General features: G+C 35.3%; 57 protein-coding genes (2 of these 57 cut by a window edge). 22 read left to right on the top strand and 35 right to left on the bottom strand.

Annotation, left to right across the window (positions count from 1 at the left end; genetic code table 11):
* The 3 genes in view from PGOND44_RS02955 to PGOND44_RS02945 are tightly spaced (at most 9 nt apart) and all read right to left on the bottom strand, a layout consistent with a single transcriptional unit that may run on beyond the window.
* Window positions 1–1,937 carry the 5' portion of an OmpA family protein gene (locus tag PGOND44_RS02955; RefSeq protein ID WP_003436477.1) on the bottom strand. The gene continues 373 nt to the left of window position 1, outside the view, so only the first 1,937 of its 2,310 coding nucleotides appear in the window; its start codon is at window positions 1,935–1,937; its stop codon lies beyond the left edge, outside the window.
* A gap of 2 nt (window positions 1,938–1,939) precedes the next feature.
* Window positions 1,940–2,878 (bottom strand): PorP/SprF family type IX secretion system membrane protein, encoded by a 939-nt coding sequence (locus PGOND44_RS02950; protein WP_003436475.1) that lies wholly within the window; start codon window positions 2,876–2,878, stop codon window positions 1,940–1,942.
* Window positions 2,879–2,887: 9 nt separating this feature from the next.
* A complete protein-coding gene (locus PGOND44_RS02945; RefSeq protein ID WP_003436474.1) occupies window positions 2,888–7,096 on the bottom strand; it encodes a T9SS type B sorting domain-containing protein in 4,209 nt (1,402 codons plus the stop codon).
* 124 nt (window positions 7,097–7,220) lie between these two features.
* On the opposite strand from PGOND44_RS02945, the gene PGOND44_RS02940 reads away from it, so the two are divergent.
* Complete coding sequence (locus PGOND44_RS02940) at window positions 7,221–8,807, top strand: peptide chain release factor 3 (RefSeq protein WP_003436471.1); 1,587 nt, start codon at window positions 7,221–7,223, stop codon at window positions 8,805–8,807.
* Between the two features lie 204 nt (window positions 8,808–9,011).
* On the opposite strand, the gene PGOND44_RS02935 is transcribed toward PGOND44_RS02940, so the two are convergent.
* Window positions 9,012–9,992, bottom strand: a complete 981-nt coding sequence (locus tag PGOND44_RS02935; protein WP_003436468.1) for a PLP-dependent cysteine synthase family protein — start codon at window positions 9,990–9,992, stop codon at window positions 9,012–9,014.
* A gap of 70 nt (window positions 9,993–10,062) precedes the next feature.
* Window positions 10,063–11,298, bottom strand: coding sequence for an ABC transporter permease (locus PGOND44_RS02930; RefSeq protein ID WP_003436465.1), 1,236 nt, complete (start codon window positions 11,296–11,298; stop codon window positions 10,063–10,065).
* An 8-nt stretch (window positions 11,299–11,306) separates the two neighbouring features.
* On the opposite strand from PGOND44_RS02930, the gene PGOND44_RS02925 reads away from it, so the two are divergent.
* Window positions 11,307–12,527 carry an exo-beta-N-acetylmuramidase NamZ family protein gene (locus tag PGOND44_RS02925; protein WP_003436462.1) on the top strand — a complete coding sequence of 407 codons (1,221 nt, stop codon included), beginning with the start codon at window positions 11,307–11,309 and terminating at the stop codon, window positions 12,525–12,527.
* Between the two features lie 182 nt (window positions 12,528–12,709).
* On the opposite strand, the gene PGOND44_RS02920 is transcribed toward PGOND44_RS02925, so the two are convergent.
* Entirely contained in the window at window positions 12,710–13,132 is a 423-nt protein-coding gene (locus PGOND44_RS02920; protein ID WP_003436460.1) for an OsmC family protein, read from the bottom strand.
* A gap of 215 nt (window positions 13,133–13,347) precedes the next feature.
* Here PGOND44_RS02920 and metK point away from each other — a divergent pair, with 215 nt between their 5' ends.
* Entirely contained in the window at window positions 13,348–14,598 is a 1,251-nt protein-coding gene (gene metK / locus PGOND44_RS02915; RefSeq protein ID WP_003436459.1) for a methionine adenosyltransferase, read from the top strand.
* A gap of 198 nt (window positions 14,599–14,796) precedes the next feature.
* On the opposite strand, the gene PGOND44_RS02910 is transcribed toward metK, so the two are convergent.
* The 18 genes from PGOND44_RS02910 to PGOND44_RS02830 all read right to left on the bottom strand — a co-directional run bounded on the left by PGOND44_RS02910 (window position 14,797) and on the right by PGOND44_RS02830 (window position 26,206).
* On the bottom strand, window positions 14,797–17,478 hold the full coding sequence (locus PGOND44_RS02910; protein ID WP_003436457.1) for a TonB-dependent receptor: 2,682 nt from the start codon (window positions 17,476–17,478) through the stop codon (window positions 14,797–14,799).
* Between the two features lie 98 nt (window positions 17,479–17,576).
* The gene (locus PGOND44_RS02905) at window positions 17,577–18,287 is read right to left on the bottom strand and encodes a GLPGLI family protein (protein ID WP_003436455.1); all 711 of its coding nucleotides are present in this window, start codon (window positions 18,285–18,287) and stop codon (window positions 17,577–17,579) included.
* A gap of 49 nt (window positions 18,288–18,336) precedes the next feature.
* Window positions 18,337–18,528 (bottom strand): hypothetical protein, encoded by a 192-nt coding sequence (locus PGOND44_RS02900; protein WP_003436453.1) that lies wholly within the window; start codon window positions 18,526–18,528, stop codon window positions 18,337–18,339.
* A 369-nt stretch (window positions 18,529–18,897) separates the two neighbouring features.
* Window positions 18,898–19,170 (bottom strand): hypothetical protein, encoded by a 273-nt coding sequence (locus PGOND44_RS02895; RefSeq protein ID WP_003436450.1) that lies wholly within the window; start codon window positions 19,168–19,170, stop codon window positions 18,898–18,900.
* 23 nt (window positions 19,171–19,193) lie between these two features.
* Window positions 19,194–19,907, bottom strand: a complete 714-nt coding sequence (locus tag PGOND44_RS02890) for a GLPGLI family protein (RefSeq protein ID WP_003436447.1) — start codon at window positions 19,905–19,907, stop codon at window positions 19,194–19,196.
* 64 nt (window positions 19,908–19,971) lie between these two features.
* The gene (locus tag PGOND44_RS16055) at window positions 19,972–20,175 is read right to left on the bottom strand and encodes a GLPGLI family protein (RefSeq protein WP_407636060.1); all 204 of its coding nucleotides are present in this window, start codon (window positions 20,173–20,175) and stop codon (window positions 19,972–19,974) included.
* Window positions 20,099–20,434: a hypothetical protein gene (locus PGOND44_RS02885; RefSeq protein ID WP_003436444.1), complete on the bottom strand. Its 336-nt coding sequence runs from the start codon at window positions 20,432–20,434 to the stop codon at window positions 20,099–20,101. Before PGOND44_RS02885 ends, PGOND44_RS16055 begins: the two co-directional genes overlap by 77 nt.
* Window positions 20,435–20,456: 22 nt before the next feature.
* Complete coding sequence (locus tag PGOND44_RS02880) at window positions 20,457–21,149, bottom strand: GLPGLI family protein (RefSeq protein ID WP_003436441.1); 693 nt, start codon at window positions 21,147–21,149, stop codon at window positions 20,457–20,459.
* Between the two features lie 53 nt (window positions 21,150–21,202).
* On the bottom strand, window positions 21,203–21,412 hold the full coding sequence (locus PGOND44_RS02875; RefSeq protein WP_003436431.1) for a hypothetical protein: 210 nt from the start codon (window positions 21,410–21,412) through the stop codon (window positions 21,203–21,205).
* Window positions 21,413–21,781: 369 nt separating this feature from the next.
* The gene (locus PGOND44_RS02870; RefSeq protein WP_040555719.1) at window positions 21,782–22,054 is read right to left on the bottom strand and encodes a carboxypeptidase regulatory-like domain-containing protein; all 273 of its coding nucleotides are present in this window, start codon (window positions 22,052–22,054) and stop codon (window positions 21,782–21,784) included.
* Between the two features lie 71 nt (window positions 22,055–22,125).
* The gene (locus PGOND44_RS14945; RefSeq protein ID WP_003436429.1) at window positions 22,126–22,848 is read right to left on the bottom strand and encodes a GLPGLI family protein; all 723 of its coding nucleotides are present in this window, start codon (window positions 22,846–22,848) and stop codon (window positions 22,126–22,128) included.
* Between the two features lie 56 nt (window positions 22,849–22,904).
* Window positions 22,905–23,123, bottom strand: a complete 219-nt coding sequence (locus PGOND44_RS02860; protein ID WP_003436425.1) for a hypothetical protein — start codon at window positions 23,121–23,123, stop codon at window positions 22,905–22,907.
* 20 nt (window positions 23,124–23,143) lie between these two features.
* A complete protein-coding gene (locus PGOND44_RS02855; RefSeq protein ID WP_081606509.1) occupies window positions 23,144–23,884 on the bottom strand; it encodes a GLPGLI family protein in 741 nt (246 codons plus the stop codon).
* Window positions 23,884–24,099 (bottom strand): hypothetical protein, encoded by a 216-nt coding sequence (locus PGOND44_RS02850; protein WP_003436421.1) that lies wholly within the window; start codon window positions 24,097–24,099, stop codon window positions 23,884–23,886. Before PGOND44_RS02850 ends, PGOND44_RS02855 begins: the two co-directional genes overlap by 1 nt.
* A gap of 193 nt (window positions 24,100–24,292) precedes the next feature.
* Complete coding sequence (locus PGOND44_RS02845; protein ID WP_003436420.1) at window positions 24,293–25,003, bottom strand: GLPGLI family protein; 711 nt, start codon at window positions 25,001–25,003, stop codon at window positions 24,293–24,295.
* A 4-nt stretch (window positions 25,004–25,007) separates the two neighbouring features.
* Complete coding sequence (locus tag PGOND44_RS02840) at window positions 25,008–25,202, bottom strand: hypothetical protein (RefSeq protein WP_003436419.1); 195 nt, start codon at window positions 25,200–25,202, stop codon at window positions 25,008–25,010.
* 38 nt (window positions 25,203–25,240) lie between these two features.
* The gene (locus PGOND44_RS02835) at window positions 25,241–25,987 is read right to left on the bottom strand and encodes a GLPGLI family protein (protein WP_003436418.1); all 747 of its coding nucleotides are present in this window, start codon (window positions 25,985–25,987) and stop codon (window positions 25,241–25,243) included.
* 9 nt (window positions 25,988–25,996) lie between these two features.
* Entirely contained in the window at window positions 25,997–26,206 is a 210-nt protein-coding gene (locus PGOND44_RS02830) for a hypothetical protein (protein WP_003436417.1), read from the bottom strand.
* A 1,254-nt stretch (window positions 26,207–27,460) separates the two neighbouring features.
* Here PGOND44_RS02830 and mnmH point away from each other — a divergent pair.
* Both mnmH and selD read left to right on the top strand, forming a co-directional pair.
* The gene (mnmH, locus tag PGOND44_RS02825) at window positions 27,461–28,483 is read left to right on the top strand and encodes a tRNA 2-selenouridine(34) synthase MnmH (protein ID WP_003436416.1); all 1,023 of its coding nucleotides are present in this window, start codon (window positions 27,461–27,463) and stop codon (window positions 28,481–28,483) included.
* A 4-nt stretch (window positions 28,484–28,487) separates the two neighbouring features.
* Window positions 28,488–29,531, top strand: coding sequence for a selenide, water dikinase SelD (selD, locus tag PGOND44_RS02820; protein ID WP_003436415.1), 1,044 nt, complete (start codon window positions 28,488–28,490; stop codon window positions 29,529–29,531).
* Between the two features lie 183 nt (window positions 29,532–29,714).
* On the opposite strand, the gene PGOND44_RS15185 is transcribed toward selD, so the two are convergent.
* The gene (locus PGOND44_RS15185; RefSeq protein WP_236611957.1) at window positions 29,715–29,909 is read right to left on the bottom strand and encodes a hypothetical protein; all 195 of its coding nucleotides are present in this window, start codon (window positions 29,907–29,909) and stop codon (window positions 29,715–29,717) included.
* 147 nt (window positions 29,910–30,056) lie between these two features.
* On the opposite strand from PGOND44_RS15185, the gene PGOND44_RS02810 reads away from it, so the two are divergent.
* The 9 genes from PGOND44_RS02810 (at window position 30,057) to PGOND44_RS02770 (ending at window position 39,600) form a co-directional block, all read left to right on the top strand.
* Window positions 30,057–30,749, top strand: coding sequence for a hypothetical protein (locus PGOND44_RS02810; protein WP_003436414.1), 693 nt, complete (start codon window positions 30,057–30,059; stop codon window positions 30,747–30,749).
* Between the two features lie 3 nt (window positions 30,750–30,752).
* Window positions 30,753–32,021 (top strand): kynureninase, encoded by a 1,269-nt coding sequence (gene kynU / locus PGOND44_RS02805; protein WP_003436411.1) that lies wholly within the window; start codon window positions 30,753–30,755, stop codon window positions 32,019–32,021.
* Window positions 32,014–33,405, top strand: coding sequence for an FAD-dependent oxidoreductase (locus tag PGOND44_RS02800; protein ID WP_003436390.1), 1,392 nt, complete (start codon window positions 32,014–32,016; stop codon window positions 33,403–33,405). Before kynU ends, PGOND44_RS02800 begins: the two co-directional genes overlap by 8 nt.
* 179 nt (window positions 33,406–33,584) lie before the next feature.
* Complete coding sequence (locus PGOND44_RS02795; RefSeq protein WP_003436385.1) at window positions 33,585–34,670, top strand: amidohydrolase family protein; 1,086 nt, start codon at window positions 33,585–33,587, stop codon at window positions 34,668–34,670.
* A complete protein-coding gene (locus PGOND44_RS02790) occupies window positions 34,670–35,311 on the top strand; it encodes an O-methyltransferase (RefSeq protein WP_003436384.1) in 642 nt (213 codons plus the stop codon). The genes PGOND44_RS02795 and PGOND44_RS02790 overlap by 1 nt, the downstream gene beginning before the upstream one ends.
* Window positions 35,312–35,479: 168 nt before the next feature.
* Window positions 35,480–37,759 (top strand): TonB-dependent receptor, encoded by a 2,280-nt coding sequence (locus PGOND44_RS02785; RefSeq protein ID WP_003436383.1) that lies wholly within the window; start codon window positions 35,480–35,482, stop codon window positions 37,757–37,759.
* Window positions 37,760–37,761: 2 nt separating this feature from the next.
* Window positions 37,762–38,574, top strand: a complete 813-nt coding sequence (locus PGOND44_RS02780) for a DUF4249 domain-containing protein (RefSeq protein ID WP_003436382.1) — start codon at window positions 37,762–37,764, stop codon at window positions 38,572–38,574.
* Entirely contained in the window at window positions 38,571–39,392 is an 822-nt protein-coding gene (gene murQ / locus PGOND44_RS02775; protein WP_003436381.1) for an N-acetylmuramic acid 6-phosphate etherase, read from the top strand. The genes PGOND44_RS02780 and murQ overlap by 4 nt, the downstream gene beginning before the upstream one ends.
* The gene (locus tag PGOND44_RS02770; protein WP_003436380.1) at window positions 39,376–39,600 is read left to right on the top strand and encodes a DUF6095 family protein; all 225 of its coding nucleotides are present in this window, start codon (window positions 39,376–39,378) and stop codon (window positions 39,598–39,600) included. Before murQ ends, PGOND44_RS02770 begins: the two co-directional genes overlap by 17 nt.
* Window positions 39,601–39,606: 6 nt before the next feature.
* Here PGOND44_RS02770 and PGOND44_RS02765 read toward each other — a convergent pair whose 3' ends face one another.
* Together PGOND44_RS02765 and PGOND44_RS02760 are read right to left on the bottom strand one after the other, a co-directional pair.
* Window positions 39,607–40,476, bottom strand: a complete 870-nt coding sequence (locus PGOND44_RS02765) for a sterol desaturase family protein (protein ID WP_003436379.1) — start codon at window positions 40,474–40,476, stop codon at window positions 39,607–39,609.
* Window positions 40,477–40,525: 49 nt separating this feature from the next.
* The gene (locus tag PGOND44_RS02760) at window positions 40,526–40,981 is read right to left on the bottom strand and encodes a methyltransferase family protein (RefSeq protein ID WP_003436378.1); all 456 of its coding nucleotides are present in this window, start codon (window positions 40,979–40,981) and stop codon (window positions 40,526–40,528) included.
* A gap of 286 nt (window positions 40,982–41,267) precedes the next feature.
* Here PGOND44_RS02760 and PGOND44_RS02755 point away from each other — a divergent pair, with 286 nt between their 5' ends.
* Genes PGOND44_RS02755 through PGOND44_RS02745 form a run of 3 tightly spaced genes read left to right on the top strand, consistent with a single transcriptional unit; the run spans window position 41,268 to window position 43,178 of the window.
* Window positions 41,268–42,101, top strand: a complete 834-nt coding sequence (locus tag PGOND44_RS02755) for a universal stress protein (RefSeq protein ID WP_003436376.1) — start codon at window positions 41,268–41,270, stop codon at window positions 42,099–42,101.
* A 28-nt stretch (window positions 42,102–42,129) separates the two neighbouring features.
* Window positions 42,130–42,549 (top strand): hypothetical protein, encoded by a 420-nt coding sequence (locus PGOND44_RS02750; RefSeq protein ID WP_003436373.1) that lies wholly within the window; start codon window positions 42,130–42,132, stop codon window positions 42,547–42,549.
* Entirely contained in the window at window positions 42,546–43,178 is a 633-nt protein-coding gene (locus tag PGOND44_RS02745) for a hypothetical protein (protein ID WP_003436370.1), read from the top strand. Before PGOND44_RS02750 ends, PGOND44_RS02745 begins: the two co-directional genes overlap by 4 nt.
* 169 nt (window positions 43,179–43,347) lie before the next feature.
* Here PGOND44_RS02745 and PGOND44_RS02740 read toward each other — a convergent pair whose 3' ends face one another.
* The 6 genes from PGOND44_RS02740 to gltB form a co-directional block, all read right to left on the bottom strand.
* Complete coding sequence (locus PGOND44_RS02740; RefSeq protein WP_003436367.1) at window positions 43,348–43,776, bottom strand: GNAT family N-acetyltransferase; 429 nt, start codon at window positions 43,774–43,776, stop codon at window positions 43,348–43,350.
* A 95-nt stretch (window positions 43,777–43,871) separates the two neighbouring features.
* A complete protein-coding gene (gene trxA / locus PGOND44_RS02735) occupies window positions 43,872–44,171 on the bottom strand; it encodes a thioredoxin (RefSeq protein WP_003436364.1) in 300 nt (99 codons plus the stop codon).
* 48 nt (window positions 44,172–44,219) lie between these two features.
* Entirely contained in the window at window positions 44,220–45,500 is a 1,281-nt protein-coding gene (locus tag PGOND44_RS02730) for an acetyl-CoA hydrolase/transferase family protein (RefSeq protein WP_003436362.1), read from the bottom strand.
* A 71-nt stretch (window positions 45,501–45,571) separates the two neighbouring features.
* Window positions 45,572–45,961, bottom strand: coding sequence for a hypothetical protein (locus PGOND44_RS02725; RefSeq protein ID WP_003436360.1), 390 nt, complete (start codon window positions 45,959–45,961; stop codon window positions 45,572–45,574).
* Window positions 45,962–45,984: 23 nt separating this feature from the next.
* Complete coding sequence (locus tag PGOND44_RS02720) at window positions 45,985–47,442, bottom strand: glutamate synthase subunit beta (RefSeq protein ID WP_003436358.1); 1,458 nt, start codon at window positions 47,440–47,442, stop codon at window positions 45,985–45,987.
* On the bottom strand, window positions 47,442–51,959 hold the full coding sequence (gene gltB, locus PGOND44_RS02715) for a glutamate synthase large subunit (RefSeq protein WP_003436356.1): 4,518 nt from the start codon (window positions 51,957–51,959) through the stop codon (window positions 47,442–47,444). Before gltB ends, PGOND44_RS02720 begins: the two co-directional genes overlap by 1 nt.
* Window positions 51,960–52,303: 344 nt before the next feature.
* Here gltB and PGOND44_RS02710 point away from each other — a divergent pair, with 344 nt between their 5' ends.
* Complete coding sequence (locus PGOND44_RS02710) at window positions 52,304–52,861, top strand: hypothetical protein (RefSeq protein WP_003436355.1); 558 nt, start codon at window positions 52,304–52,306, stop codon at window positions 52,859–52,861.
* On the opposite strand, the gene PGOND44_RS02705 is transcribed toward PGOND44_RS02710, so the two are convergent.
* Window positions 52,858–53,331, bottom strand: coding sequence for a hypothetical protein (locus PGOND44_RS02705; RefSeq protein ID WP_003436353.1), 474 nt, complete (start codon window positions 53,329–53,331; stop codon window positions 52,858–52,860). The genes PGOND44_RS02710 and PGOND44_RS02705 overlap by 4 nt on opposite strands.
* A gap of 157 nt (window positions 53,332–53,488) precedes the next feature.
* Between PGOND44_RS02705 and PGOND44_RS02700 the strand changes: the two genes are divergently transcribed.
* The 4 genes from PGOND44_RS02700 (at window position 53,489) to PGOND44_RS02685 (ending at window position 57,548) form a co-directional block, all read left to right on the top strand.
* A complete protein-coding gene (locus PGOND44_RS02700) occupies window positions 53,489–53,947 on the top strand; it encodes an SRPBCC family protein (protein WP_003436351.1) in 459 nt (152 codons plus the stop codon).
* 17 nt (window positions 53,948–53,964) lie between these two features.
* Entirely contained in the window at window positions 53,965–54,663 is a 699-nt protein-coding gene (locus tag PGOND44_RS02695; protein ID WP_003436349.1) for an SDR family NAD(P)-dependent oxidoreductase, read from the top strand.
* A 96-nt stretch (window positions 54,664–54,759) separates the two neighbouring features.
* Window positions 54,760–56,067, top strand: a complete 1,308-nt coding sequence (locus PGOND44_RS02690; protein WP_003436347.1) for a cryptochrome/photolyase family protein — start codon at window positions 54,760–54,762, stop codon at window positions 56,065–56,067.
* A 23-nt stretch (window positions 56,068–56,090) separates the two neighbouring features.
* The gene (locus tag PGOND44_RS02685) at window positions 56,091–57,548 is read left to right on the top strand and encodes a cryptochrome/deoxyribodipyrimidine photo-lyase family protein (RefSeq protein WP_003436345.1); all 1,458 of its coding nucleotides are present in this window, start codon (window positions 56,091–56,093) and stop codon (window positions 57,546–57,548) included.
* On the opposite strand, the gene kdsB is transcribed toward PGOND44_RS02685, so the two are convergent.
* A protein-coding gene (kdsB, locus tag PGOND44_RS02680) for a 3-deoxy-manno-octulosonate cytidylyltransferase (RefSeq protein ID WP_003436343.1) crosses the window boundary here: on the bottom strand, window positions 57,545–57,671 show its 3' portion. It continues 614 nt past the right edge of the window; only the last 127 of its 741 coding nucleotides appear in the window; its start codon lies beyond the right edge, outside the window; it ends in the stop codon at window positions 57,545–57,547. The two genes, PGOND44_RS02685 and kdsB, sit on opposite strands and share 4 nt — an antisense overlap.

The raw sequence follows: 57,671 nt of genomic DNA, 5'->3' as shown, positions 1-57,671 counted from the left end.
TTTAAAGCATGTTCTGCTTCAGAACAATCAATTCCATTAGAACAAGAATTGACTAGTTGTGTTTCACCGTAACCCCTTCCCGAAATACGTTCGCTCGAAATTCCCGATTTTTCTATGATATAATCTTTGGTTGCTGTCGCTCTTTTATCCGAGAGGATCTTGTTGTAAGAGTCTCCAGCTCTACTATCTGTGTGCGATCTCACATCTATTCGCATTTCAGGGTAAGATTTCATTACCGCAATAATCTTTTGGAGCTCAACTTCAGCATCAGTTCGGATTTGAAATTTATCGATATCGAAATAAATTGGGTCCAATTGAAGTAAATCACTTAAGTCATCCCCTTTATCTGCTTTTGTAACGCCTAACTCGTCTCCCTTATCGACAGAAAAATCCAAGGCATTCTCAGTTCCAAAATCAGAATTAGTTCTTACAAGCTCTTCTAATGTTCCGAACCCATCTTTGGAAACTCTAACCACATATCTCGTGTCACATTCAACTTCAAATTGATAAAATCCTTCAGAATCTGTAGTTGTGGAGTTTAGCAATTTTAAGTTTTCATCAAAAAGTTCAACTTTAGCGTCACTTAAGGCGTCCTCTCCATTGGTCGTAAAAATATTACCGTTCAAGAGCTGAGAGCAAGCTGTCATCAATTTTTCTAATTGGTTGATTTTATAAATGTTATCACTTGATTCACCTTCTCCTCTATTGGAAGCAAAAAAACCTTTTCGAAGTTTCGAATTGATGATAAAGCTAAAATCGTCTTTGTTACTATTGATAGGCCTACCTAAGTTGAAAACTTCTCCCAATTCTCCTTTGTCTTTGATGACTGCAACGAAAACGTCCAAGCCTCCGAGACCCAAATGACCATCTGAAGCAAAGTAAAGTAGACCATCATCGCTCACAAAAGGAAAATTTTCTCTGCCTTCTGTGTTGATGAGATTCCCCAAGTTTTCTGGAGAACTATAGGTATCGTCTTCTAGTAGTTTAACCCTAAAGATGTCGGACATCCCTATAGTTCCTTCCATATCTGAAGAAAAATAGAGTGTTTTATTATCCTTGCTTAAGGCAGGATGGGCTACAGAATAATTATCACTATTAAAAGGGAGTTCCTCCGGCTTAGTCCAAGTGTTCTCTTGATTGAGTTTAGATTTGAAAAGTTTAAGATAACTCACGCCATCTTCACCTCTATTTAGCTTGTTTCCAGAGAAGTTATTTCTTGTAAAATAAACTGTTTTCCCATCTTTAGTAAATACCGCTGAAGATTCATGAAACTTGGAATTTAATTCTTCTGAAAACACAATTGGCTCAGACTCTATGTCTAGAGAATCCGATAAGTCTAAACTGTATAAATTGAGGTAAGGCTGATTGTTCCACTCGTGAATTCTTTTAACTGAAGAAGAAATTGGTCTATTGGAAGCAAACACGAGTTGTTTTCCAAAAAAAGATGGAGAAAATTCTGAGTAATCAGAATTGATAGATACTTTTTCCATCTCGAACCTTCCAGATTGCATATCGATAAGTTCAAGATAATTCCGTTCTTTTTTCAGTTTAGAAACCCGGCTATCTGTTTCGTTTAGAGCATCGAACTCCAGCATGATTTTATCAGATTCTTTATAACGCTTAACGCTTTTTAAAGATTGAGCATATCTGAATAAATACTCTTTAGAGAGATTCTGGTTTAGATCGTATAATTTTTGATACCATTCTAAAGCTTTTTCTTGGTCGTTATTGAAATAGTAAGAATCGCCTAGTTTTTTAAATAAATTTTCGGATTCGTAACCACTTCGCGCTACTTCTAGATAAATTTTTTGAGCATCTATAAAAGCGTAACCTTCAAACATTTTGTCGGCTTCCTTTAACTTATCTATTTGAGAATAACCTAAACTTGTGAAAAGAATTGTTATGATTAGGATTATGTGTCTGTGAGTGAACTTCATGCTTAGAAAAATCTTGGGGTATACATTCTTTTGTATTTTTTAAACAATTCAAATCTCGCAAAAAACTCTAAAGATCCATCGTTATAGCTTGAAAATGTGGATATATCTCGATCATATGCTATTCCCAATAAGATAGAATCTGTAGCTTGAAAACCAACAAGACCGGAAAACGCAGAGTTCAATCGATAAGCAGCACCTATTGTAAATTTATCATTTATTAAAAAATTAGAGGACAATTCTGCCAATAATGGAGAACCACTTACATGTCTTAATAAAATCGAAGGTTTAAATTTTAAAGTAGGCAAAAGATCAAACACAAGACCTGCAGTAAGGTAATAATGCAGACGGTCTCTTACCGTAGCATCTGCGACAGAAATGTCTGAAAATCTATCATTCCTCAACAAAGCAGGAACGCTCAAACCCACAAAATACTGATCGTTATACAACAAAGCTCCTAATCCTACTTGAGGTGATATCTTGTTTTCTAAATTGTTATTAAACTCTGGATCTGTTGGATCGAAGATATTAAGATCGGAGTAATCTACATTCAGTAAATTCACACCAGCATTGATTCCAAAAGATAGTTTTGTATACCTAGACATTTCTAAAACGTAACTGTAGATCGCGTTGATATCGGTTTCTTGAGTAACTCCTATTTGATCATTCACAATATTAAATCCTAATCCCATCTTACCCTCTTTAATAGGAGTATGAGCTGAAAGGGTTTGAGACGTTGGAGCACCATCAAAACCCAACCACTGAGATCTGTGTAAAGCTACAGCACTAAAAGCATCCCTAGACCCAGCGTATGCAGGATTTATACTCAATGTATTATACATATATTGAGTAAAGTTTGGATCTTGTTGTGAATAGCTAGCTTGAGTTGCTAAAACCAGCAGACTAGATACTAACGTTATATTCAGAATTCGACGTATAGCCATAATTCAATCTTAATTTAAATGTAAATATCCGTTTTTCCTTACAGGCTCTCCATTCCTATTGATATAGTTCAGTAAATAAAAATAGGTGCCTGTTGGCAAACGATTATCTTTTTGGATGGTAATATTACCTTCACTAAATCCTGTAAACAATTGACTTTCATTTTGACCATATCCCTCTACATCGAAAACTTTAACCCCTTGTCTATTAAAAATCTGAACTGAATTTTCAGGATAGTTTTCTATGCCTTGGATTCTAAAAAATCTATTCTGAAAAGCGCTCCCTTCAGAAGAAACCGCATTAAAAATGATTATATCTTCTATGAAAAAACCATCACTATCTGAGGTGACAGAAGTTCCAGCGTTTACTAATGTCGTAGTCGGATTCGTTCCTTCGGTTTGAGTCACATTGGTAGGGAAATCTAAATCGGCAACATCTATTTCAGAAATTGTTTGACCAGATAAAACTTCAATAGTCCAATCGCCTTGAAGATCAGTTTCTGTCTCAAATTGGTCACCAACAAAATCAGTAATTAATATAGTTACATTTGGGATCCCTTCCTCTTCCGTTTCTTGAGTTCCATTCCCATTATCATCAAGATAAAGTCTCCCCGTTAAGAATCCTGTGGATTCTTCTAAAAAGAATCCATCAGGTGTTTCAGAACTATTAGTATTTGATCCTATAAAGACGGTCGTTGGATTCGTACCTTGGGTCTGAACTGCTCCTTGAGGAAAATTAGGACTGTTTATATCGATGTTGGAGGTTGTAATTCCTACAACCACTGTGACAGACCATTGACCTTGAGCATTGGTTGATATCGTTTGGGTATTTCCATCAGATTCTACAATTTCTATATCAATATCTACTAAACCGGGTTCATTGGTATCTTGTGTACCATTATTATTTAAATCTTCGTAAACAATACCACTTCTAACACCTGTTTGAAAACTTGTAAAAAATCCATCTGGTTCTTCTTGAAATTCACCTCCAGCGACTATTGTGGTCGTAGTTGGATTATCTCCTTGGGTCTGAACAGCACCTTCAGGAAAATTGGGATCGGTTACATCTATTGTGGAAGTTACATCTCCCTCTGCAACTTGCGTTGACCAGTCTCCATTAGCATTTGTAATCACATTTTGAGTTATATTATTTTCATCTACAATTTGAACAAGAACATTTGGCATATCGGGTTCGCCAGCATCTTGTTCGCTATTGTTGTTATTGTCGAAATATAAATGACCCGATAGAGTTCCTGAAAGGTTGGGATCCTGAACGAAAAATCCGTCAATATCGGATAATGTGTTAGCATTGGCTACTACAAAAGTTAATGAGGGATCTGTCCCTTCAGTTTGGATGGCACCATTAGGGAAATCCGGATCTAAATTATCTATATTAGAAAAGGTGTTTCCTGCTGGAACTTCAATAGACCAGTCACCATTACTATCTGTTTCTATGGTTGAAACTATACCAAAAACATCTATAATTTCTATATCTACCTCTGGCATATCTGGTTCTCCAACGTCTTGAGTACCATTCCCATTATCATCAAAATATAAATGGCCTTGTAAATTACCTACAAGATTTGGGTCTGGTGCAAAAAATCCATCGTCTTCGGAGAAAGTAGTATTGCCAACACTTACAAATGTTGTAGTTGGATCTGTTCCTTCCGTTTGGACAGCTCCTAATGGAAAGTCAGTATCCTGTTGATCTATATCTGAAATAGCATTTCCTGCTGGGACTTCTATAGACCAATTTCCATTTGCGTTGGTAGATATCACCGTAATAGTTCCTAAGACATCGGTAACCTCAACATCGATATTAGGTAAATCTGGCTCTGCAGAATCCTGAATACCGTTTCCATTCGCATCCAAATAAAGGTGACCTGTGAGGGTTCCGGTAAGATTAGGATCTGTTTGAAAAAAACCATCATTATCTGAAAGTGTCGTAAGATTTGCTGAAACAAAAGTTAAAGAAGGATCTGTCCCTTCAGTCTGAATTGCCCCTTGGGGAAAATCTGGATCTAAATTATCTATATTAGAAAAGGTGTTTCCTGCTGGAACTTCAATAGACCAATCTCCATTAACATCAGTTACTAGGGTACTAACATCTCCAAAAACATCTATAATTTCTACATCCACATCGGGCATGTCGGGTTCTCCAACATTCTGTATTCCATCCCCATTATTATCAAAATACAAATGGCCTGTCAAAACCCCTAAAAGATTTGGATCTGTTACAAAGTAACCATCAAGATCTGAAAGTGTTGTTTCGTCAGCGACAACAAATGTTAGTGTTGGATCTGTTCCTTGAGTTTGAGTAGCTCCAGTAGGAAACTCAGGATCTAGATTATCAATATTCGAAAAGGTATTACCTGCTGGAACTTCAATAGACCAATCTCCATTAACATCAGTTACTAGGGTACTAACATCTCCAAAAACATCTATAATTTCTACATCCACATCGGGCATGTCGGGTTCTCCAACATCTTGTACACCATTACCATTATTATCGAAATAGAGGTGACCTTCCAAAAGCCCTACTAAATTAGGATCATTGTTAAAAAAACCATCGTTATCTGATAATATGGTGTCGTCTACTGGAACAAATGTAATTGTAGGATCAGTCCCTTCAGTTTGAACAGCACCTATTGGAAAATCTGGATCGTTTTGAAGAATGTCTGATGTTGTATTTCCTGAAGGAACTAGAATTGACCAATCGCCATTAGCATCTGTGGTTAAGAGAGTCACATCCCCAAATGTATCGGTAATTTGAACATCAATATTAGGCAAATCGGGCTCACCAGCATCCTGAGTTCCGTTCCCATTAGTATCTTGATATAAATGACCCAATACTGTTCCTTCAAGTTCTGGATCTATTTCAAAAAAGCCATCTCTATCAGATAGTACGTCATCACCAGAAATTACCTGAGTTAAGGTAGGATCTGTTCCTTCAGTTTGGACAGCCCCCGCAGGAAAATCAGGATCTAGATTATCTATATTCGAAAACGTATTTCCAGCAGGAACTTCTATTTCCCAGTCTCCATTAACATCGGTTACCAAGGTTGTGACATCGCCAAATACATCAATTATTTCAACGTCCACATCAGGCATATCAGATTCTCCTACATCTTGAGAACCATTACCGTTAACATCAAAGTACAAATGACCTCTTATAACTCCCAAGCCTAAAAATCCATCAAATTCTTGATAGGTTTGGCCATTCACAACAGTTGTAGTGGTAGGGTTGGTTCCATCGGTTTGAGCAGAGCCTATTGGAAAGCCTGGTGCTGCCTCATCAATTAAAGAAACTGAAGCCCCTTCTGGAACTCTTACACTCCAAGCACCACTAGCATCTGTAGTGGTATTGATGATCTCACCTAAAGCAGTGGTGACTTCTACTGGAATGTTTACAATTCCATTCTCGCCTGGGTCTTGACTTCCACTACCATTATTATCAAAATATAAGATACCAGAAAGTATTCCAGATTCAAAAAAACCATCATTTTCTGTAAAAGTAGTTGCTCCGGCAGGTACTGCGTGTGAAGATGGATTAGCGCCTTCCGTTTGGAAAGCTCCAGTGGGGAAATCGGTATCCGACTCATCAACAAGAACATCAATTGGGCCAAATAGGACGGTTGTTAACCAATCCCCTTCAGTATCTGTTGTTAAAATTTGAGAATTCCCATATTGATCTATGACCTCTACATCTACATTTGGCATATCGAGCTCTGAAGTATCTTGAACCCCATTGCCATTAGTATCATAATAAAGATGACCTGTTGCATCCCCTTGAAAGGTATAGCCCTTGGTTTCTGAAATTACTGTATCATCGGCAATTACTAAAACTGTACTAGGATCTGAGCCTTCGGTTTGTAAAAAACCCGGAGGCAAAGTTAAGGCATCAATTATGATGATCGCATTTCCTTCTATTACAGTAGCCGTCCAGATACCATCTGAATTGGTTAAAACAGTTTGACCATTATCGTTGGCATTTACTATAATAACTCTTACACCTTCTAAACCTGGCTCACCAACATCTTGCGTTCCATTGGCATTAAAATCTGCATAAATTAAACCCTCTACAATTCCAGAGGCATTCAACTGAGTCATCAACTCATCAAAAGGATTAGGGATATAAGATTTTTTTTCCTGAGCAGACGCACCAAGATTTAGAAAAAGCATTATAAATAAGAATAGGATGGATGAAGTAGTTATTCTCATGTAAGGATAATTTCAAACAAATATAGTTTAAAGATTTTTAACATTTTAAAAATTTTAAAGCAAACATTATCAATATATGTATCAAAACGATTGACATCGAAAATTAAAAAATTAAATTTGCAATATGAAATTAAATAAGGAAATTAACAGGAGAAGAACTTTTGGTATTGTTTCTCACCCTGATGCTGGTAAGACCACGCTAACGGAAAAGTTACTTCTTTTTGGAGGTGCAATTCAAGAAGCGGGTGCTGTAAAATCGAATAAAATCAAAAAAACAGCCACAAGTGACTTCATGGAAATAGAGCGTCAAAGAGGGATTTCCGTAGCTACTTCTGTTTTAGGTTTTGAATATAAAGGCATTAAAATCAACATTTTAGACACACCTGGTCACAAAGATTTTGCCGAAGATACCTTTAGAACGTTAACTGCTGTAGATAGTGTTATCGTCGTGATTGATGTTGCTAAAGGAGTTGAAGAGCAAACTGAAAAACTGGTAAAAGTTTGCAGAATGCGTAATATTCCTATCATTGTTTTCATCAATAAAATGGACAGAGAAGGTAAAGATGCCTTTGGATTATTGGATGAAATCGAGCAAAAATTAGGCTTACATGTGACTCCTTTAAGTTTCCCTATCGGTATGGGTTATGACTTTAAAGGAATTTATAATATCTGGGAAAAAAATGTCAATTTATTTACCGGAGACCCCAAAAAGGATATTGAAGAAACTGTTGAAGTTAGCGATTTATCTACCGATGAAATTGACCAGCTTATAGGCACAGACTCCTCTGATACCTTAAGAGAAGAGCTTGAACTTGTAGAAGGCGTCTACCCCGATTTTGATATCGAAGCCTACCAAAAGGGCGATTTACAACCTGTATTTTTTGGCTCAGCCTTAAATAATTTTGGAGTTCGGGAATTATTAGATTGTTTCATTAAAATTGCTCCAACACCCCGACCTAAACAAAGTGATATTCGAGAAATTAAGCCAGAGGAGGATAAATTTACTGGATTTGTCTTTAAAATTCATGCCAATATGGATCCTAGACACCGAGATCGTCTAGCCTTTGTAAAAGTTGTTTCCGGAAAATTCGAAAGAAACAAACCCTATCTTCACGTCCGTAGTAATAAAACTCTAAAATTTTCTAGCCCGAATGCTTTTTTTGCTGAACGCAAAGAAATTGTAGACGAAATGTTTCCTGGAGACATCGTGGGGCTTCACGACACAGGAACTTTTAAAATTGGTGACACCTTAACCGAAGGTGAGATTCTTCAGTACAAAGGCATCCCCAACTTTTCGCCTGAGCATTTTAGATATATCAATAATGTCGATCCTATGAAGTCTAAGCAACTTAATAAAGGAATTGAACAGTTGATGGATGAAGGGGTAGCACAGTTGTTTACCTTAGAACTGAACAATAGAAAAATTATAGGTACCGTTGGTGCGCTTCAATATGAGGTGATACAATATAGACTGGAACACGAATACGGCGCCAAGTGCTCTTACGAAAACATCAACGTGCATAAAGCCTGTTGGATTGAACCTAAAGATGAAAAAAGCGAGGAGTTTAAAGAATTTAAACGCGTAAAATCTAAGTTTTTAGCCAAGGATAAAACCGATCAATTGGTGTTTCTAGCAGATTCTGAATTTTCCTTGCAGATGACTCAACAAAAATATCCTAATATCATATTTCATTTCACCTCAGAATTTTAAATAATTTTTTAAGAAATACTAAAAGTATTAGAAGCCGAGAACCTGCTTTCCGCACCAAGTCCGCAGTTTTTACTAAGTAAAAACCTTACGGGCTTTCCGCTACAATCAGGGCTAGGGCCAACTCGTAAACCTTCAAGATTTATGTTTTAAAAAGCAAAAAAAAGCTCTTGAGAAAGAGCTTTTTTTGTACTTATAAATGAGAGATTAGTCTATATATCCCATTTCACGCATCCAGTCATCGTTGAACATTTTTCCAACATACCTGCTTCCATGATCATGAAATAAAACCACCACCACATCATCTTTTGTGAAATGCTCTTTCAATTGAAGTAAACCTTTTACAGCAGCTCCAGCTGAATTCCCCAAAAACATGCCTTCTTCTTTAGCGAGTCTTTGAGTATAAACTGCCGCATCCTTGTCGGTGACTTTCGTGAAGCCGTCGATACCATCAAATCTTACATTTAGCGGTAGAATATCTTCTCCAATTCCTTCTGTGACATAAGGGTAAATTTCATTTTCATCGAATTCTCTAGTTTCGTGGTATTTCTTAAAAACGGAACCATAAGTATCTATCCCCCAAACTTTAATATTTGGATTTTTCATTTTCAAATAACTACTTACTCCAGAAATTGTCCCTCCAGTTCCTACGCCTACAACAAAGTGGGTTATTTTCCCATCAGTTTGTTCCCAGATTTCTGGACCTGTCGTTTTAAAGTGAGCTTTGCAGTTGGAAGGGTTATCATATTGGTTGACATACCAAGAATTTGGAGTTTCCTTTGCCAATCTTGCAGAAGTGGAATAGTAGGATCTTGGATCGTCTGGAGCCACATCTGTAGGGCAAACATAAACTTCGCAACCTACGGCCCGTAAAATATCCATTTTCTCCTTACTCTGTTTGTCGCTAAGAACGCAAACTACTTTATAGCCTTTTATAATAGCTACTAAAGCCAATCCCATACCAGTATTTCCTGAAGTTCCTTCAATAATGGTTCCTCCAGGTTTTAAAGCGCCATAAGTTTCGGCATCTTCAATCATCTGTAAAGCCATTCTGTCTTTTACAGAATTTCCAGGATTAAAGGTTTCATATTTGGCCAATACCAAAGCATCAATTTCTTCTACCATTTTATTCATTTTCACCATTGGTGTTTTACCAATCGTTCCAAGGATATTTTCAGCGTAATCCATAGTTTAATTTTAGTGTGGCAAATATAAAAAAGTAAAACTCAAAACAGTGAGATAATGAAGGCTATAATCTCTATTCAAACTTCATTGCCTTTACCGGTGAAATTTTAACGATAATAACCGAAGGAATCAACAGCATCAATAAACACAAGAGTAAAGTACCGAAGTTGATTATCAAGATATAGTCTAAACTCAGATAAATTGGAGCTTCAGACACATAGTAAGTTTCGGGGTTGAGAGGAATGACTTTAAAATACTTCTGAATTAATAAAAGACCAATTCCAATTAAGTTACCCCAAAACAGACCCTTAAAAATCAAGAATCCAGCATTGTATAAAAATATTTTACGAATGGACCAATCTGAAGATCCTAGAGCCTTTAAAATGCCGATCATTTGAGTGCGCTCCAAAATAAGGACCAATAAAGCTGTCATCATATTAATTCCTGCCACCAAAATCATAATCCCAATAATGAGGATAATATTAAAGTCAAACATTTTTAACCATTCAAAAATGGAAGGATATAATTCGACTATCGTGCTCGCATTCAAAAAGGAATCCACTTCCTCGTAGACCTTGTAGCCCACTTCTTGAATATCATCGAAATCTTCTACAAAAAGTTCAAATTGACCTATTTCATTTGCACTCCAATCATTGAGTCTTTGGATTTGCTTTAAGTCGGCTATGATATAGGTTTCATCAAATTCTTTAAAACCAGAGTCAAAGATTCCTGATATCGTTAAGCCCACAGATCTCGGTAAACGGTCCTGATCCTCCCTCAAAAAATAAACAATAAGTTTATCACCAGTTTTAAATCCAAGACGCTTAGCCAAATAATCAGAAATTAATACTTCTCGACTTATGGATTCATCAAAAACAGGCAAAACTCCATCTACCAAAAATTCTTCTAGATATTCCCAACGATACTGTTCATCGACTCCTTTAACAACAATGCCTTCAAAATCTGTTTCAGTTCTTATAATACCGTACTTGGTCGCAACTTTTTGGATGTGCTCAATTTCTGGAATGCTCGTAAAGGAAGGATAAAATTCCTGTTGAGTGCTCACAGGGTTTTGGGTGATGGTAGCTTGGTTATTGGTGAAGTTATTGATGACAATGTGACCATTGAAGGCTGCAATTTTTTCTCTAATTTTTTCCTGTAATCCGAAACCCGTTGCAATCGCAATGAACATCATCACTACGCCAATAGTAATTGCCGAAATAGCAATTTTAATTATCGGAGCCGATATGCTACTTTTATAATCGCTTTTAGTAACTAGGCGTTTGGAAATAAAATATTCAAAATTCAAGGTGAAGTATGATTTTTAAGAAGCTCAAAAATACAGTTTATTTTATTCTTTTGGTATGCATTTCTTGCACAGCTCAGGAGAATAAAAAAAACACTACAGAAACTATTAGAGTAGCGGCAAACAGAACTGAAGCCTACCTCCCACTCCTCCAAGGAAAGAATGTAGGAATCGTAGGGAATCAAACCTCTGTGATCTTCAAATCTGAAAAAGATTATACCCATCTTGTGGATTCTCTTTTGAGTCGTTCTGTTTCCCTTAAACGCGTGTTTGCCCCAGAACATGGTTTCCGAGGGACAGCAGACGCAGGAGAGCGGGTTGAGGACGGTATAGATTCCAAAACGGGTTTACCGATCATTTCTCTCTACGGCGATCAAAAAAAACCAGATCCACAATATCTCCAAGATTTGGATGTTATCCTCTTCGATATTCAAGATGTTGGTGCTAGATTTTACACCTACATCTCAACATTGCATTATATCATGGAAGCCTGTGCAGAACAGGGTATTCAACTCATCGTTTTGGACAGACCCAATCCCAATGGACATTACATCGATGGCCCAGTGCTAGAAGAAAACTACAAAAGCTTTGTCGGCATGCATCCTGTTCCTGTGGTTCATGGACTTACTATTGGAGAGTATGCTCAACTGATTAATGGAGAAAAATGGCTTATAAATGGACTTCAATGCGATCTAAAGGTCATCACAATAAAAAATTATTCTTCGTCTATAGCTTATGATTTACCCATAAAACCTTCCCCTAATTTACCAAATGCCACATCAATTAATTTGTATCCTAGCTTATGTTTTTTTGAAGGAACCAATGTGAATGCAGGGAGAGGAACCGATATGCAATTCCAAGTCTTTGGATCTCCAGTATTAGACTCTACGTATTTTGACTTTGAATTTACTCCAATCTCCAACCCTGGAGCCAAGTATCCAAAACACGAGAATAAACTTTGCTTCGGAAAAAATCTTCAAAATGAAAAAGAGCTTGATCATTTGAACTTGGACTGGTTGCTTCAGGCGTATGATCATACCCAAGACCAAGCTTCATTTTTCAACTCATTTTTTAATAAACTGGCAGGAAATTCAAGCTTGAAGGAACAAATTCAGCAGGGAAAAACCGCCGAAGACATAAAGGAAAGCTGGCAAGCTGATTTGGAAAATTACAAAATCAAAATCAAACCTTATTTACTTTACCAAAGAAAACACCAAACTCCAAAAGGGTAAATTAAAAGCTATCCTCGCCTCAAAAGCTAATTTTTCTCACCTCTCAAAAACCTCGCTTACTCAAATACTACTTCACTCATCAACAAGGAGGCAGGTTGAATATAAACTTGAATTCAACTAATAAATAGTAATGAGTTTTCAAGTTGACCGGTAAACCAGTTGACCAGTTCACCAAGAACAAATTACTCTAAAAGTATCCCGTTGAGCTCCACTTGGTATTGAATATCTACGGTTTGATCTAGCATTTTGGACACCGAGCAATACTTTTCAAAAGACAGTTGAGCAGCACGCTTGGCTTTGTTTGGTGGGATTTCACCTTCTAACTTCACCAGCAGTTTAATCGTATGAAACACTTTAGGATCAGTATCGTTTCTAAAACCTTCTACCTCTACATTTAAGTCCTCTACTTTTAGGTTTTGCTTGTTAAGGATATGGATGACATCTATACTGCTGCAGCCTGCAGTTCCCATTAAAATGAGCTCCATTGGGCTAGGAGCTTTAGGATCTGGCGCTGTAGAATTATAAATTTCTATTTTATGACCTAAGGCATTTTCAGCTTCAAAATGAACATCACTGTTTGGTTTTTTATGTAAGCTTACTTTCATAATTCTATAGTTTTATACAAAGCAAATGAATCTTAAGTATAAATCTGCTAAAAATAACTTAATACAATTTAGAATGACTCAAATTTATTAAGTTTGCAACGAGGAAGGATTTGACTGATTGCAACCTCTTTTTAAAATGCTAAAGCAGTTTCATTTTTAGATGAGTCGTTTAACGTCATTTCCTTCCAAACGACCATAACTTTAAAATTTATTTTATGTCATATTTATTTACTTCAGAGAGTGTATCTGAGGGACATCCCGATAAAATTGCAGATCAAATTAGCGATGCTTTACTCGATTCTTTTTTAGCTTTTGACGATACCTCCAAGGTAGCTTGCGAAACCTTAGTGACCACAGGGCAAGTTGTTTTGGCAGGAGAAGTAAGAAGTAATACCTACCTCGATGTGCAACAAATTGCAAGAGACGTCATCAACGATATTGGATATACCAAAGGAGAATATCAATTTTCTGGAGATTCCTGTGGTGTCATCTCTCTTATCCATGAGCAATCTAAAGATATTTACCAAGGCATCGATAAAACTTCCAAGGAAGACCAAGGGGCTGGCGACCAAGGGATGATGTTTGGTTATGCCACCAATGAGACTGAAAACTATATGCCTCTGGCACTGGATATTTCTCATAAACTGCTAATAGAACTAGCCAAATTACGAAGAGAAGGCAAAGACATTACTTACTTACGACCAGATGCCAAAGCGCAAGTTACTATTGAATATTCTGATGATAATGTCCCGCAGCGTATCGATACCATTGTTATTTCTACACAACACGATAATTTTGATGAGGATGAGCCTATGCTCAAAAAGATAGAAAAAGACATTCATTCTATCTTGATTCCACGAGTAAAAGCTTTGTTTGATGAAAGCATTCAAGCCTTATTTAACGATGATATTACCTACCACATCAACCCTACAGGCAAGTTTGTTATTGGAGGGCCGCATGGCGACGCTGGACTTACCGGACGTAAAATTATTGTAGATACCTATGGCGGTAAAGGGGGACACGGAGGTGGTGCTTTCTCTGGAAAAGACCCTAGTAAAGTAGACCGGTCTGCTGCTTATGCCGCTAGACACGTGGCCAAAAACATGGTGGCTGCTGGTATCGCCGATGAAGTTTTGGTCCAGGTTTCTTATGCGATTGGAGTGAGTGAACCAACTTCTATTTTGGTGAACACCACCAATAAAAAAATCGATATGAGCGATGGTGATATTGCTAAAAAAATTAGAAATATTTTTGACATGCGTCCGGGGATGATCGAAGAGCGTTTAAAACTTCGAAATCCTATTTATAGAGAAACCGCTGCTTACGGCCATATGGGAAAAGAACCTAGATTCGAAACTAAAATCTTCAGATCCGATTATTCTGGTGAAATACGCAGAGAAGTGGAACTATTTACTTGGGAAAAACTAGATTATGTCGATAAGTTGAAAGACGCTTTTGGTTTATAATTTTTCTGAATCTATAAATCATTTAGATGTTTCATGTTCGAGCGAAGTCGAGAACCAGTTTCATCTCGACTCCGCTCGATGATAAACAGTATTTGAAGCGACACTCAATTTAACTCTTAAGTTAGCTTTACTGAGCGTCAAAGCTGCTTAGACTTGTCCCAAAACACGGGACAAGTCTAAGCAGCAAATTAATATATATTAAAGTTTATAAATTACCTTAAACATCACAATCCGAGGCTGAATAAATAGTCTTCGGTCGGCGACTATGAATTCATTGACAGAATTTTGCCTTTTAAATTCAATATCAAACAAGTTGGTAGCGCTTAACTCAAACCCCCAAGCTGAATCTTCTTTTCCGTAGAATAAAGAAGCATCTGCCAGTTCAAATCTATTGACGTCTCCTGTGGTTTGATTTTCAAAATAATTGTAATCGTAATTGAACTTAAAAATAAAATCTGCCCAATCATATTCCAAATAGGCAAAGGGAGACAAAGTGGTAAACTTGTTATCGATGGCATCTGAGTTGAGTCTAGAAAAACTTTGCCTTACGCCCGTTTCCAGATTTGGCCAATCGTCATAACGCGTGGTTACTTTTGCATTATAGCCAAAATTAATACTTTCATAATCCAACACCTCATCGTTGATGATCCTGGAGTAGTCCGACAGGCTTGCATTGCCTCCTAGCGTAAACGTATAATTAGGAATACGTTTGTTGATGGTTCCATTAACGTTATAGGTATTTTCAGGTAAATCAGTAAAAATACTAGTGCTTATTTGGTCGATGCCTTCAATCTGAGTCTGATTTCTAATGCTGCTTTCTCGATGCGTATAAGACAATCTAGCATTATAAAACAAACCCTTGAACATATTAAACTGACTATAAAGTAAACTCGCCGTTTGGTAAATTTGATTTTGTAAATTCTCGTTTCCTCGTCTAATCTGATTAAAACTTTGCAGGCTTAATCTGTTGGCATAATTTGAAGAATTCCCAAAGTTGGTATACCGGTTATAATTGAACCTCAGTTTTTCAGAGGTTTTGAATTCGTACTCCGCGTAAAACTCGGGAAGTAAAACAGCGGTTTGATCATTGACCAATTCATCACCAAACTGTGATACATTCCAGTTAAAATTCTTGACGACCAAACCTGGCCTTAAAACCAATTCTCCAATTTGAGTTTTATACTGAAACCCTAGCGACGCATTAAAGAGCTCAAAATCCATCTGATTATTAAATCCCGCTGACTCAAAACTAGTGGTGCTACCATCGTTTAAGATTTGCTCATCCAGCGTATTCAAGTTGAAGGTAAAGTAATCCACACCTGCCACAGGATAGATGTGATGAAAATCGGCTAGCACCCAATAATGCTTAGCATTAAGGCTCAAGTTGGTAACTTCCTTCTGGTTAAGCTGATTTAACCTGAACTCATCTCCTTCATCTACCAAAGGAATTAACTCAGTAAACAAGGGCTGATTGAAATCCCAAAGCCTGTCTGTCGTTTGGTCTTCACTTTTTATTTTAGCTTCGAGCTTTAAGGTATGTTTGTAAGAAAACTGCTTATTGAGATTAAAAGTTTGGAGGAATTCAAAATTCTCGGGTTGGGTGTTTGTATTGACAAATCGGTTCGTGTTACCTACTTCAGAATTAAGAAGAGATTGCGCCTCCGCCGTGTTATATTTAAAATTGGTGTTGGCCCGCAAGTCGGTATCATCGTTATTGTCGTACCTCAACTTGATCTTACTAATGCTGAAAAGCAAGTCATTTTGATTGGATTGCTCACGGGATTCATCCGGAGCTTCTGTCGTTTGGTATGTAAAATCTTCAAGCGTTTGGGTTCTCAATTTACTTTTATTAAAAATGCTATAGGCATCCAGACTGAAGTTACCTCCAAGCTCTTGAGAGAGACTCGCCGCGCCAAAATCGTTTTTATTGAAAATGAAATCATCTTGTCTTAAGAATTGTGAAAAATCATCCGAATATAACCTAGAATAAGCCCCTTGATCTTCCAAGGCTAAGGCCATACCGCCTTCAAAATCTAAGTAATCTTGAATGGTAAATGACTTTTGGCCAGTGTTATTGAAATCGCCAATGGCGTTTACAGCCGTCTTGGGACTGTAATAAAACAATTTAGGATGCACCAAATACCGACCTTCTACTCCTGCGCCAGTTTCTATATCGCCAAAGATAAATTTCTTTTTCCCATCTTTCAGTTTGATGTTTAACGCCATCTTATCGCTTTCTTCCAAACCTTTAAGAAAAGCGACTTCACTATAATTATCCAAAGCTTCCACTTCATCCACCGCATCGGCGGGAATGTTGTTTACCCCCAGTTTTTCGTCTCCGGTAAAGAAGGCTTTGCCATCTACCATAAGTTTTGTCACAGGTTTTCCGTTAACGGTGACATTTCCTTCTCGGTCCACTTCCATTCCCGGTAATTTTTTAAGGATGTCCCGCAGCTTTCGCTCCTCTCCTGTTTTAAACTGGTCTGTCCTATAGGTAATGGTATCTTCTTTTACAATCACCGCCATTTGTTGCTCAATAAGGATTTCTTCAAGACTTTCAGTAGATTCCACCATGATATAGTCCTTGGTAAGGTCTTGAGAAAGTTGAAGTGTATCCATGATTTTCTTAAACCCCAGATGCGTTACTTCTATAAGATAAGACTGGTTGCTTTCCAGCTTCAGCCTATATTCTCCTTTGGAACTGCTTATGCTAAATTTAATCTGTGCATTAACTTCTTGTAATGGCGTAGCAATCACGTTGGTATTGACTAGGGGATTTTGAAGACTATCGGTAATAAAGCCGTCGAGTTGGATGGATTGGGCAGATGTTACACCTATGAATAGTATAAAGATGAGTAATGAAGGAAAAAGTTTTGGCATAAATAGATAACAAATAGAATCTTATGAATAAAAGTCTTAAAATTTTCTAATCAATCTTAATATTTAACTCATCAAGCTCAAATAAATTGAAATTAATTTCAATTATTGAACTCTGAGTTTCTACTTAGTTTTTTAAAATTTGTTTCACTTATTATTTCACCTTCCTGTGGCTCTTCAATTTGTAAAAGATTATCCAAAACTTTAATTTTTTCAGCTTTTAGAATATAACCATAATCCCAGTTAACATTTAATTCAATAATCAAACCGGGAAGTCCACGATATCCAAGTGGACCAAATGGATAATTTAAATCTGTGGCAAACCAAGCAATGATTTCTCTATTTTGAGCTTTGTTATTTTCATTACCGACATTAAATTCTAAAGTTGCCTTTCGGCATTGGTAGCCAGATATTGATTTTTTTTCATTAGAAATATTCCATTGTAACTGATGAAAATCACTAATGATTTTATAAAGTTTACCAAAAGCATTTGTCTGTTCTATAAAGATGTTTTGTTTAACATCAGAAAAAAACACACCTTTAGAATTTGCTAAACTTAACATCATTATTAAAATTCGTTGAGATTGGCCATCATTAGATACCTTTTCTTCTAATTTATATAATGACTCATTAGGTGTAGCTTTTAAAATGAAATCAAGCTTAGGAAGCTGACGTTTAGATTTTGACAAAATTTCTCCCATTAAATTGCCCGGAATTTCTTTCTTGAAATTCGATTGATACTTATAAATCACTTCAATGTTTTCCTGTGCAAAACATTGAAGTGAAAAAAGTAAAATAAATATAATTTTCATTATAGTAAATTTAAACCACTGCATTAAATGCAGTGGTTATTAAAATTAATTACAGTTGTCCATAACACGAATCAAATGTTGCTGCAAACACCTTGAAGTTATCACCTCCCGCAGCTTCCTCTGCTGCTTGAACTATTGTATAACAATCAACAAGCATAACAGTTTTCTCATTTGAACTTGTAAAACTACTTAAACTTAAGGTCATCGCTCCTAAAGCGATAATTGAAAAAAACTTTTTCATGATATTTATTTTAATAAATGTTGTAAAAATTCGATTGTCATAAATCGACTCTCAGCATAAAAGCTGTACACATCTTCATGAAAAATCCGTATCATTGCTTCGCATGCGAGATATGCATTTTCATGTCTTAAATCTGTGGAGCGCTTTTCATCCCGAAAAGCGCTTCCTTTTTTTAAAATCTAAAAAAACACTTCAATTTTATTTAGTTAGATTCAAATAAGTTAAAAAAAAAACGGTTCTACACAAATACAATTGTTAATATTTTAATTAATAGCAATATTTACGGTTAAATCGTAACGAATCGTACTATTTATGACGTTTTATTCAATATTTCGTAAAAAGCAATTATAATGAACTTAATTGAAATGTTCACTGGATTTCTTTTTTTTTACTACACTGAGGCTTCACTTCTATAAGATAGGACTGGTTGCTTTCCAGCTTCAATCTATATTCTCCCTTGGAACTGCTAATGCTAAATTTAATCTGTGCATTAACTTCTTGTAATGGCGTAGCAATCACGTTGGTATTGACTAGGGGATTTTGAAGACTATCGGTGATAAAGCCATCGAGTTGGATGGATTGGGCGGACGAAAGGGCTATTGTAAATAAGAGGATGGAAAGTGTCGCTAGCAATTTTGTCATAAAAGCTTGAAGATTTTTTTAAATTAATTATTAATAGATTCTCTAAAGTTACCAACTTTACGATCGATAACTAAATAAAACTGTTCGGAAGAAAGGGCTTCATCAGACTTAGGCTCTTCGATTTTTATAGTTTCATCTTTAATTTGTTCTAAAGTATAAATTGTATTTTGAAGTCTTAGTTGTATAACCAGACCAGGTAAACCAACAGCAACCATTGGCCCATGTGAAATAGAAATATCTGGACAAAACCAAGCTTCAATTTCCTTTTCTTTTACACCCTTAGACCCAATAAATTTTCGTGTAGTTACAGCTTTTATAACTTCGTAACCACCTATAGTTTTCTTTTCATTTTTAATTTCCCAATTAGGTAATTCATCAAATTTTACAGAGAAAGCTTTATTCATAAACTTAGTATCCAATTGTAAATAAGATTTTTCAGAATCGTAAAACCAGTTGTCATTTGCATAACTCATTGCTTTAGCAATACTTACAACTTGTATATTCTTTGATTCATTTACAAGATTCTCTGATTTATCAAAAAAAGATTCGCTACCATTTACGATAAGTTTAAATTCAGATTTTTTAAGTTCGTTTTCAACATTTTTCATCAATTCTCTTACATCACCAATTTTGATTGATTTGTAATCAATATTAGCAGAAGGTTTATAAATGTAAGTTTGCTGAGCAATAGAAAGATTAAAAACCAGAAGTGATAGAAGAAAATATTTATAAAACATAATATTGAATTGAGAACAAATATAACTAAACTATTAGTTTTATAATGATTCACTTAAAAAAAAGTTATCGATAAGGCGATTGACTTAAAAACTCCTTTTTAGATATACTTTTATTAACTTCAGGTAATTTAATGTTATAATTTTTGTTACTTAAATTCACTTTTGTTGCATAAAATTTTATTCCACGTTCCTCAATTTCTAAAATAAGTCCAGGAAGACCAACAAACTCTTTTGGTCCAAAATTGAAAGGTAAATCTTTCGCAAATATCCAAATGATATAAATAGGAATCTAATGAATCCCATTCATCATCAAATAGGCCAGCTTCATACTCAGCAGCAGCTTGTTCCATTGCGTAATGATCACAATCTGTTGGTTGATTTAAATTCGTTGCATTTAAGCTTGATGAAACCGAAGTTTCATAAATATTATCATGATCTATATCTGCTGAAACTTTGTAAACAAAGCTTTGCTGACCAAAGGATGCATTTAAACATAAAAATGATAAAAGAATGAATTTTAAAAGCATAATATTATTTTGACTATCAGATCTAATATGACATGAATTCTGTTAATTTATTATTGTATTCATCTAAAGTCATTTTTTCTCCTTGAACGGGAAAATTAATTTTAACATTTTGTTTAAATTTTAGACTTTTTAAATAAGTTATTCTACCAAGATGTTTGACTTTAACTATTAGTCCTGGTAACCCTATATAATTTTTAGGACCGATATTAATTGGAACATCCTCAGTAAACCAAACCTTTACAATAGATGTTCCTCCAACTCCATTATCAAAAATAGCGGTTGCTTTTTGGCAATTCAAACCATTTATAGTTTGAAATTTATTAATGATTTTCCAATCAAATTGATTTGTCGGGAGTTTTATTCTTAAAATTTTACCAGAAAAATTCAACTTTCTAAAAACAAAGTTTTCGTTTATATTTCTATAGAAACTTCCTTTTGTAATAGCATTTTGATAAGCCTTATTTGCGTCTGATTCCATTCTTGATATGGGGTGGAAAAAAGATTTTTCATTATTGAACTTCATAGTGTAAACATCAAAATCTTTTTCTAAAGCTTTTCTTTTATCATTAATTTGTTTTTGGATTACTTGCCGAACCCTATCTTTTTTTATAGATTCCAAATTTATAACAGTATCCCCTATAAATTCTCCATAAGTAATTTCCCCGGACTGAGAAAAAGCAAAAAGGGGAAATAGTAATACTAAGTATTTTATCATTTCATAAAGTTTAAAGAAAGGGTCTCAAATAAGACCCTTTCAGTTAATTTAAATTAGCTTACACAACCATCAAAAGCAGCAATAGCAGCATCAAAAGCTTCGTCTAATGTAGATCCATTTGATAAATAAGCAGCATAAACATCGTGCTGTAAATTCATGCAATCCATTTTTAGATCAACTTCAATTTGCTCATCGGAATTCGTAAAACTACTTAAACTTAAAGTCATCGCACTTAAGGCGATAATTGAAAATACTTTTTTCATGATAATATATTTTAATGTTGTAAAATTTCGATTGTCAAAAATCGACTCTCAGCATAAAAGCTGTTCACATCATCATGAAAAATCCGTATTATTGCTTTGCATGCGAGATATGAATTTTCCTGTCTTAAATCTACAAATCGCTTTTGATCCCTAAAAGCGTTTCCTTTTTTTTTACAAACTAGAAGAACACTTTCATAGTTTTTATTATTTGCTATAAACCTAAAAAAAAAAAACGGTTCTACACAAATACAGTTGCTAAAATTTTAATTTATGGCAACATTTACGGTTTAACCGTAACGAATCACACTATTTATGAAGTTTTATTCATAATTCCATAAAAGGCAATAATAATGAACTTAATTGAAATGTTCACTGGATTTCTTTTTTTCGCATCCTTAAGTACCTCACTTTTATAAGATAGGGCAGATTGCTTTCCAGCTTAAGCCTATATTCTCCTTTGGAACTGCTTATGCTAAATTTAATCTGTGCATTAGCTTCTAGTAATGGCGTAGCGATCACGTTGGTATTGACTAGCGGATTTTGAAGACTATCGGTAATAAAACCATCGATTTGGATGGATTGGGCAGATGTTACACCTATGAATAGTATAAAGATGAGTAATGAAGGAAAAAGTTTTGGCATAAAAATGAGTAAGTGTCGAATAAATTAGTTTTGAATGGATGATTTGAACCCAGATTTAAGAAAAAAAATATTTAAAATTTAATGCTAGCATTTGCTTTATTTTTATATTCTTCATACGAAATTATTCTTTTATCTTCTGGGTCAACTTCTTCAAGTTTTACATTTTTGAAATTTATTTTTCTTACATAATATATGTTACCAAATTCATGTAACTCTATAATTAAACCAGGTAGACCAAAGTAATTTTTTGGACCAAAATTCAAATTGATATCGGTTGAAAACCAAGCTGTAACTTTTGACTCTACTCCTATTTCATTTCGTCTTATAGTTTCTGCTTTTATGCAATTATATCCACGAATCATTTTTCGCTCATTCTTAATTTGCCATTCGTCATAGGATGGTTTTTGGTGATATATAATTAGATTATTACCCAAAAAATTTCCCTCATGATAAATAGACTTATCAGTTACATTAATAAAATAAGTTCCTTTTGCTAATTCCTTAGTAATTTTACTGCTCCCATCATTATTCATCAAATTAAACCTTTCAAAAATAGATTTATTGTCTTTAAACTTTAAACTGTAAAAACTTTTATCTGGTGATAAAGCATTTTGCTTTTCTTTAAATCGCTCAATTAATATTTTTTTAAGATCTGAGTTTTCAATTGAAGTTGTATCGCCGTACATTTTTTCTAGGCTTTGCCCATATAAAATTTCTCCACTATCATTTTGTGAAAAAAAAATATTACTTATAAACAAAAAAAAGTAGAAAAAAATTAAATTAATTTTAAACATGTATCTAGATTTAAACAATGATTCCAATTTAAAAATCGGAATCATTGGATTGTTAATTAGTAATTCCCTCGCATTCTTTCACATCTCTCGTAAACTTGAATGCTTTCAGTCCATGCACCATCTATATCACCACCATTATTCATATAATGAAAGGCGAATGCATCATGTTGCAAATTCATACAACGATCTGATTGTGAGCTAATTTTAGCGCTACTAAAACCACTAATACTTAAGGTCATCGGTCCTAAAGCGATAATTGAAAAAAACTTTTTCATGATATTTGTTTTTAATAGCACTAGAATTCTTTTACTTTTTTATTTAATCTCATAATTAAACTTTTATACTCAGAATAATTCATTAGTACCTCTTGATCAGGTAATTTTATACTGTCGTTTGTTACCTCATCAATTTTAATAGCTTTTATTATTACTTTAGGCAAATGAACTTCAACAATTAAACCTGGTAATCCTGAAAATATATCTGGTCCAGTTTTAATAGGAATTGAAGGAATAAACCATGCCTCAATATCAATACTTTTATCAGTGATTAGATCATGATATTTGCCATTTGCCATATAAGCTTTTAAATTTAAAATTGTTTTAGTATCGTTCTCAATTTCCCAATCAAAATCGTAATTATCTCTTTTAACCTGATAATTAATATTGAAAAAATTGCGTTTAAATATTAAACTGTCTTCCTCAATAAGTAAAAAAATTTCATCGTAAAAATTTGTAAAAGATTTTACGGTAGATTCGTGTACATCTTTCATATAAGAATTATCAAATTGTAAAACCTTTTTTTGAGAAAAGTGTGATTTTTTCTGATTAAATAAAAGAATGTACTCTAAATTCTCAGCATATTCAATGCTCTTTCTCATTATATCTTGATAACTCTTTCTCTGTCCCTCCAAAGGCTCCATAATATTAATGGGCTGAATTTTATAAGTTACTTTATGTGTATTTTGTGCATTTGCACAAAAGCACAAACACACGTAAAACACACAAAAAGTAAATATTGTTTTTACTTTATAAAACATTAGTTGAAGGTTAGTTCTCCTGCCTCACATGCACGAGTATATGCTAATACCCTTCTATGATTACTAAGATTTATTTGACCATCTGTCATTATTACTAATGCTCTTGCACCTTCAAAACAAGTTGGAGCTTCAAATATTAATAAATCTTGATTTGTAAAACTACTTAAACTTAAGGTCATCGCACTTAAAGCGATAATTGAAAATACTTTTTTCATGATATTTGTTTTTAATAAATGTTGTAAAAATTCGATTGTTATATTTCGACTCTCAGCATAAAAGCAGCACACATCATCATGAAAAATCCGTATTATTGCTTTGCATGCGAGATATGAATTTTCATGTCTTAAATCTGTGGAGCGCTTTTCATCCCGAAAGGCGCTTCCTTTTTTAAAATCTAAAAGAACACTTTCATTTTTGAAATACTGCGCTTCTATTTAATTTTTCATAATCTTGAAGTTTAATAGTTTCACCTTCCACTGGCGCATTAATTTCTAAATTATATACAAATTCTATCTTAGACATTTCGAATTTATAAGAATAATCCCAATTTACATTCAGTTCCAAGATTAAACCTGGTAAACCTCTAAAGCCAATAGGCCCAAACGGATAGTTGATTTCAGGAGTAAACCAGGCTGCAATTTCTCTATTTTGATTATTATTTTTTTTGTTCCCAACATTATAATTTAAAGTTGCTTTTTTACACTTAAAACCTGAAATTTTCTTGTATTCGTTAATTATTTTCCAGTCAAAAGTTTCAAAATCACTTATTATTTTATAAAGTTTACCAAACGCATTCTTTTGTTCAATAAACTTATTATTAGATACATCCGAATAAAAAATACCATTAGAATTTGCTGTTCTAAGAATCATTTCTTTAAATTCTTGTGGGTATGCATCATTATCTAATTCTTTTTTTAAATAATAGATAGATTCATTCATATCTGCTAATAGCTTAAAATCATAATTCGGAAGAATTTTCTTCGCAGCTTTTAAAAATTTACCATAAAGAATTTGTTCAGGAATTTCTTTTTTAAAATTAGACTCGTATTTGTAAATCACCTCAATGCCTTTCTGTGAAAAGCATTGAAATGAAATTAAAATAAATAAAGTAAATCTCATAAAATTAAAAGTTCATGAGTAAAAACATATAGTCGGTACCCGATTCACAGGCTGTATAAACAAAATCTGTTAGAGCGTAAACATCACTTGGTGGTGCACCCATATTTTCAGCTTCTGATCCAGCTTCCCATGCTTGAGCTGCACAATCTCTTATTTCAATGTTGTCAGATGTATTAAAACTACTTAAACTTAAGGTCATCGCTCCTAAAGCGATAATTGAAAATTGCTTAAATTTATTTAATTATCGATAATATCATTAAGTTTTTTATTCAAGCCACCAATTAATTCATTAAAATCTTTCTGTGAAATTGCCTCTGAAGTATCTACTTTTTGAATTTCTAAAGTTTTAGATGAGTTTATTTCTATCATGGTTACTACGGCACCTTCAATCTCTACTTCTGCAATTAAACCAGGTAATCCCATGAATATATCTGGCCCAATTGGAATTGGAATTGAAGGTATAAACCAAGCTGTCACTTCTTTGTTTTTGTTCACAACTTCGTCATAATATTCTCCAGTTGCTAGCTTAGCATTGTATCCTAATATCTTCTTTGTAGCATTTTTGATTTTCCAATTAAATATATATTGTTTTCTTTGAACTATAAAGTTTTTATTAATCAAATTTTTTTCGAAAACAATTTTATTTTTATTAATATCGATATACACCCTATTCTTAAAAGAAGTAAATCGTTTGGCCGTCTTGAGCAAAATATCCTCTAGAGGAGTTTCATCACCTTTTTCGAGGACATCTTCGAGTTTAAAAAAAGACTCTTCTTGGGTTGTGGTTAGCACATATTTTAAATCTTTAGCATACTCAAAAGCTTTTTTAAAAAATTGTTTACCATCCTCTCCAAGTGATTCCATGTTACCTTGCATTTTTGGCTCTGTTATTTTGTAAACTACACGATAAGACTCTTGTGAATAAAGGAATTGGCAACCTAAAAAGATAAAAACCAAGTATATTTTTAAATGTAATAATTTCATACTCAAAATTTAATCACAGATTCCTGTAGTTTGTAAATATTCAGTAAGCTCTAATAGATGACCTACATTGTCTAAATTGATTCCCCCTTCTTGAGAAATTACCCATTCTCTAGCAACAGAAAAGCAAGTGTCTTGAAAACCTTCTTTGACATGGTTACCAGCTGGCACTGAAAATGTTGATAAAAAGAAGAGAACGAATAATATAAATACTTTTTTCATGATATTTGTTTTTAATAAATGTTGTAAAAATTCGATTGTCATAAATCGACTCTCAGCTCAAAGGTTGTACACATCTTCATGAAAAATCCGTATCATTGCTTCGCATGCGAGATATGCATTTTCATGTCTTAAATCTACAAAGCGCTTTTCATCCCTAAAAGCGTTTCCTTTTTTAAAATCTAAAAGAACACCTCCATTTTCTTTAATTTGCTCTAATTAAAGAAACAAAAACGGTTCTACACAAATATAATTGTTAAAATTTTAATTTATAGCTATATTTACGGATTAACCGTAAATCAATTACCATAAAACCGTAATGAATCGCACTATTTATGAATTTTTATTCAATATTTCGTAAAAAGCAATTATAATGAACTTAATTGAAATGTTCAATGAATTTCTTTTTTTTTACTACACTGTGGCTTCACTTCTATAAGATAGGGCTGATTGCTTTCCAGCCTCAACCTATATTCTCCTTTGGAACTGCTTATGCTAAATTTAATCTGGCCATTAGCTTCTAGTAATGGCGTAGCGATCACGTTGGTATTGGCTAATGGGTTTTCAAGGCTATCGGTGATAAAGCCTTCGAGTTGAATGGATTGAGCAGGTATATCTGTTGTATATAAAAATAAAACAAAAAGACCAACTCCGAATTAGACTCTTTAATTTCCAACATTTGTTGAAATACAGCCCCATCGACTGGGATTCTCCAAATCCTTAACGTTTCAGTTTTACAGAAAAGCTTTTTTTTTGGATAACTCCTTAACAGTAGGGATAAGTTTGATACCGCTCCATTAATTAAAGTTTATGTGTACAGTTTAATATCAATACAATCGTGTTTATATATATACTATAGTGCTTTTTTTAAAAAAAGTTCATTACTATAATATCGCTCTTTAAATCCAGAAAGTTCAACGAAAGATCATTTCTTATCCAAGCTAAAGGGTCGTTTATATTTCCTTAGAAAATTACAACTAGAGAGATTCTATACCAAAGATGTATACAACATACCCAGTACTAGAAGTATAGTTCGTGAATAATCAGTATACAATTGTTATATAGCATTTATAGAGATTAATGTAAAGTGATTTAAATAATTAATGGATTAGCTGTACTTTTATCACATTAAAAATCATATTAATTCTGCTGCTAAGACTATTCTGCTAATTAAAAAACTATTGGGTATACTCATTGAAATATAGCATCCAATGCTATATTGTAAGTCTACTTTTAATACTTTATATAGATGTTAAGATGAAACAAATTATTACCGTAGACTTTTACTTTCACAATCTAAAGCATGTACCAATTATTGATGTCAGATCACCTGGAGAATTTGCGAAAGGACATATTCCCAATGCTAATAATCTTGAATTATTTACGGACGAAGAACGCGCCGTAGTTGGCACGGCCTATAAAAAGGAGTCAAAAGAAAGGGCCTTTGAAATTGGGTATGAATTTGTAAAACCCAAACTAAATGATTTTATAAGTAGGTCTATTGAGATCGCCCCTGAAAAGGAAGTTGTGGTACATTGTTGGCGTGGAGGAATGAGAAGTAATGCTTTTGCCGATCATCTTATCGATAATAATTTTGAAAAGGTATATGTTATTGAAAAAGGATACAAGGCTTTTAGAAATTACGTGCTTCAATTTTTTGAACACCCATTAAACCTTAAAATTTTAAGTGGATATACCGGTTCTGGTAAAACTGAAATCCTACACTCTTTAGAACAAAAAGGACAACAGATTATTGATTTAGAAGGATTGGCCAACCATAGAGGTTCTGCTTTTGGAGGTATAGATCTTCCACCTCAACCAACAACGGAGCAATTTCAAAATAATCTGTTTTCAATAGTACAAGGTTTAAATCCTAAGCTACCAATATGGGTTGAAGATGAAAGTAAGTCCATAGGAAAAGTGATAATTCCTGATGCATTTTATCTTAAAATGAGAACTATGCCTGTCTATTTTTTAGATGTTCCTTTTCAGGAAAGAACAAAACACCTTGTAGATACTTATGCCAGTCTAAGTCATGACAAATTAGCGGATGCCATTAGTAAAATAACTAAAAGGCTTGGATATGATAAAGCCAAATTCGCCTTAGAGGCACTTGAAAGCAAAGAATATTATAAGGTTGTAGAGATTACACTTTTTTATTACGACAAAGCTTACTTAGTAGGATTACAAAAGCGTCATAAATCTACAATTCTAAAATTTGAGATTCCTACAGTGAATCCTGAAGAAACAGCAAATTTTTTAATGAACTTAACAAATTAAATAAATGAAGGAACTTATAAAATTAACAAGTTTTAGCCATGGTGCAGGCTGTGGCTGTAAAATATCACCCAAGGTATTAACAACCATATTAGCGTCTAGTTCTGCTCAGGTAGAAGACTCACGTCTTTTAGTGGGTAACGATACAAGAGATGATGCTGCGGTATACGATATGGGAAGTGGAATTGGTATCATTAGTACCACAGATTTTTTCATGCCCATAGTAGACGACCCTTTCACTTTTGGAAGAATAGCGGCTACTAATGCTATCAGCGATGTGTATGCTATGGGAGGCAAGCCATTAATGGCGATTGCAATTCTAGGGTGGCCCATTGATAAAATAGCCCCTGAGGTGGCTGCTCAGGTAATGGAGGGTGGTAGAAAAGCCTGCTCGGATGCAGGAATACTGCTTGCAGGTGGACATAGCATTGATAATCCAGAACCTGTTTTTGGGCTTGCAGTTACAGGGTCGGTTGCCATCTCCAATTTAAAACGCAATGATAAAGCAGAGGCAGGAAGCATTCTTTATCTAACCAAACCTTTAGGTATTGGTATTTTGGCTACCGCACAAAAGAAGGGTGTTCTAGAGGAAGAACACAAAGATATTGCTGCTAACTCGATGATGGTTTTAAATGATGTTGGAATGAATCTTTCAGAGATTAACGAGGTAACAGCTTTAACCGATGTCACTGGGTTTGGACTTATGGGTCATTTACTTGAAGTGTGTGAAGCTAGCAATGTGTCTGCTATTGTTAATTATGACAAAGTGCCTATTTTCGAGGAGATTCATGGCTATCTAGACAAAAAGTGTATCCCCGGTGGAACGTTGAGAAATTGGGAAAGTTACGGTCAAAAGCTTAACATTGAAGATGAAAAGCAACGATATATCTTATGTGACCCACAAACGAGTGGAGGATTATTAATTGCTATCAAAAAAGAGGCTGCTCAAAAAGTTGAATCCATTCTAAAAAGCAGGGGTCTTTTTGCTGAACCAATAGGAGAACTAATAGAAAAATCGGAATCGCCAATTTATATAAATGACAAAGAATAGTGAATTGAAAGTCTGTGATGAATTAACCTGCCTATTTCTACTTGTTCTTTTGCTCGTCAGCTAAGTTGAAAATACACGTCATGGCTATGTCTGGGTTTTCCGCCTTACTGCCAAACAAAATAACCTCGTGTAAGTCAGGTACTTTACTTCAAAACAGACCCTAAACTAAAAATAGGTGTTGTTCTACTCATTTTGTGTTTTATAAAAATTTAGAAAAAGGTGAGATGGATGGCTTTCCAGCTTCAGCCTATATTCTCCTTTGGAACTGCTTATACTAAATTCGATTTGTGCATTAGCTTTTTCAAATGGCGTAGCGATCACCTTGGTATTGGTCAGCGGATTTTCAAGACTATCGGTGATGAAACCATCGAGATTCACGGTTTTATCGATATAAGTGTAGTTAGGGAAAGAGTCCTAAAGAAAATTTTACCTCATTACATCCTACAAACGTTAATAAATAAGACTTCCAAAAGACATAATTTGTAGAGGCTCATTGAAAAGTTTAACTTTACAAAAAACAACCTCATGAAAACCTTTACACTTATTTTACTATCGGTGGTCCTATGGAGCTGCCAGACTCAAAAAGACAAAAAAGAAGAAAGCGAGTCTTCACCAGAAACTAACGAAACTGCCATGGAAGAGCCTAGTTTGCTCGAAGAAATCGCCAATGCCAATGGCTATAGTAACTGGTCCAATGTAGAGACTTTTAAATATACATTTAACGTAGATGCAGGGGAAAATCACTCTGAGCGGTCTTGGGAATGGAACCCAAAAACTGACCAAGTGAGTATGATGACCAAAGATACCACGGTTACCTATAAAAGAAGTGAAATGACCGAAGAATTAAAGTCCATCGATCAAGCTTTTATCAATGATAAGTATTGGCTCTTATTTCCATTTCAGTTGGTTTGGGATGAAAATTTTGATTACGAAACTCAAGAAAATGTAGAAGCCCCTATTTCTAAAGAAAAACTAATGGAAGTTACGGTCATGTATGCAAAAACAGCAGGTTATACGCCAGGAGATACCTATAAAATCTATCTGGATGACACCATGAGAATTCAAGAGTGGTCTTATACTCCAAGCGGGAGTGAAAAACCAAGATTGGTGACCACTTGGGAAGATTATGAAGACTTTAAGGGTCTAAAATTGGCCAAAAATCATAAAAATAAAGACGGCAGTTTTAGATTGTATTTTACAAACATCAGTGTAAATTAGGATATGAAATACCAAAACACCAAATCGTTTGCAGAACAGCTAGACGAGGCTGATCCGCTAAAAGCCTATCGATCTGAGTTTCTTTTTCCTAAGGCAAAAGATGGCTCTCCGAAAGTTTATTTGTGTGGGAATTCTCTAGGACTCCAACCTAAACAAACCTCTGCCTTTATTCAACAAGAATTACAGGACTGGGCAGACTTAGGCGTAGAAGGTCATAGCCATGCAACACATCCGTGGATGACCTCCAATGAAGACCTCGCAGACTCAATGGCTAAAATAGTAGGCGCCCAACCTCAAGAAGTGGTCATTATGAATACCCTCACGGTAAACTTACACCTCATGATGGTTTCTTTTTATAAACCTACTCCCAAAAAATTTAAAATCCTTATTGAGAGCGATGCCTTTCCGTCTGACAAATATGCTGTAGAATCTCAATTGAAATTTCACAATATAGACCCTAAAGAGGGTTTACTATTGTGGAAACCTAGACCTGGTGAGCATCTCTGCAGAACAGAAGATTTTGAACAAATTATCGAGGAACACGGCGATGAGATTGCTTTGGTGATGATAGGCAGTACCAATTATTATTCTGGTCAAGCTTATGATTTAAAACGAATTACAGAGGTATCGAAAACAAAGGACATCACCGTTGGTTTTGATCTGGCGCACGGAGCTGGAAATATCCAACCCAATTTGCACGATATTGGGGCCGACTTTGCCGTGTGGTGTACCTATAAATACCTCAACTCTGGGCCTGGAAGTTTAGGCGGTTGTTTTATACATGAAAAACATATCGCTGATGAACATATCAATCGCTTTGTAGGATGGTGGGGACATAACAAAGATTCACGATTCAATATGCGAGTAGACTTCGATCCTATTCCAACCGCAGACGGATGGCAATTGAGCAATCCGCCAATTCTATCTTTAGCAGGGACTCGATCCTCTTTGGATCTTTTTGATAAAGCAGGCTTTGATAACATTAGGAAAAAATCTGTGCTCTTAACTGGTTTTCTGGAATTTCTTATCGATGATTTAGATATGGAAGAGATTTCAATTTTAACTCCAAGATCCCCAGAAGAAAGAGGTTGCCAATTATCTATACAAGTCAAAAATGCTAATAAATCACTATTCCATCAGTTGATGGACAAAGGTGTGGTGGCAGACTGGAGAGAACCGGATGTGATCCGGATCGCTCCTGCTCCGCTCTATAATTCTTATACCGATGTATTCACCTTTGTGGAAATTTTAAAACACTGCTTAAATGCTTAAAACTGAATCTGTACTTATTATTGGAGCTGGACTTTGCGGATCGCTGCTAGCTCTTCGCCTTGCTCAACGTGGCTACCATGTAACTTTAGTGGAAAAACGAGAGGATATGAGGACTGTCAATTTATCTGCAGGTCGCTCTATCAACTTAGCCCTTTCCAATAGAGGCCTAAAAGGCATAAAACGGGTAGGCTTAGAGAAAAAAATTGAAGCGCTTTGCATTCCTATGTTAGGTCGAATGCTACACGATAAAGAAGGCCATACTCAACTTTCTAAATACAGCGGAAGAGATGGAGAGTACATCAACTCCATTTCTAGAAGCGGTCTTAATAAAATTCTATTGGATGAGTTGGATACCTTCAAAAATGTCGATCTTAAATTCAATCACTCCTGTGTTCACGTAGACTTGAAGCAAGCCCACGCGAATTTTAAGACAGCAGATTCAAATTCAGAATATACCATAAAAGCAGATGTCATTTTTGGTACTGATGGCGCTGGCTCTGTCGTGAGGCAGCAAATGGAAAAAGAACGCGGTTTCTTATTTAGCCATTCTCAAAATTTCTTGACGCACGGCTATAAAGAATTGACGTTTCCTCCCAGTGCTGAAGGGGAGTATGCTGCAGAAAAAGGAGCCTTGCACATTTGGCCAAGGGGAGAAAATATGCTCATTGCCTTACCAAACCAAGACAATAGCTTCACGGTAACCTTGTTCTTGGCTTATGAAGGTGGCCTGCATAATTTTAATTCCTTAACTACCGCAGAAAGCGTTGAAGACTACTTCAAAACCGACTACCCAGATGCCCTCGCTTTGATGCCTAATTTGGGGACTGAATTTTTTGAGAATCCTACGGCGCCTTTAGGGACAGTGAGGTGTAATCCGTGGACCTATGGGAAAGCACTCCTTATGGGAGATGCCTCTCATGCGATTGTTCCGTTTTACGGTCAGGGAATGAATGCCTCGTTTGAAGATGTTGTGGAATTTGATGATATTTTAGCAGAAACCAATTTCGATCTGAAAGCAGCATTTAAGGCGTTTAGCGACTCAAGAAAACCAGATGCAGATGCCATTGCTGACTTGGCTTTGGATAATTTTCATGAAATGAAATCCCACACGGCTCAAGATTTATTTTTAGAAAAACGCAAGCTTGAATTGGCTCTAGAAAAAGAATTTCCTAAGGAGTATTTTTCTAAATATTCTCTAGTCACTTTTAGTGAAGAAGTCTCCTACAAAGAAGCTATGGACAAAGGCCGAGCTCAAGATAAAGCCATTTTGGGACTCCTAAAACACCATAAATTGAATGGGAATCAAAGTTTAAGAGACCAGCTTACAATGATTCAAAAAGTAAGTCAGCAGGTTTTGGAAGGGGAACTCCTATTTGAAGTCTAATTTCTTTTTTACTAAGACTGAGATTGAACTATTCCTAGGAAGTGAAAATAAACCTAGATTTTAGTAAGCTTTCTAAGAGTCAAAAACTTTAATTTATGATTAAATTGCGGTAGTTCTAGCCAAAGACTGGGCATTTCTTTTTTTGAAGATTTTAGCTCAGTTTGTGTAAACCAAAAGTGATGACGAAAAGAAATCTTAGAATAAACGGACATTCTCACCTACTTCCCTATCCTGAAGAAATCCCTGATTTTATGAGGGAAAAAGAAATCTTTTGGATAGATGAGGATAAAAAATTCATGCTTCAGAAAGGGTGGAAACGCCCCGTCACCGATTCTAGCTTTTTCTTGAATGAAAAACTGGAATGGATGGAGCGTTACAAGATAGACCATGCGGTGGTTTTAAATTTGTCTCAACTTTATGGCAATGGCTTACGTGTAGAGGAAATGAAGAAAGCCTTGCGCTTTCAAAATGATTTTAATGCTAAAGTTCAACATAATCATCCCAATAAATTCACCTGCGGCTTTGTGGTTCACCCCGGCTTTGTAAATGGAGCTTTGTGGGAAATAGAACGCTGTGTTGAAGAACTAGGTTTGAAATTGCTCTGCCTTCCCACCCACTACATGGACACTATTGGGACTTGGCGATGTATTTTTGATGAAGAAAACGAACCTATTTTTGAACTGGCGAGTAAATATAATCTAGCTGTTGAAATCCATCCTTATGATGGTGAAAAATTCATTAAGCTGGAAAATACCTCTTGGCGTTTTCATCTTATCTGGATGTTGGCGCAATGTGCAGATGCCTATCATTTTCTAACCCTTAATGGATATCCCGACAAATACCCCAACATGCGGGTCTGTTTTGCTCATGGTGGACAATTGGCACAAATCAATCTAGGGAGACGAATCCAAGGCTTTGATGGTCGACCAGATTTGTTTGAAGGCAAAGTCCACCCTAGGAAATCGGTAGGGCATAAAAATATCTTTTTTGACACGCTGGTTCATGATACCAGATCTTTAAAGTTATTGTTGGAGAATCAAAACAGTTCTCAAATTATAGCAGGCTTGGACGATCCATATCCTTTGGGAGAGATGGAAAGCGAACCTCAATCTTCTTATCCTGGAAAAATCTTGGATCTGGCCTTACACGAAAAGATTATCACTGAATCTGAAAAAAATGAAATCTGGTCGGATAATGTCTTGCAATGGTTATTTGGGGAAGATGAAGCTGAAAAAGAAAAGCTAGTCAAAAAAATAATAAGTTAATGGATTTTATCTCTTCAAAGCTTCAGGCGTATGCAGAATCCCATACGGAAATGGAACCTGAATTACTTCAGCAGTTAACCAAAGAAACTTGGCAGAAGGTCTTACAACCTAGAATGTTGAGTGGACATTTCCAAGGGCGTTTATTGAGTTTAATTTCGAAATTAGTTCAGCCAACCTCAATATTAGAAATCGGCACCTACACAGGTTACTCTGCTCTAAGCCTAGCAGAAGGCCTTTCAAAAGAAGGGAAACTCCATACCATAGATCGCAATGAAGAAGTATACGACTTGCAGAGGAAATACTTCGATTTGAGTGGTTTTGGCCCTCAAATAATACAATATACTGGAGATGCAAGAAGAATTATACCAGAGATCGACATCCAATTTGATTTAGTCTTTATGGATGCCGATAAAAAGTCCTATCCTAAGTATTTTGAACTGATTATTGATAAGTTAAAACCAGGAGGCTTACTCCTATCCGATAATGTGCTTTGGAGTGGTAAGATTGTTGAAACCCTACACCCAAAAGATGAGGATACCAAAGCCTTATTGGCCTACAATACACTTTTAAGGGACGATCCTAGAATAGAAACCGTTTTACTTCCCATTAGAGATGGGCTTACTCTATCTAGGAAACGCTGATACTTTAAGATAAAAATTTTTGGTTTTATTTAAAAGTTAATATGAGTTTAAAACCAATAGGTTAAATATATTTGATGCAAAAATAAAGCTATCAAATCTTCCATACTGTTTTTTACACTTTTCATCTCCCAAGTCTTATTTAGCCAAGGATACAAGTTATCTGGTAAAGTGACAGATGATGCTGGTTTGCCGGTTTTTGGAGCAACTATTCAGATCATTGATCCAAATAAAGGAACAGTCTCCGACCAAAATGGAAACTACTCACTACAACTTGCTGAAGGAACCTATATACTGAAAGTCTCTTACGTGGGCTTCCGAGATATCGAAATGGAATTATCATTGTACAGCGACAAAATTATAGATTTCACCCTTCTTTATAAAACTGAAGACCTTGACGAAATTTTAATTACAGATAATATTGAAGGAATTAATATAAGGGATCCCGAAATGAGTGTAAGTAAGCTGGATGCGTCTAGTATTAAAAAAATACCGGTGGTTTTTGGAGAAGTAGACGTCATTCAATCTCTACTCTTATTGCCTGGAGTATCTAATGCTGGTGAAGGGGCTTCAGGCTTTAATGTAAGAGGTGGAGCTACAGATCAAAACTTAATTCTTATTGATGATGCTCTTATTTATAACTCCTCGCATTTATTTGGTTTTTTCTCCATTTTTAACCCAGATGCTATTAAGAATCTAAAACTTTACAAAGGTGGCATTCCCTCCAATTATGGAGGAAGAGTTTCTTCTGTACTGGATATTCAACAAAAAACAGGAAACAGCCAGTCTTTAAAAGGTGAAGGTGGTATTGGTGTTATTTCTAGTAAATTGACTTTGGAAGGCCCTATTCAAAAAGATAAAAGCTCATTTCTAATTAGTGGTCGAGGTACTTACGCACATTTATTTCTGAAATTAGCAGATAACCAAAACTCTGCCTATTTCTACGATTTAAACACCAAATTGAATTTCAATATTGATGAAAAAAATTCGCTGAGCTTTTCAGGGTATTACGGAAAGGATTATGTCAATATCAACGATAGTTTTACCAACATTTACGGGAATGCGTTTGGAATATTAGACTGGAAACATGAATTTAATGATAAGATCAATTCAAAATTAAATTTCTCTTTTAGTCAATATAATTATGAATTGGATTTGGCTTTGGTGGGATTTAATTTTCGAAATAGCATTTCCAATTTCGATTTAAGCTATCAAATCAATCACGAGATCAATTCTGAAATGAGTCTAACTTATGGATTGAGCAGCATTCAATACACCATCGATCCAGGAGAAATTGTGCCAACCAGCGCAGACTCTGGTATCAACTCTAGAGCTTTAGATAATAAATTTGCCTTCGACAATGCGGCCTTTATTTCTGTTAATCAATCTTTAACCGATAATATAAATATCCAATATGGGTTGAGAGTTAGTGCGTTTTTAAGAATGGAAGATGAGTCCATAGATGTGTATGCCAACGATAATCCGTTGCTATATGACGATATTCGAGATATTTATGTGGAAGCTCAACCCATAGATACGCGAGAAGGGAATACCTCATCCATCAGTGAAAGTTTTATCAATTTTGAGCCTCGACTGGGAATTTCTTTCGCTCTAGACGATTACACCTCCATAAAAGCGAGCTATAACCGTATGGTTCAGAATTTACATCTGCTTTCCAACACGTCCTCTCCCACTCCATTTGATGTGTGGACTCCTAGCGGGACTTACGTGAAGCCCCAAAAACTAGATCAATATGCTTTAGGATTTTTCAAAGATTTTGAAAACTTCCCTTTTACGTTAGAAACTGAAGTATTCTATAAAAGCATTGCCAACAGAATTGACTATATAGATGGTGCCAATTTAATTGCCAATGATGCTATAGAGCGCTCAATTTTGAATGGTGAATCAAGAGCCTATGGATTGGAATTTTATCTGAAGAAAAATACGGGTAGACTTACAGGCTGGTTATCCTACACTTTATCCAGAAGCGAGCAAAGAACTCCAGGAAGAACCCCCAATGAAATCGGTATTAATAACGGCAATTGGTACCTAAATGGATTCGATAAAACACATGATATTTCATTAACCAGTAGTTATGAACTTAACCCAAAGTGGCAATTAAATGCCAATTTTGTGCTTCAAACAGGTCGACCTGTGAATTTCCCAGTGGGACAATTTGAATTTCAAGATCTCAACATTCCCGTTTTTGAAGGTAGAAATTTAAACAGGTTACCTAGTTTTCACAGATTGGATATCTCTGCCACTTACACCCCAGAGCGGCAAAACAAGAACTGGTCTTCCTCCTGGAATTTCGGTATTTATAATGTGTATAATAGGAGAAATGCCGCTTCATTAAATTTTGAGCAAAACACAACCACCGGTCAAAATGAAGCCGTAAGATTTTCTATTTTTGGGATAGTACCCTCGGTGAGTTATAATTTTAAATTTTGAGCATGAAAAACATACTAACATTTCTAGCCCTAGCCCTTGTCCTTATCTCTTGTGAAGATGTTGTGGAAGTGAATCTAGTAGAAGCTCAACCAAGACTAGTGGTGGATGCTGCTTTGCAGTGGAAGAAAGGAACAACAGGAGAAGAACAAACGATAAGGCTTAGCCGAACAAGAGGTTTTTTTGAACAAGAACCTGTCACTGTTAGCAATGCTAATATAATAGTAATTGATGCTAATGGCATTGCCTTTAATTTTGAAGAACAAAATCCAGGTGAATATGTCACTCAAAATTTTGCGCCAGAAATCGATATGGATTATACCTTATCCATAGAAGTCGATAACCAGTTCTATACAGCTGCAGAAACCTTAAAACCCGTTGTCCCAATCGACTCTATACAACAAAACAATGAAGGAGGATTCGGTGGTGAAGATATTGAGCTGAAAGCGTTTTACACAGATCCAGCAGAAATAGAAAACTACTACCTCTTTAAGTTTTTTGTTCCTTTCGCGGCCTTCCCAGAATTTGAAATTTACGATGATGAGTTCAATGATGGAAATTCTATTTTTGGATTATATTCAGATGAAGGTCTTGAGCCTGGAATGGAAATCGCTATAGAAAACCATGGAGTTTCTGAGGCTTATTACAATTTTTTAAACATTTTATTAGCTCAAGCTGGAAGTGCAGGTGGCCCATTCGAAACTGAGCCTGCTACCGTTAGAGGTAATATTAGCAATTCTGCAGATGAGGATGAATTAATTTTTGGTTACTTTAGTTTATCGGAAGTCGATGAAGTCCTATACACCATTGAAGAATGAGCAAGACATTTTCAAAAATAACTGAACAAGATTCAAACTACAGACACCTAGAAAAGATGTCGACTTCAGAGCTTTTGAAATCTATCAATACTGAAGACCAAAGCGTAGCCTTAGCGGTTGAGAAGCAAATACCATCGATTAAAAAGTTGGTAGATATTATTGTAGAACACTTGAAAATAGGCGGCAGACTTTTCTATATAGGAGCAGGCACTAGTGGACGTTTAGGCATACTGGATGCTAGTGAATGCCCACCTACATTTGGGGTTTCACCAGATATGGTCAACGGGATTATAGCTGGAGGAGACCAAGCCATTAGAAAAGCAGTTGAACATGCTGAAGATGATACCGAACACGCTTGGAAAGACCTGCAAACCCATAATATTAACTCGGCAGATGTTGTTATTGGAATCGCAGCTTCGGGCTCGACACCATACGTCGTCGGGGGCCTAAAAAGATGTCAGTCAGAAAATATAGTGACAGGCTGTATCGTCTGTAACCCCACTACAGATATTTCTAAAGTCTCCGACTATCCTATCGAAGTAATTGTGGGTCCTGAGTTCTTAACGGGAAGTTCTAGAATGAAAGCGGGGACAGCACAAAAGCTAGTCTTAAATATGATATCCACCTCTGTCATGGTTAAACTCGGAAGAGTAAAAGACAATAAGATGGTCGATATGCAATTGAGTAATGATAAATTGAAGCAACGCGGAAGCTCATTGATTGCCAAAGCTTTAGGAATTCCTGAACAAAAAGCCATTGAACTTCTAAACCACCACGGAAGTGTTAGAAAAGCCATTGAACATGAAACACACCAATAAAGATACGTTAGCAAAAGGAGTAAAGTTTATGGCAGGGGCCATACCCTTAATTTTTATTGGACCTTCAGTGATCTTCAGTGCGTTTAACAATCAGGACAAGCCTCTGTATTGGCCTATTCTTATATTAGGAATCTTACTCAGTATTGCAGCAGGATATTGTATTTTTAAAGGAATCCGAACTATCGTAAAAGCTCTATTCGACGAATAAATAACTTTATTCTTTGAAGGGTTTTTTGAGTTGATTCCAAAAATCTTGAGGATACTCTTCATCGTTTTCAAAACCAAGTTCAATGTTTTTTCCGTCTTTAGGAACGTGAGCTGTTCCAAAAATATAATCCCAAACGCTTAGCGATAAGCCAAAATTCATTCCGTAAGGATGGTCTTCTGGTAATGCTTTGGCATGATGCCAGATATGCATCTTTGGATTATTGAAAACATACCTCAGTGGACCATAGTCCCAACCTACATTGGCATGGTTAAGATGACCTACAAAAACTCCAAACATATGGACTATAAAAAACTCTTGAATACCAAAACCTATCATCGCCAAAGGGATATACTGCACTCCTTTATAAATAATAGTCTCCATAAAATGAAATCTAAATTGTGCGGCAAAGCCCATCTCTTTTACACTGTGGTGCACCTTATGGAATTTCCATAACCATGGCTGCTTGTGCAACTGAATGTGAATGTTCCATTGAATAAAATCGGCCAACAGGAACATAATAAGAAATTGAGACCAGATAGGAAAATTCTGTATTTGAAAAGCCACAAGATTTTCTATGCCTATAATCCCTAAAGCATCATTAAACAGTTCAACGACAATATTGGAAACAGCATTGTAACCAATTAAGGAGAATATGAAGAAATTGAAAAACACATAGAAGAGATCTAGCCAAAAGCCTTTTCGTATTATTTTCTGATTTTTCCTCCACGGAATTATGATTTCCACAGATAAGACTAAAAGAGAAAGGCCAATTAGCCACCAAAAATAATTAGTCAAGGAAGGGTTTTGAATTTCGTTAATTAAGTAGTTAAAATAACCACTAAAGGAGTTCAGAAATATGTCTTTATACTTTTCCATAATTAAGTGTAAAATTAAAGTTTAGCACCTTCTCTTTCTGTAACATTTATCACAGTAATCTCTGAAATTTTGGTAAAAACCGACCTGCCCTTTTTTTATATCCATCATAAGCTTCAAAAGCAGACTCCAGAAGTGATTCTTCGTAACTAGACTTATAATAAAACAGAAAAAGTGTAAGGATACTGATGCACAATTTAAACCCATCCCCAAGCCATAAAGAAAAGCTAAACATAAAGAGAAGTATACCCGAATAGATAGGATGCCTGATGTATTTAAAAGCGCCGTTGGTTATCAATTTGGAATCGGCTTTTGGGGGAGGAAATGGAGATAAGTTTATATTTAGTTGAAGTAAGGCAACGATAATGAGAAGTACTCCAACTAGACCTGTGTAAAACCATATAAAATGCTCCAAGACCTCTATCTTAAACCAAGTGATATTCAAAAAAAAACTAATGAGACCTATAAATTGCAGAATCACTAAGACAACGTCTTTCAGCTTAAGCATAATTCTTATTTTTTTTTCAAAGTTAGTACTCTACTCAAAACAAGCTTTATAAAACCTAGGATAAACAATGCGATTTACTTCAAAAGATCTTTTTCTTAAACTTCAAGTTTTCACAATAGGTTCATAAATTTCGAAAAAAAATATTAACTTTAAGCTGACTTTTAAGTTTTCTATTAAAGACATCGAATTGAAGCTTTCAAGGCTTAGACTAAGATTAGTGAATCCTTTAATTTGAAAACAAACAACTCAAGAAAGCAATTTCAATAACCAGTTAAAATCTAAATTTATGAAGAAGATATTAGTTCCTATCGATTTTTCAATTCCCTCAGAAAATGCACTAAAAGTTGCTGCTAAGCTGGCGACAAAAAATAAGGCTGAGCTTCATATTCTTCATGTGATCGAGTTAGCTGAGTCGCTTTTCGGCACTGAGCAATTTAACGTGAATGATGAGCAGATACTATTTTTCATGAAAATGGCCAATAAGAAATTTGTTGAATTTTTAGACAAAGATTATCTCGAAGATATTACAACTGTAGAACATGTAGAACCAGGATCCACCTCAAGAATTATAAGAGAAGTAGTAGGAGAAAATGACATCGACATGGTTGTTATGGGGTCTAGTGGAGCATCTGGCCTTGAAGAAATTGTAATAGGTTCCAATACAGAGAAAGTGGTTCGTTTTTCTGAAGTGCCTGTGATGGTGATTAAAAACGAATTGAAAGATATCAATATTAAAAATGCTGTTTTTGCTTCAAACTTTGAGTTAGAGAATATGAAAGCTTATCAAACAGCAAAAGCTTTTGTTGATAGTTTCAAGGCTAAAATGCAACTCTTATATGTGAATTTACCTGGAAACCAATTTTATAGTACTACAGAAATTCAGGAACACATGAGAACCTTTCTGAATAAGATGGAAGTTCCTCTAACGAGAGATAACGTCGAAATTTATAATGATTATTCTCTGGAACAAGGAGTTCTAAACGGTGCACGATCTTTAAAAGCAGACCTCATCATTATTCCTACACACGGTAGAAAAGGTATCTCTCATTTTTTTAATGGTAGTGTAGGTGAAGATGTAGTTAATCATTCTGAACTTCCTGTGCTTACTCTTAAGATTTAGGTAAATTAGAAAGTACTATTTTTAAATTATGAAAAGAACAATGCTATCTATAATTTTAATCCTAATAATCTTTGGATGTACTGCTGTAGAAGATAATACTGTAATCACCATAAAAGGTGTTCTTATTGACCGAGAACTCAATCCAATTCAAGATATAAAAATTGAATTGGTTTCTTCTGATATAAACTCTTCCCAAGAACTTCAAAACTTTGGTTTCAACCTAAGTCATATAGACCGTATTGATGTCTTTGATGTTTCAAATGAAAGAGGAGAATTTAAATTTTTCTTTCCAAGGTCAAGTCTTAACCTTGCTCTATTTATTGATCAGGACCAGGGTTTAAATTTTCAATCTACAGAATTAGATGAAAATTTTCCTATTTTGATTATCGAAGATTCAAGTTCTTTAGACCTCAATTTTGAAGATTTGATACTCATACCGTCTGAATGAAAAAATTTACAATTTCTATTTTCATACTTTTATCCTCTTTTGGTTATAGCCAATCTATAGAAAAAGATAGCTTAACACAAAGTAGAATTGATAATCCTTTAGCTGTTCAAGTTGGCCTTCAAGGTTCAATATTCACTTCTTTAGATGATAATTTTATAAGTCAGGCCTATTCTCAAGATATTGGTTTCAATTTGGTAGCAAGATTTGGAATTAAAGAGTTTATAGGAATTGGTTTGAATTATAATCGACATGAGTTTAAGATTGATGATTCAAGATTTTTCGGATCTAACTTCCCCACAAGTCGATTCCATTCTTTTATGATTTTTGCATACTACCAACAGCCAATTTATAAAAATTTGACAGCTGAATTGAAATTTGGACTTTTTGACTCCACTATTAAAAACAGAGGCACCCTAAAAACTGGTAATTTGAAATATAACCTTAGTGGTGTTATAACTGGACTAAATATGGTTTGCTACTTAAGTGATAAAAAAGTAATTGGAATTAGTTTTGGGGCAAATGTTCACTTCAGTCTTTCAGAAACTATAGAGACAGCTCCCGCAGAACAAAATTTTATAAATAAAAATATTTTTTCGACTTTAAACCTTGGGATTGTCATAGGGAATTAACAATACAGCAAGATTAAGGTGTTTTTTTATTTAAGAATAGCATTTTTTTCTGTTCAACACAGTTTTATTTTTTTGATTTGATTAATTTGATTAATTTTAAAAAAAAATGAACAGCTAGTTTATTTGATGGATTGCACTATGATTTTTTTCCACTAGTAATTTATTACAATTAATATTTTTTCATTTCGATATGATTTTCCAGATCAGATATTTTTTCAAATCCAAGATTTACATAAAACCTTTGGGCTTTACTATTAATCTTAAACACTTGTAATCGGATTTGTTTTTTTTTCGTTTTGGCTCTTTTTATTATTGGTTCCATAACTAACTTCCCAATTCCCAAATTCTGAAAATTCTGTTCAATTAATAAATTTTCTATGTAGATTTCGAGGTCAGTTTCTTTAATTACTATAAATCCAATTTTTTTTTCATTATGCTCAATTAACTTAATGTCGTGAGCAATAAATTTTTGTTTGTGGATTTCTCTCTGAAATGAATCGTTCCAGCCCCAAATTTTTTCCACATACTGTTTAATCGAATTTCTTTTAATTCGATATGTTATTTCTAAATCAGATGTTTCTGCGTTAATTAAATTCAATTATCTTTTTGATTTTATCAAATTTACTACATCGATTTATATCTCCTTTAAGGATGAAAAATATCATAAATAATTAAGGTGATTTAAGCAATTTTTCAAGAATGTGATTTAATGATCTCAACTATGTCTTGTTTTTGAAGCACACCACTCTGTCTCCATTTTTGTTCGCCGCCCTTAAAAATAATCATAGTTGGCACTCCCCTCACTTGATATTTTGCGGCTAGCTTTTCGTTTTTATCAACATCAATTTTAATGATTTTGATACCATCCCCCAATTCGCCTTTGACCTCTTTTAAAATAGGCGCAAGCATTTTACAAGGACCACACCAATCTGCGAAAAAATCAACAAGAACGGGAGTTTCACTTTTAATCAACTCGTTAAATTTTTGACTCATAATTCACTATTTTTTGGTTAGACTCAACTTCATACAAAGATAGACTTACTAAGAGTTAAAACGTTTAAAAGCTGCTTTTTCTAGACTCTCACGATGATCAGGATGGGCAATTGATATCAAAGCTTTTGCTCTCTGTTTTAAATTTTTACCATAAAGATCTACCACACCATACTCAGTTACTATATAATGAACGTGAGCGCGAGTTGTTGTTACTCCAGCACCTTCCTTTAAAAACGGAGTGATTTTTGAGATTCCTTTTTTAGTAACGGAGGGCATAGCAATAATCGCTTTTCCTCCTTCAGACAGGGAAGCTCCACGAATAAAATCCATTTGACCACCCACTCCAGAAAATTGCATTTGCCCAATAGTATCAGCACATACTTGGCCTGTCAAGTCAATTTCGATAGCAGAGTTGATCGCGGTGACTTTAGGATTTCGTCTTATAATAGCTGTATCGTTTGTATATGCTGCCTCTTTCATGTGGACTAACGGATTATCATCCATAAAGTCATATAACTTTTGCGAGCCTACAGCAAAACAAGTAACGATCTTTCCTGTTTTCACTTCCTTCTGACTTCCGTTGATGACCCCACTTTCCACTAAAGGTAAAATACCATCTGAAAACATTTCGGTATGGATACCTAAATTTTTATGATTCCCTAAGTTTTGCAAGGCAGCGTTGGGAATGGCACCAATACCCATTTGTAAGGTAGCACCATTTTCCACAAGACTGGCTATATTAACCCCTATTTTATTTTCAATTTCTGAAGCAACGGGAAGATCATGACCATAAATTGGAGCATCTTCTTCAATTGCGAAATCGAGCTCACTCATGTGAATAAATCCATCTCCATGGGTTCTAGGCACTTGAGGATTCACTTGTGCGATCACCAATTTGGCGGTTTGGATAGCAGGAATAGTAATATCAATAGATGTCCCTAAAGAACAGTAACCATGACTATCTGGAGGTGAAACTTGGATAAAGGCAACATCTAATGGTAAAATGGATCGCCTAAACAGCAGATGTATCTCACTTAAGAAAATCGGTATATAATCGCCATGTCCCTCTTTCACAGATTGCCTTACGTTGGATCCAACAAAAACGCTATTCATTCTAAAAGCTTGAGAATAAGGTTTTTCTGTATAAGCCGCTTGACCTTCAGTATGAAGGTGGATAATTTCAACATCATTAAGGGATTCATAACGGGATACCAAACCATCAATCAGTTTGTAGGGCGTCATGGCTGCACCTTGTATAAATACTCTATCCCCAGATTTTACTTTTGAAGACGCTTCCTCTAGAGAAACGTTATTGAGTTGGTAATTCATGTGTAAAGGATTTCAAATTGTATTGCAAAAATACAATTCGATACAGGTTATAATTTAAAATAAACAAAAGTTTATAACAATGATTTTAACCAGTCTTCACCATCCTTTTCATTAGAAAACACCTTGTAGGGAACAGGTTGTTTCTGAAGGAGGAGAATCGATTTTAATGCCATTTGAATAATAAGACTTGGGATTATATAGGCCGTTCCCTGACAGTGGTTTTGGATTAGTGTCCAATTTTCTTTTATCCAATTCGCTTGTTGGTTTTGGTGAGAGAATTTAGGAATAACCGCTTTAGTCGCTTCAAAAATAATAGCTATAGGTTTTTGATGGGAGTAGCATTCTTTAAGGGCCTTTAAGTAATTATGAAAATTCAAATCTGTACTTTTCTCTCCTGTAAAGGTAACTTTCACTATTGGAAAGGCGGAGTTATCGATAACGGCATAGGGTTTATGTTCCATATTTCATCAAAGTTAAATAAAATTTAGACTTCAAGGTTTAAAAAGGAATCGTTTTTAGAAGGTAATTCTGTACTCCCCATTAAAAATCGATCTACTTCTCTAGCGGCTTCTCTACCTTCAGAAATCGCCCAAACTACTAAAGACTGCCCCCTTCTAGCATCCCCTGCTGCAAAAATCGATTCTACGCTAGTTTTATACTCTTTAGCTTCTACAGTCCCTGCCTTAGATTGCGTTACGCCTAAACTTTTTAGAAGAGCATTTTCTGGCTGTGTAAATCCTACAGCTAGCAAAGCCAACTCACAAGGTATCAATCGCTCTGTCCCTTCAATTTCTCTCATTTGTTGTCTACCTCGGTCGTTTACCCATTCGGTATCAACAAGTTTGATATGAACAAGTTCTCCCTTATCATTCCCTACAAATTCTTTGGTCAGAGTACTCCATTTACGTTCACCACCTTCATCGTGAGAAGAGGAAGTTCTTAACGTCATAGGCCACATGGGCCAAGGGTCATTTTCGCCTCGTTTGCTTTGTGGTTTTGGCATAAGCTCAAGTTGAAGTACCGAAGCAGCACCTTGTCGATGAGAGGTTCCTATACAATCCGAGCCTGTATCACCACCACCAATAACAATCACATTTTTACCTTCAGCAGATATTTTATCATCACACTTAATCCCTGAGATTTCTTTATTCTGTAGCGTTAAAAAATCCATTGCATAATGGATGCCTTTTAAATCGCGTCCAGGGATAGGTAAATTTCTAGGCACAGTAGACCCCGTGCAAACAACAATCGCATCGAAATCTTCCTTGAGCATCTCAGGATTGATGCTTTTGCCTACTTCTGCATTGACTTTGAAACGGATACCTTCATCGTCCATAATTTGAATTCGTCTATCCACTACCCATTTTTCAAGTTTAAAATCTGGAATTCCATAACGAAGCAAGCCTCCAATTTTAGATTCTCTTTCAAAAACAGTTACCCAATGTCCTGCTTTATTAAGTTGATCTGCCGCAGCAAGACCTGCAGGACCAGATCCAATTACTGCAATTTTTTTCTCTGTCCTCACTTCCGGAGGATTGGGGGTGATAAGCCCCAGTTCATGGGCTTTTTCGGCAATTGTTTTTTCAATATGTTCTATGGCTACAGGAGATTTATTAATCCCTAACACACAGCTAGCTTCACAAGGCGCAGGGCAAATCCTACCTGTAAATTCCGGAAAGTTATTGGTAGAATACAATATCGAAACCGCATCTTCCCAATTCTCATCGTAAACAGCTTCATTAAATTCTGGTATAATATTTCCTAAGGGGCATCCAGAATGACAAAATGGAACTCCACAGTCCATACATCTTGCAGCTTGAGTTTTGGTTTTATCCTCTGGAAAAGGCTCAAAGATTTCCTTAAAATCTCCAATTCTATCCTTGGGATTCCTTGCATTTGGAAGCTCCCTATCATATTTCATAAATCCATCATGTTGTCCCATTATGCTACTATTTTTTTATTTTGTTCTTCTTGTTTTTTTGCTTCTAAAATACGCTTGTAATCAGTTGGTATCACTTTAATAAATTGAGTGTATATCTCATCAAAACGATCTAGTATTGATTTTGCTTTTTCACTTTTAGTGTAGTGATAATGATTTTCAATTAAGGTCTTTAGTTCTTTGTAATCATCTTTGGAAGGAGATTCTAATCCCACCATAGCTTTATTACAATTGGATCTAAACGTGTTTTTTTCATCAAAAATATAGGCGACGCCTCCACTCATCCCTGCAGCAAAGTTTTTGCCTGTTTCTCCTAAAATGACTAATCTACCTCCTGTCATGTATTCGCAGGCATGATCTCCAACACCTTCAACCACAGCATTTACACCAGAATTTCTCACTCCAAAGCGTTCTCCAGCCATTCCGTTAATATAGGCGTAACCTGAAGTTGCTCCATAGAAAGCAACATTACCAATAATAATATTTTCTTCGGATTTAAATCCAGAGGGTTGTGGTGGATAAATAATCAATTTACCGCCTGATAGTCCTTTTCCGAAGTAATCATTAGACTCCCCTTCTACTTCAAAAGTAACTCCTTTCGCTAAAAAGCAACCAAAGCTTTGCCCTGCAGAGCCCTTAAATTTATAATGAATGGTATCCTCTGCCAAACCTTCAGCTTTATATAGTTTACTTATCTCATTAGATAAAATTGCACCAGTAGCACGATTTACGTTTCTGAGAGAAAAAGCATGATTTACCTTAGTGTGATGTTCCAAAGCAGGTTTTGCTTTTTCTAAAAGTTCCCAATCCAACACCTCATCAATTTCATGGTCTTGCTCTATTTGTTTATAAACACCAACTTGTTCTGGGATTTTTTCTTGATATAAAATCGGACTTAAATCCAAATCTTTGAGTTTCCAGAAGGGAACTTCTTTTCTCACTTTGATGACTTCAGAATGACCTACCATATCACTAACAGTTTTAAAACCAAGTTGGGCCATGATTTCTCTAAGGTCTTCAGCTAAAAAATTGAAGTAATTCACCACATGTTCTGGTTTTCCAGTGAATAATTTTCTCAATTCTGGATTTTGAGTAGCCACTCCTACTGGACATGTATTGGTATGGCATTTCCTCATCATAATGCAACCCTCGACAATCAAAGCTGCAGTGGAAACGCCCCATTCTTCTGCTCCTAAAAGGGTGGCAATAGCCAAATCCCTTCCTGTACGCATTTGTCCATCTACTTGAACCGTAATCCTACTTCTTAAATTGTTCTTGACAAGTGTTTGGTGTGCTTCAGATAGCCCTAATTCCCAAGGTAAACCCGCGTGACGGATAGAACTTAATGGGGAAGCACCTGTCCCACCGTCAGCGCCAGAAATAAGGACGACATCGGCGTTGGCTTTGGATACTCCTGCAGCTACAGTTCCTACACCTGCTTGAGATACCAGCTTAACGTTTATCCTGGCAGTACGATTTGCATTTTTCAGATCGAAAATAAGTTGAGCTAGATCCTCTATAGAGTAGATATCGTGATGAGGTGGAGGTGATATTAATCCAACTCCTGGTGTTGAATGTCTTACTCTTCCTATCCATTCGTCCACCTTATGGCCAGGTAACTGACCCCCTTCTCCAGGCTTAGCTCCTTGTGCCATTTTAATTTGTAACTCATCCGCATTGGTGAGGTAATAGCTTGTGACGCCAAAACGTCCAGAAGCCACTTGTTTTATAGCAGATCGCTCCCAATCTCCATTGGGTTTTACATCAAATCTAGCTTCGTCTTCGCCTCCCTCTCCACTGTTACTTTTTGCGCCGATCCGGTTCATAGCAATAGCCAATGTAGAATGTGCTTCATGGGAAATTGAACCAAAGGACATAGCTCCCGTTGCAAAACGTTTCATAATATCTTTTGCAGGTTCTACTTCAGATAATGGAATAGGCGTTCTTTTTTTAAATTCAAAAAGACCTCTAAGGGTCAAAGACTCTTTAAGCTGATCGTTGACTTCGTTAGCAAATTTTTTATATAGTGCAAAGTTGTTTGTTTTGGTAGAATGTTGAAGCAAGTGGATAGTTTGTGGATTAAACAGATGCTTTTCACCACGTTGTTTCCATCGGTATATTCCGCCCACTTCGAGACTCTGTTTCACCCCTTTATTATCTGGATAAGCCTTGTGATGTCTAACCAAAACTTCTTTGGCAAGTCCATCAAAATCAATGCCTTCAATTCTCGAAATTGTACCCTTAAAGCATTTTTCTACCACCGTGGTATGCAATCCTAAAGCTTCAAAAATTTGAGCTCCTTGGTAAGATTGTAAGGTGCTAATACCCATTTTGGATAAGATTTTTAATAAGCCATACCCAATCGCTTCTTGATAATTCGAAACTGCCTTTTCTTTTGTAATATCAGCATCCAACCTACCATCTTCTTGAAGATGTTCTATAGATTGAATCGCTAAGTAAGGATTTACCGCACTTGCTCCATAACCAATTAAAGTGGCAAAATGATGTGTTTCTCTTACATCTCCTGCTTCAACAAGAATTCCTACCTTAGTTCTTAAGTTGAGTTTTACGAGATGATGGTGAACAGCACCTGTAGAAAGTAATGAAGGAATAGGAGCATGACCTATGTCGATAGCTTTGTCTGAAAGTATCAGAACTTTCTTACCGGATTCCACGGCGTTCTCTGCTGCTTTACAAACCAAATCAATGGCTTTTTCTAAACTATCAGGCTTACCATCCGCTTCAAAGACGCAGTTGATAAAAGCATAATCGAATCCTTTTTCCTTTAAATGCTTAAATTTTTCTATGTCAGAATTTAGCAACACAGGTTGTGAAATATGTATTTGTTTGGTGTGTAATTCTGTTTCATCTAAAATATTAAGACTTTCTCCCACCCTTGTAAATAAGGACATCACCATACGTTCACGTATAGGATCAATAGGAGGATTACTAACTTGGGCAAAGAGTTGCTTGAAGTAATTAGCAATATGTTGACTTTGTTTACTCAAAATAGCGAGCGGAGTATCTGCTCCCATAGAACCGATGGGTTCAGTAGCTCTTACAGCCATATCGCCTAAAATGATTTTCAATTCTTCTGAAGTATACCCGTAAGCATTCTGTAAGTGAAGAAGATCTTTACTGGAGAGGATCTGTTTTTCAAATTCTGGAACTGGCTGATATCTAAGCTTAATTCTCTGATTTTTGATCCACTGTGAGTATGGTTTATCTTTTACAATTCTGTGTTTGATTTCATCGTCAAAAAGGACTTTATTTTGATCTAGATCTGCAAGAAGCATACGACCTGGTTGTAGTCTTCCTTTTTTAATGATTTCACTAGGATCTACTGGAAGTGCTCCAGCTTCAGAAGAAATTATAAGTCTATTGGTAGAGGTGATGTAATATCGTGAAGGCCTTAAACCGTTTCTATCTAATGTAGCACCAACGCTTTTTCCGTCTGTAAAAATAAGAGCAGCCGGGCCATCCCAAGGTTCCATAATAGAAGCGTGATATTTGTAAAAGGCTTTACGCTCTGGATCTATAGAGACATTATCTTGCCATGCCTCTGGGACTAGCATCATCATTGCATGTTCCAATGGGCGTCCATCTAATACTAACATTTCTACCATGGCATCCAAATTAGCAGAATCTGAATGTTCTGGATTTGTGATTGGTAACAAACGTTTTAAGTCTGAATCTGAAAAAACTTTAGATTTGAAGTTTGCTTCTTTCGACTTCATTTTAGTCACATTACCACGAATGGTATTGATCTCTCCGTTATGAGCTGTAAAGTGAAAAGGCTGCGCTAACTTCCAATTTGGAAAGGTATTGGTAGAAAATCGAGAATGGATAATTGCAAAGGCTGATTTGAAATTAGTATTTCTAAGATCTTCATAGTAAGCTCTTAATTGATTAGTCCTTAATTGGCCTTTATAAACAATCGTCTTTGTAGACATACTACAAACATAAAATGCTTTATTATTTCCTTTAAGATGGTGGCCGATATAATGTGTCACAGAATTTCTAAGAACAAATAATTTTCGTTCTAATTCGTCATTAGACATTTCAGTTTTAGGCTGTATAATGACTTGTTTTATGAGAGGTTCTAAAGGTTTAGCACCAACTCCAGGAACTTTGGGATCAATTGGCACTTCTCTATACCCCAGGATCTCAAGGCCTAAATCCTCTGAGTGTTCTTTAAGGATTTCCGCACATTGCGAAGCGACGCTTAGCATCTTTGGAAAAAACAACATCCCCACCCCTACAGCTGTTTTTGAATCTAAAGTGACCTCAGCTTCTTTTGCTATCCAGTTGATAAAATCTTTATCGATCTGAATGAGTATACCTGCACCATCTCCAGTTTCTGGATCTGCACCAGTTCCTCCACGATGCTCCATATTTTCCAACATGGTTAAAGCATCATCTATTAATTTAAACTCTTTTTTACCATCTATGTTTATAACTGTTCCGATTCCACAAGCATCATGTTCAAAACTAGGATCGTATAACGAATCTCTCTTCATAAGCTCTATCTAAAATTTATATAAGGATTATTTCCTAAAACTAGTTAATTTTGAAGAAGATAATCATTAAATAAGCTATTCTTAAGTATACTTTTTGTTAAAATTGATATTTATCCAGATCTATTTTTTTGCAGAAGATAAATCTAGAATATAAATATGCAATCTTATTTTTTATTCAAATCATATATGTAAGACTCGAAAAAGAACATTTCAAGTTTTAGAATATTTCAAATAAAATCTAGATTTGAACGTTTTCCCATTATAAATCTATTCAAATTTATAATCCAACTTCAGAAAAACTCTTCAAATAAGTTCTTACCTTTACACATACTAATTCTCTTAAAATGAAAACCTTACTCTCCTTTTTTTTAATTTTTCTTTTTTCAAATCTAAGTTTTGGTCAACAATGGCTAGATAATACTTGTAAAATTGAGAATGAAATAACCAATGAGGAATATACCTCAGCTCAATCCAATAATATTTTAACGCTGATTGTAGATCAAGAAGGGAAGCTTTTAATGAACGGACAAAAGAAAGAAGGCCTTTCAGAAATACAATTTAAAGAATCTGTATATGATTTTTTGGTAAATCCTTCAAGTATAAAAACTAAGTCAAACTCTCCCAAGCAGGCTATCATAGCCATAGGATCTTATGGCGAACACAAAAATTATGATCTTATTTTGAGATACGTTAGGGAGATATATTTATATGCTTGGGACACTTATTCCGAAGAAAAATATCAAGTTATTTATTCAAATTTGGATTGTAAAAAGAGAGAGAAGATAAGAAGTAAAAACTTTCCTTATAATGTTATAGAGTTAAGCAAAGAAGAAGATGATTCTAAAAAACCTAGCTTTTCACCTGGTGTTCCTCCGTTTGCTGGAGATGTCATAGATAATTAAATATCTAAATCTATAGTTTGCACAACTTGAGATTTATTAGATTTCATCTCTAGGTGTAAAGAAATATAGTCGCTGAAGTGAATAAGTTTAAGAACTCCAGAATTTATTTGCTCAAAACCTGCATCGGGACATTCACATAATTTTCTAAACACTACTTTTTGATTTTTCAAGCTTTGATTTTTTGAATGAATTTCTTTAAACCTAAGCGGTATTTGAAGATAAATCTCTTCACTGTATCCTTTGTTGGAAGAATCTTTATATTTAATAAACACCACTTGAAAATCTTCGTCCTTCTCTATAGTAACTTCAGTTATTCCGGTGTTGTCTCCTTTTAAAATAAGTCTCGACTCTTTAAAGACTTCAACTTCGCAATCTCCATCGCCAGGACAATCTTGAAGTAATGGTAAATCAGTTTGAGAACTTTTGCAAGCCGTGAGAAGAATAACAGCCAAAAAGGCAAAATATCTCATTTTAAATATAGTCATATGCAAATGAAAGCATACTTAATTAAAGCATTGAAGGTTTAAACAATAATTTATCAGTTTTACAAAAACCAAACCACTAACAATAACTTTTGTTTAACTCTAAACCTATTTTATTAAACAATAAAATCTTTATTTTTGAGCCATGATATATGAAATTCATACTAGACAAAAACTACCTATTTCTAAGCAAGAAGCTTGGGACTTCTTATCCGATCCTAAAAATTTACAGGAAATAATGCCAGACGAAATGGGTTTCGAAATTATGTCTGGTGCAGATCGTAAAATGTTTACTGGTCAATTATTGCAGTATAAAGTGACTCCACTACCAGGTTTCAAGACTAAATGGGTCACAGAAATTACTCATGTACAGAAACCAGATTATTTTGTGGATATCCAATTGTATGGTCCATATGCTCTATGGCATCATAAACACTTTATTCATGAAATTGAAGGAGGAGTTGAGATTGAAGACCTTGTGCATTATAAAATCCCCTTTGGAATTTTAGGAAGGATGATGCACCCTATACTAGTTAAACCAAAACTAAACGAAATATTTAAGGCTCGAGAAGCTAAAATGGTCGAAAAATTCGGTCAATATTAAATTTAAATTTATAACTGATGAAAAAGAATATTTTATTAATTGGAGGAACAAAAGGAATTGGACTTGAAATCGTAAAAGAACTAAGTCCAGATCATAACATTATTGTTGCATCAAGATCTGATGAAAATTTATCTGATTATGATGTAACGTATCACAAGTTTGATGCGTTGACAGATGATATTTCAGAATTAGATTTACCAGACACCCTAGATGGCTTTGTATATTGTCCTGGTAGCATCAATTTGAAACCTTTTAAAATGATGAAGCCTGAAATTTTTGAAGAAGATATGCAACTCAATTTTATGAGTTTAATGAAGGCTACACATGGAGTTCTTTCAAAATTGAAAAACTCAAAACAAGCTAGTATCGTTTATTTCAGTACTGTAGCTGTACAAACAGGTTTACCATTTCATACAAGTGTTGCCGCAGCCAAAGGAGCTATAGAAGGATTTGCTAGATCTTTAGCCGCAGAATACGCCCCTTCTTTTAGAGTAAACGTTATTGCACCTTCACTTGTGAATACTCCTCTAGCTAATAAATTATTAGGAAACGATAAGAAAAAAGAAAAAATGGATGAAAGACACCCCCTAAAACGTGTTGGTGAACCTTCAGACATTGGTAAAATGGCAAGTTTTTTACTTTCAGATAACTCTACTTGGATCACAGGACAAGTTCTTGGAGTAGACGGTGGTATGGGAAGTTTGAATGTAAGCTAGATCCCTAGAAAATAATTTTAAAGAAATCTTCTTGCAGGTCGTTCAACTTGTAAGAAGATTTTTAAGTTTATATAAAGGTTTTAAAAACAGTTCAAAATGAAAAATAAGGTAAGAGTATTTTGGTTTAGAAGAGATATGAGACTAGAGGACAATGTGGGACTATACCATGCTCTATCCGGAGATTTTCCAGTTGTGCCGCTCTTTATTTTCGACAAACACATTCTCAATGAACTCCCAGAAGACGATGCTCGGATAAGCTTCATTTTTGAACAATTACAAAAAATGAGGTCGCATTTGCAGGACCATTACGAGTCATCAATCGCTACTTACTATTCAACTCCAGAAGAGGCTTTTCATGAACTCCTTAAAGAGTTTGAAGTGGAGGCTGTTTATACCAATAGAGATTATGAACCATACGCTCACCAAAGGGATGCTAAGATCAGTGCCTTATTAGCAAAACAAGGGATAGAATTTCATGATTTCAAAGATCAAGTCATCTTTGAAAAAACTGAAGTTGAAAAAAATGATGGTGGAATGTATTTGGTCTTTACCCCCTACATGAAACAATGGAAGAAAGAATTTGAAAACATAGATTTAAAACCTTTTCCTTCTGAAGATCTGCTCGGCAATACCTATAAAAATTCAAGATTACCCAATGTATCCTTATCGGATATGGGTTTTGTAAAATCTTCTATACAAGTTCCAGACTATACTATCACTAAAGATTTACTTGAACATTATGAGAGTACTCGCAATATCCCTTCCATAGAGGGAACTTCAAGATTAAGCCCTTATTTAAGGTTTGGAATGATTGGTTACAGAAAACTCGTTCAAAAAGCATTATCAGTCAAAAACGAAACTTTTTTAAATGAACTTATTTGGCGAGAATTTTATAAAGCCATCCTCTACCATCATCCCGAAACCCAAAACAGAGCCTTCAAACCTAAGTACGATCGCATCGAATGGCGAAATGATGAAAATGAATTTGAAAAGTGGAAAAAAGGGAAAACTGGCTATCCTATTGTAGATGCTGGAATGAGGCAACTGAATGAAACGGGGTGGATGCATAATCGTTTACGAATGGTTGTAGGCAGTTTTTTATGCAAACATCTTTTAATCGACTGGCGCTGGGGCGAAGCGTATTTTGCTGAAAAACTTCTAGATTATGAAATGTCTTCCAATGTGGGAGGTTGGCAATGGGTCGCTGGCTCTGGAGTAGATGCTGCTCCTTACTTTAGGATTTTTAATCCTTATTCTCAAACCGACCGATTTGATAAGGATAAGAAATACATTATGAAATGGATTCCAGAATTAAACACAGATCGGTATCCAAAACCTATGGTAGAACATAAAATGGCTAGAGAGCGCTGTTTAGAAACCTACAAAGAAGCGGTAAAGTCTTAGATAAGTCTCATAAATAGGTCATTATGGTAAATGTAGTTTGGTTTAAAAGAGATTTGAGGTTGCAAGACCATGCCCCTCTTCATCTGGCTTTGCAAAAAAGACAGCCTGTCCTCCTACTTTATATCTTTGAGCCTATGCTTCTCAACGATTCCCACTACAGCGAACGCCATTTTAGGTTTATTAAAGAATCATTAGATGGACTCCAAAAACAATTGGAAGCTTATCACACTCAGATCTTGATTGTGGAAGGCAAAGCAGAGGATGTTTTCAAAACCATACACCAGCAACTTAGCATCAAATCTGTCTTTTCACACCAAGAAACAGGTATTCAAATCACATTTAATAGAGATAAAAGTCTAAAGCTCCTTTTCAAGTCTCTTAGCATACAGTGGAAAGAGTTTGTAAATAATGGTGTGATTCGAGGTCTTCAAAATCGAAAAACATGGATTAATTCTTGGGAAAATTTCATGTCACAAGACCTACTGCCTTTTTCTGCAAGTCAAGGTCAGTTTGTAAATCAAAATCAAATCAATAGTCTAAAGGGTCAGTTCAATCTAGTGAATTTATCAACAGAAAGAAATCTGAACTTTCAGAAAGGTGGTCGACCTACTGCCCTTCGCTATCTCAGAGGGTTTTTGCAAGATCGCTATCCCAATTACCAAAAAAATATTTCTAAACCGCTACTGGCAAGGAAATCCTGTAGTCGACTATCTCCTTACATTGCATGGGGAGTCTTATCTATGAGAGAAGTCATTCGAGCTAGTATAGAGATTGAAGACAAGACCAATCACAAGCAAGCGCTTTCCCAATTTCAATCCAGGCTTCGGTGGCAGGCTCACTTTATTCAGAAATTTGAGATGGAATACCGCGCAGAATTTCAAAATTTCAATAGTGCCTTTAATGTTTTAGAAAAGCCCTACAACAAAGCTTTGGTAGATGCTTGGAAAAAAGGAGAGACCGGTTTTCCACTGGTAGATGCAAGTATGCGGTGTTTAATACAAACAGGTTATTTAAATTTCAGAATGCGAGCTCTTTTAGTCTCTTTTTTCACGCACTTGCTCTGGCAAACATGGCAAGAGGCCTCTTCGCATTTGGCAAGCCTGTTTTTAGATTTTGAACCGGGTATTCACTATCCGCAATTACAGATGCAAGCTGGAACTACGGGAATTCACACCTTAAGAATATACAATCCTGTCAAAAATTCTTATAAGCATGATCCTGATGGAGAATTTATCTTGACATATCTCCCTAGTCTAAGGGCGATTCCTTTAGAGTTTGTGCACGAACCTTGGAGGCTTACCGCAATGGAACAGAGCATGTATAATTTTGAATTAGGAAAAGATTATCCAAGACCTATCATAGAAATGGATACCACTCGGCAACATGCTTCAGATTCAATTTGGAAAATTATTCAATCTCAAAGATCCAAAATGGAAGGAAAAAAAATCCTAAAACGACACACCTTAAGAGGGAGTCATTAACTAAATTTTTGCCTGGCTTTTTCCAAATCTTCAGGGGTATCGATACCAATACTTACTTCAGAGGTCTCTACCATTTTTATGGTTTTTCCATTTTCTAGGTAACGGATGCATTCAATTTTCTCT

This window comes from Psychroflexus gondwanensis ACAM 44, assembly GCF_000355905.1.
GTDB classification, from domain to species: domain Bacteria; phylum Bacteroidota; class Bacteroidia; order Flavobacteriales; family Flavobacteriaceae; genus Psychroflexus; species Psychroflexus gondwanensis.
Note: the sequence above shows the minus strand (reverse complement) of the source record. Positions and strands in the feature narration are given on the sequence as shown.

What these genes read in the sequence shown, in the direction of transcription:
- PGOND44_RS02905 (WP_003436455.1), bottom strand. Translation starts at nt 18,287, where the DNA reads ATGAAAATTATATTTATTTTACTTTTTTCACTTCAATGTTTTGCACAG.
- PGOND44_RS02900 (WP_003436453.1), bottom strand. Translation starts at nt 18,528, where the DNA reads ATGAAAAAGTTTTTTTCAATTATCGCTTTAGGAGCGATGACCTTAAGT.
- PGOND44_RS02855 (WP_081606509.1), bottom strand. Translation starts at nt 23,884, where the DNA reads ATGTTTTATAAAGTAAAAACAATATTTACTTTTTGTGTGTTTTACGTG.
- PGOND44_RS02945 (WP_003436474.1), bottom strand. Translation starts at nt 7,096, where the DNA reads ATGAGAATAACTACTTCATCCATCCTATTCTTATTTATAATGCTTTTT.
- PGOND44_RS02840 (WP_003436419.1), bottom strand. Translation starts at nt 25,202, where the DNA reads ATGACCTTAAGTTTAAGTAGTTTTAATACATCTGACAACATTGAAATA.
- PGOND44_RS02750 (WP_003436373.1), top strand. Translation starts at nt 42,130, where the DNA reads ATGAAAAGAACAATGCTATCTATAATTTTAATCCTAATAATCTTTGGA.
- PGOND44_RS02880 (WP_003436441.1), bottom strand. Translation starts at nt 21,149, where the DNA reads ATGATAAAATACTTAGTATTACTATTTCCCCTTTTTGCTTTTTCTCAG.
- PGOND44_RS02685 (WP_003436345.1), top strand. Translation starts at nt 56,091, where the DNA reads ATGGTAAATGTAGTTTGGTTTAAAAGAGATTTGAGGTTGCAAGACCAT.
- PGOND44_RS02940 (WP_003436471.1), top strand. Translation starts at nt 7,221, where the DNA reads ATGAAATTAAATAAGGAAATTAACAGGAGAAGAACTTTTGGTATTGTT.
- PGOND44_RS02830 (WP_003436417.1), bottom strand. Translation starts at nt 26,206, where the DNA reads ATGAAAAAAGTATTTATATTATTCGTTCTCTTCTTTTTATCAACATTT.
- PGOND44_RS02700 (WP_003436351.1), top strand. Translation starts at nt 53,489, where the DNA reads ATGATATATGAAATTCATACTAGACAAAAACTACCTATTTCTAAGCAA.
- PGOND44_RS02720 (WP_003436358.1), bottom strand. Translation starts at nt 47,442, where the DNA reads ATGGGACAACATGATGGATTTATGAAATATGATAGGGAGCTTCCAAAT.
- trxA (WP_003436364.1), bottom strand. Translation starts at nt 44,171, where the DNA reads ATGAGTCAAAAATTTAACGAGTTGATTAAAAGTGAAACTCCCGTTCTT.
- PGOND44_RS02770 (WP_003436380.1), top strand. Translation starts at nt 39,376, where the DNA reads ATGAAACACACCAATAAAGATACGTTAGCAAAAGGAGTAAAGTTTATG.
- PGOND44_RS02875 (WP_003436431.1), bottom strand. Translation starts at nt 21,412, where the DNA reads ATGAAAAAAGTATTTTCAATTATCGCCTTAAGTGCGATGACTTTAAGT.
- gltB (WP_003436356.1), bottom strand. Translation starts at nt 51,959, where the DNA reads ATGAAGAGAGATTCGTTATACGATCCTAGTTTTGAACATGATGCTTGT.
- PGOND44_RS02860 (WP_003436425.1), bottom strand. Translation starts at nt 23,123, where the DNA reads ATGAAAAAGTTTTTTTCAATTATCGCTTTAGGACCGATGACCTTAAGT.
- PGOND44_RS02950 (WP_003436475.1), bottom strand. Translation starts at nt 2,878, where the DNA reads ATGGCTATACGTCGAATTCTGAATATAACGTTAGTATCTAGTCTGCTG.
- PGOND44_RS02790 (WP_003436384.1), top strand. Translation starts at nt 34,670, where the DNA reads ATGGATTTTATCTCTTCAAAGCTTCAGGCGTATGCAGAATCCCATACG.
- PGOND44_RS02810 (WP_003436414.1), top strand. Translation starts at nt 30,057, where the DNA reads ATGAAAACCTTTACACTTATTTTACTATCGGTGGTCCTATGGAGCTGC.
- PGOND44_RS02920 (WP_003436460.1), bottom strand. Translation starts at nt 13,132, where the DNA reads ATGAAAGTAAGCTTACATAAAAAACCAAACAGTGATGTTCATTTTGAA.
- PGOND44_RS02695 (WP_003436349.1), top strand. Translation starts at nt 53,965, where the DNA reads ATGAAAAAGAATATTTTATTAATTGGAGGAACAAAAGGAATTGGACTT.
- PGOND44_RS02780 (WP_003436382.1), top strand. Translation starts at nt 37,762, where the DNA reads ATGAAAAACATACTAACATTTCTAGCCCTAGCCCTTGTCCTTATCTCT.
- PGOND44_RS02765 (WP_003436379.1), bottom strand. Translation starts at nt 40,476, where the DNA reads ATGGAAAAGTATAAAGACATATTTCTGAACTCCTTTAGTGGTTATTTT.
- PGOND44_RS02885 (WP_003436444.1), bottom strand. Translation starts at nt 20,434, where the DNA reads ATGCTTTTAAAATTCATTCTTTTATCATTTTTATGTTTAAATGCATCC.
- selD (WP_003436415.1), top strand. Translation starts at nt 28,488, where the DNA reads ATGAAGGAACTTATAAAATTAACAAGTTTTAGCCATGGTGCAGGCTGT.
- PGOND44_RS02690 (WP_003436347.1), top strand. Translation starts at nt 54,760, where the DNA reads ATGAAAAATAAGGTAAGAGTATTTTGGTTTAGAAGAGATATGAGACTA.
- PGOND44_RS02705 (WP_003436353.1), bottom strand. Translation starts at nt 53,331, where the DNA reads ATGAGATATTTTGCCTTTTTGGCTGTTATTCTTCTCACGGCTTGCAAA.
- PGOND44_RS02730 (WP_003436362.1), bottom strand. Translation starts at nt 45,500, where the DNA reads ATGAATTACCAACTCAATAACGTTTCTCTAGAGGAAGCGTCTTCAAAA.
- PGOND44_RS02795 (WP_003436385.1), top strand. Translation starts at nt 33,585, where the DNA reads ATGACGAAAAGAAATCTTAGAATAAACGGACATTCTCACCTACTTCCC.
- metK (WP_003436459.1), top strand. Translation starts at nt 13,348, where the DNA reads ATGTCATATTTATTTACTTCAGAGAGTGTATCTGAGGGACATCCCGAT.
- PGOND44_RS02835 (WP_003436418.1), bottom strand. Translation starts at nt 25,987, where the DNA reads ATGAAATTATTACATTTAAAAATATACTTGGTTTTTATCTTTTTAGGT.
- PGOND44_RS02745 (WP_003436370.1), top strand. Translation starts at nt 42,546, where the DNA reads ATGAAAAAATTTACAATTTCTATTTTCATACTTTTATCCTCTTTTGGT.
- PGOND44_RS02910 (WP_003436457.1), bottom strand. Translation starts at nt 17,478, where the DNA reads ATGCCAAAACTTTTTCCTTCATTACTCATCTTTATACTATTCATAGGT.
- PGOND44_RS02710 (WP_003436355.1), top strand. Translation starts at nt 52,304, where the DNA reads ATGAAAACCTTACTCTCCTTTTTTTTAATTTTTCTTTTTTCAAATCTA.
- PGOND44_RS02890 (WP_003436447.1), bottom strand. Translation starts at nt 19,907, where the DNA reads ATGTTTTATAAATATTTTCTTCTATCACTTCTGGTTTTTAATCTTTCT.
- PGOND44_RS02725 (WP_003436360.1), bottom strand. Translation starts at nt 45,961, where the DNA reads ATGGAACATAAACCCTATGCCGTTATCGATAACTCCGCCTTTCCAATA.
- mnmH (WP_003436416.1), top strand. Translation starts at nt 27,461, where the DNA reads ATGAAACAAATTATTACCGTAGACTTTTACTTTCACAATCTAAAGCAT.
- PGOND44_RS02800 (WP_003436390.1), top strand. Translation starts at nt 32,014, where the DNA reads ATGCTTAAAACTGAATCTGTACTTATTATTGGAGCTGGACTTTGCGGA.
- PGOND44_RS02870 (WP_040555719.1), bottom strand. Translation starts at nt 22,054, where the DNA reads ATGCCAAAACTTTTTCCTTCATTACTCATCTTTATACTATTCATAGGT.
- kynU (WP_003436411.1), top strand. Translation starts at nt 30,753, where the DNA reads ATGAAATACCAAAACACCAAATCGTTTGCAGAACAGCTAGACGAGGCT.
- PGOND44_RS02850 (WP_003436421.1), bottom strand. Translation starts at nt 24,099, where the DNA reads ATGAAAAAAGTATTTTCAATTATCGCTTTAAGTGCGATGACCTTAAGT.
- PGOND44_RS02925 (WP_003436462.1), top strand. Translation starts at nt 11,307, where the DNA reads ATGATTTTTAAGAAGCTCAAAAATACAGTTTATTTTATTCTTTTGGTA.
- PGOND44_RS02760 (WP_003436378.1), bottom strand. Translation starts at nt 40,981, where the DNA reads ATGCTTAAGCTGAAAGACGTTGTCTTAGTGATTCTGCAATTTATAGGT.
- murQ (WP_003436381.1), top strand. Translation starts at nt 38,571, where the DNA reads ATGAGCAAGACATTTTCAAAAATAACTGAACAAGATTCAAACTACAGA.
- PGOND44_RS14945 (WP_003436429.1), bottom strand. Translation starts at nt 22,848, where the DNA reads ATGTTTAAAATTAATTTAATTTTTTTCTACTTTTTTTTGTTTATAAGT.
- PGOND44_RS02935 (WP_003436468.1), bottom strand. Translation starts at nt 9,992, where the DNA reads ATGGATTACGCTGAAAATATCCTTGGAACGATTGGTAAAACACCAATG.
- PGOND44_RS02755 (WP_003436376.1), top strand. Translation starts at nt 41,268, where the DNA reads ATGAAGAAGATATTAGTTCCTATCGATTTTTCAATTCCCTCAGAAAAT.
- PGOND44_RS02845 (WP_003436420.1), bottom strand. Translation starts at nt 25,003, where the DNA reads ATGAGATTTACTTTATTTATTTTAATTTCATTTCAATGCTTTTCACAG.
- PGOND44_RS02895 (WP_003436450.1), bottom strand. Translation starts at nt 19,170, where the DNA reads ATGACAAAATTGCTAGCGACACTTTCCATCCTCTTATTTACAATAGCC.